Genomic DNA, 57,149 nt, shown 5'->3' with positions numbered 1-57,149 from the left:
TGGACGATCCGAGGGGTAGCCAGCGGCGTTGCCAGCGACCTTTGCGGCGCCGGCTCGGCGGCAACGAGGCGAGCCTGACTATCAGCAATGATGGACTGTGCGGGAGCGTTCTTCTGCTCGCTGAAATCCAGCTCCGCCAGTTCCATTTCGATGCCTTCAAAGTCGAAATCGAAATCTGCGAAGGGATCGTCGGACGTCGCGGCGGCCAGTCCTTCGTCTACACTCGGCGGCTCCGGAACAATTGCGGCAGACTGGGCCGCTGGCTGTGCGGAAACGGCACTGAACTGCGGCTCTTCCCTCGGCGCGGATTCGCCACGCGACGGCACCGGATAGCGCGAAACGTCAGCTAAGAGATCGTCAAAATCATCGACACCGGTAGCGGATGGGACTTCGTAAGCCGGCTGGGTCAAGGCCGCATCCGCCTGCACGTCGCCGTGCTCGGCCGCGGCGGCAAGATCGAAGATCGGCACTTCGACAACCGGCGACGGAATGGCAGCAGGCTGCTCCGGCACAGGACCTTCATGACGGTCCTGCTCGGCCGGGAAGCCGAGCGTGGATGCCTGCCCGAAGTCATGATCCATAGCGGATTCGTGATTATCAAGCGCCGCGGCAATCTCAGCCTGAGGTTCGGGCTGAGGCTCGGCCGGGATTGCCACGCGAACTTCCTCGGCTGGTGCGATCGGCTCGACGGGTGGTGGTTCCTGCTTGCGCGGGGCATTGAAATTGGCGAGCGGCAGTCGAATGCTCGCCGCGGCCCATTGCGGCGTGCGCGTTACCGGGCGGGCGACCGGCGCATTGCCGATCGACAGCTCCAATTCATCCGCAAGGTCGCGAGCAACCGGCTCAACAGCAGGCTCGGGCTCAGCAGGCTCGGAAATGGCGGAATATGTGTCGGCAGCAGGGTCCAAAGCGGCTTCCGCTGCCGGCGCCTCTTCTACCTGTTCGCCTGGATACGCATCTTCGTGGGTTTCGACCAGGACCTCAGGTTCGAAATAAGGACCGTCAGTCTCGGGTGACAGTTCGGCGAATTCTGGCTCGACGTGGTGATGAGGTTCGGCGGGCGGAACGTTCTCGTTGCCCGGCTGAGAATAAGCCGCCTCGCCGTAGATCGTCTCATCTTCGGGCACAATCGAGATTTCGTCGACCGAGCTTTTACGCGGGACGTCGTATCGTTCGAATTCGCGAAGAAGTTCATCCTCGAGATCAAAAGCCGGCTCATGTCGCTGATTGGCGGGCGTAGGCGGCGCTGACGGGCGAGGCTCGAAGCCGACGATACGAGCAAGCTCCGCAAGCGGATCATCTTCCGCAAAGATCTCGTCCTTACCGTCTGTACGATACGCCAACTGTTTTTCAGCCATTACTTATCCACCCACAACTGCACACACTAATGCCAGCTCAATGTGGGTAAATGTTGACGTTTATCGCATTTCATCCGGCGCAGCGGTCCCGGTTATACCGAGCCCTGACTTCAAAACCGACGCGACTGCGTGCACCAACCCAAGTCTGGCAATGGTCAATTCTCGGTTTTTATCGTTAACAAACCGTAATTCCGGAAAATCTTTACCTTTGTTCCAATGTCCGTGCAGCGAACTTGCCAGGTCGAAGAGGTAAAAAGCTATGCGGTGCGGCTCCTGAGCCTGAGCCGCAGCCTCTACGACTCGCGGGAATTCTGCAAGCTTTGCGATGAGTTGCAGCTCGGTTGGGTCGACGATCCTGCCATCAACCGCCTTGGCCAAGTCAAGCGAGGCGATATCAAGGTCTAGGAAGGCTTCCTTGGCTTGCCTAAAGATCGACATGCAGCGCGCATGTGCATATTGGACGTAGAATACGGGATTGTCCTTGGACTGCTCGGTCACCTTCGCAAAGTCGAAATCCAGCGGCTCGGAACTCTTTCTGTAAAGCATCATGAAGCGGACGGAGTCGCGGCCGACTTCCTCGACCACGTCGCGCAGCGTTACAAAGTCGCCTGACCGTTTCGACATCTTCACCGGCTCGCCGTTGCGGAAGAGCTTGACCAACTGGCACAGCAGGACCGTCAGTTTCGCCTGACCATCGGACACGCCGCGCGCAACCGCTTCGAGCCGTTTGACATAACCGCCATGATCGGCGCCCAGCACATAGACCATCTCGCTGAAGCCGCGATCGAACTTGTTCTTGAAATAGGCGACGTCGGCGGCAAAATAGGTATAGGAGCCGTCCGACTTGATCAGAGGGCGGTCGATGTCGTCGCCGACCTCCGTGGAGCGGAACAGCGTCTGTTCGCGGTCTTCCCAGTCCTCCGGCAATTGTCCTTTCGGCGGCGGCAAGGTGCCCTTGTAGACGTAGCCCTTGAAGGTCAAGTCGTTGATCGCCGTGCGGATAGGAGCCGCGCCGTTGTCATGCAGCGTGCGTTCGGAGAAAAATACGTCGTGCTTGACATTGAGCGCCGCCAGATCCTCGCGGATCATCACCATCATCGCGTCGATCGCCTTGTCCTTGACGATCGGCAGCCATTGGCTTTCCGGCATTCCCCTGAGCTTGGTGCCGAACTCGGCAGCCAGCGTCTTGCCCAGCGGCACGAGATAATCGCCAGGATAAAGGCCGGCCGGAATCTCGCCGATCTGCTCGCCAAGCGCCTCACGGTAGCGCAGGAAGACCGAGCGCGCCAAGACGTCGATCTGTGAGCCGGCGTCATTGACATAGTATTCCTTGGTCACCGCATAGCCGGCGAATTCCAAAAGGTTGGCCAACGTGTCGCCGATGACGGCGCCGCGGCAATGGCCGACATGCATGGGCCCTGTCGGATTGGCGGAGACGTATTCGACATTGACCTTGTGACCGGCGCCGACCTGCGAGCGGCCGAATGCCTCGCCGTCCGCGATCATCGCGGCGAGCAACTTCTGCCAGTAGCCGACGGAGAGACGAATATTGATGAAACCCGGTCCGGCGACGGAGATCGCGTCAATATCGGGATCTTCCTTCAGCTTGACACTGATAATGTCGGCGAGCGCGCGCGGATTGGTGCCGACGGCCTTGGCGAGCACCATTGCCGCGTTGGTGGCGATATCGCCGTGGCTGGCGTCGCGCGGCGGCTCTACACCGACACGGCCGAAGTCGAGTTCCGATCGCTTTTCCTTGATGATATCAATCTGTTCAAGAGCGTTCTTAATTCTGTCTTCGAAGTCTGTGAAAAGGTTCATCGTATCTTCCACGCATAGGCATTCGCCGTCGGACGTCCTTGGGCGCCCGCTGCCTATCGCAAATCAGGAGTCTGGTCAAACAGCCGCTTGTGGGCGCTGATCGCATATGTATCCGTCATTCCGGCAAGATAATCCCCGACATGGCGCGCCTTCGCGGCATCGGCCAGACCGGCAATATGGTCGACCCAGTAGTGGCTCTGCATTTGGCGCGGATCGTTCATGTAGGCCTGAAACAGGTCGGCCACGATCTTCGCCGCACCGGCGCGGATACGCATGATATCCGGGTGGCGGTAGATGCGCGTAAAGAGCATCTTCTTGATCTGCCTGTCGGTTTCGGCCATCTCCTTCGAGAAGCCGGCGATGACGCGGCCCGCGTTGCGAACATCCTGCGCACTTTCGGGCCCGACCTCCGCAAGTGCCGCCTGACAGACCGAAATCACGTCCTCCACCATGCGCGTGATCTGACGCCGCATAATTTCATGGGTGAAACGACTGGCCTCCAGGCCTGGATAACGGTCCCTTACCTCGGCCATCAACCCGGCCAGAAAAGGAATATCCTCCAACATCTCGAATTTCAGATAACCCGAGCGAAGGCCGTCGTCGATGTCGTGGGTGTTATAGGCGATATCGTCGGCGATGGCAGCAACCTGCGCTTCAAGGCTGGCATAACTTGCGATCTCAAGGTCGTGGATCTCGCAATAATCGAGGATGGGCTGCGCCACCGGGCCGTGGGTGCCCTTGCCATCAACAGTCAGCAAGGGACCGTTGTGCTTGACGAGCCCCTCCAGCGTCTCCCATGTCAGGTTCAGGCCATCGAACTCGGCATAGCGACGCTCGAGCTTGGTGACGATGCGTAGCGACTGGGCATTGTGGTCGAAGCCGCCATAGGGCTGCAGCGCCTCGTGCAGCGCGTCCTCGCCGGTATGGCCGAAGGGCGTGTGGCCAAAGTCGTGGACCAAAGCAACGCCTTCGGCGAGGTCCTCGTCTAGCCTCATGGCGCGCGCCAGTGCCCGGGCGACCTGCGCCACCTCGATCGTGTGCGTCAGCCTAGTGCGATAGTGATCGCCATCCTGAGCGATGAAGACTTGGGTCTTGTGCTTCAGCCTGCGAAAGGCCGTCGTATGCACGATGCGGTCGCGGTCGCGCTGGAAATCGGAGCGCGTCGGGCTCGATGCCTCCTGGTAAAGCCGTCCGCGCGAGGTCCATGGGTCTGCCGCATAGACCGCTCTTTCACCATAACCGAAACCGAGTGCATGCCTGTCGATCGTCATTATCCATCCATTCAGCGTCTGCCCATTGACGCCGCTTCTCTGCATTCATACCTATATCGACAACAAACGGCAAAGACAGGGCCCCGCAGCATTTGGAAACAGTTTGCTGTCGCGGGTCGCGCTTTTATGATAAACCCTATTCTTATCAGCCGTTTGAAAGCGGATCACATTTGGTTCTCTCCGGATTTTGACCCCGGCAGGAGGAATGCATGACTGAAGTAAACGTAACCCTTTCGGATTCCGCCGCCAAGCGAATCGCAGCGATCGTCGGTGCCGAAGCCGGCAAGAGCGCTTTGCGCGTCGCGGTCGAAGGCGGCGGCTGCTCGGGTTTCTCCTACAAGTTCGATCTGGCGGAAGGCCCCGCGGAAGACGACATCATTGTCGCCAAGGGCAACGCCACAGTCGTGATCGACAAATTGTCGTTGATCTACATGGCAGGCTCCGAGATCGACTTCATCGACAATCTGCTCGGCCAGTCATTTCAGATAAAGAATCCGAATGCGGTCGCAAGCTGCGGATGCGGCACGAGTTTCTCGGTCTAGCGTTCAGTTTTTCTGATCCATCCAAACCGGTCCTGCGCCTTCACGCTGGGCCGGTTTTCTTTTGACACGTTGCGGGTGGCCAAGGTCGCCGGCTGCGGCTAAAAGAGTTGGAAGCAGAGGAACGACCCGTCCATGAAGATCGCCACCTGGAACATCAACGGCATCAAAGCCCGCATCGACAACCTCTGCCAATGGCTGAAAGATTCCGATCCGGATGTGGTCTGCCTCCAGGAAATCAAGACGGTCGACGAAGGGTTTCCCCGGCTTGAGATCGAGGCGCTTGGCTATCACGTGGAAACGCACGGCCAGAAAGGTTTCAACGGCGTCGCTATCCTGTCGAAGGTCCGGCCTGACGAGGTCAATCGCGGTTTGCCCGGCGACGAGGCGGATGAGCAATCGCGCTTCATCGAAGCGGTGTTCTCAGTGCCCGGCAATCGCGCCCTGCGCGTCTGCTGCCTGTATCTGCCGAACGGCAATCCGATCGATACGGAGAAATACACTTACAAGCTTGCATGGATGGAACGGCTTTCGACCTTTGCGGCGGAGAGGTTGGCATTGGAGGAGCCGCTGATCCTTGCGGGCGACTACAACGTCATCCCCGAACCCCATGACTGCTTTGATCCGAAAGTCTGGGAAAATGACGCGTTGTTCTTGCCGCAGACGCGTCAGGCGTTTCGCCGCCTTGAAAATCTCGGCTTCACCGACGCGATCCGCGCGACGTCGGACGCCGTCAAGCTCTATACGTTCTGGGATTACCAGGCCGGTGCATGGCCGAAGAACAACGGCATCCGCATCGATCATCTCATGCTATCGCCTGAGGCCGCCGACTGCATGACGGCAGCAGCGGTAGAAAAGCATGTTCGCGCCTGGGAAAAACCCTCAGATCACGTGCCGGTCGTCGCGCATTTCGATTTCGCAGCATGAGCGGCTAGAAAGCCGACCTTATTCCGCGCCGGCAACATCGAGTTGGTGGGCCATGGAGACCGCTACCCGTCGATCGTTCTCGTTTGCGATTGAGAACGCCTGCTCCTGCAAATCCTGCATCCACGAACAATCCTTCGGCTTGCACTTGTCAAGCGCTGCCGTCATAAAGGCAAGCCCGCGTACTGACTGCCCTTCCTGGAAGAGAATATTGCCGAAGATGGACATGGCGCCGGGATGGCCGCTCTTGCGCGCCTGGTTCAGCCACTTCTTAGCCTGCTGCACGTTTGGTGTCCCGCCCTCCCCATCGAGCATCATCCGCGCAAGCTGGAATTGCGCCTCTGGAATGCCGAAAGTCGATGCAACCTGGAAATAGAGCTGGCGCGCCTGGCTGAGGTCGGTTTTGACAGGCGTGTTGGGAATGCCGCTCTTGTAATAGCTTGCCAGCGCCAGCAATGCATTGATGAAGAAACCGGTGTCTTCGGAACCGGGCTCGACACCCTGCTGGGCGATCTCGCTATAGATCTTGAAAGCCTCGAAATCATTCTGAGCAACGCCGTCTCCGTCGGCATACATGTTGGCAAGCGCCCAGCGCGAGCCCGTGTGGCCCTTTTCCGCGGCGTATTTGTAGGCCTCGATGGCCTCTTCCTTCTGGCCGTTCTTATAGGCCTTGAAGCCGAACTTGAAGAGGTCGAAGGGCCCCGATTCCTTGGTAACGCCAGCGTTGATGTCGAACGCAGCGGCGGGCGACGCAAGCGCTGCAGAAACGGCAAGCGACATGCCCAGAAGCATAATTCTCACTGATATGAACTCGGACTTAAGCATAGCAGCCAATTTCTTTCGCTTCATCCGGATTTGCGACGATGCCCCCTGCACCGCCCCGCTTCCCGACGTATTCCCCCCAGCCCGGCAAACCACCATGGGTTCCATTAAAGGAAACCCGTACCTTGCCCCCGGCCCATGCCTCTCCAAGGAGAGGTTCGTATTGTCTTTCGCCACCAATCGCCACGGGTAGATCGGCGATCGATTGCACACGTCTCGTCCATCGCATCGCGCCGAAAAAATGCCAGGCGCCACATTTCCGAGCGTAGCTGGAAATTGTGTCCAAACCAGCAATCACGTCATGACGCATCGGCCCAAAAGCGCCGCTTGCGTCCATTCGGATTGTCGGAAGAAGCGATGATGCAGCCTGCCGGTCGCCGGGTTTTCCTTGCCAACAGCCATTTTTCGGCGCCAAGGGAGCAATGTTTGCCCCGACACCGGAATGCTCGTTCTGCACAAGTGAAAACTGAACCATTTACGTTTTAAGCACTTTCTTCTGTGGCTCACCCCAAGCCCGGATGTATCGCTGCGCTCTCTTTGTGGCGGGAAATGGACAAATTGGGACCGCCGCAATGAGGCGCAAACAGTTGCAAAAGAGTGTTGCTGATTCAGCACAAAGAAAGCATGCGATATGGGCAAGCTTGCACGAGCAACCGAGTATATTCGGCGGCCTGCGACGAGCATTACTGGGGAGAATCTGGCGTCAAGACGGGCGAATACCGGACAAGCCGCGAAGCGGGCTCCGGCAAATGCGCTCGCACAAGCTTTCGCCGCCCGGACACGGTCGTGCAGGCGGCGTTTGCTTAGAACTTCACCTTCATCGAGGTGGAGAGCGCTGCGACGACGTCGTTGCCGAAGCTGTAGGTCGCATCGTTGCCATAGGTGACGCCGTTCGACACGACGGTACCGGAGTGACCGCTGGTCATGAGCCCCAGCGCGCCGGCCAGCGTAAACTCGACATGCTGCGTCGGGGCGTAAGAGACGCCGGCGCCAAGCGTCCAGACATCCGTCTGCGTGCCGTAGCCCTGGCTTGTCCCTTCGTCCCAGGTCAAGCTGATAGCGCCGCTCCATTGGTCATTGAACTTATGGCCAATGCCGCCATTGATGGTCCAGCCGTCGCGATAGAGGAGATCAAGAGAGGTCAGTTCAACAGAACTTCCAGGGCTGCACGAAACTTTGCCGCGGGTCGATTTCGGGCAGAAGGCGACGCTCTGCAGGACGCTCCAATTGGTCCACTTGACCGAGCCGAATGCGAGCCAGTCGGGCGCGATGCCGGTCTGCAACTTCAATTCGATCGAATCGGGCGCCGTAGCCGAGCCGTAAACCGGCGTCACCACGCCGAGCGCCGGGTTTGACAAGGCAGGAATGCCGGCGATATGCGGCACCTGGGTCAAATCCACCGTTCCGGAGAGATTGTCGTATTTCACCTGGCTATTGTAGAGGAGGCTGGCGCGGAAAGCATATTCCGGAATTTCGTAAGCGGCACCGGCGCGCCAACCCCAGCCATGATCGCTCACGTTGAGCTTGCCCGTTCCATCGTAAAGACTAGACAGCGACGCCGGAAGCACCGTTACGAGCTGCTCCTTGTAGCCCGTCACATCCTGATAGAAGCCGCCGCCGATCAGGCGTAACTGGCCTGGACCCGCATCAAATTTGTAAGAGCATGTTGCGCCGTAATTGTGGGTTCTGATCTTCTGTTCGACGTCGTAGTTGGCGCCTGCCCAGTTCAGGCCGGGATCGGTATGGGCGCCGAACGGCTCCGAGTAGTCGAACATGCAGTCAACGTCGTCGGTGATGCCAATCTTGGCACTGAAATATGGGACCGCATAGTTCGTCGTGTCATCGGCGCTGTCTGGACGAGTGAGGTTGAGATTGCCGTTTTTCGGATTGACGTCCTTCACATTCTTCAGTTTGCGGTCCGGCATGACATAGGTGACGCCGCCATCGATGACATAACGTGATGTGTCGAACAGCCGATCGATGTTATAGCCGTTGCGTTCGATCCCGCCTGCGAAGGCGACGTTTGTGATCGCCGAATAGGCGGCAAGCGCCAAGGCGCCTCTCCAAACGATACGATTTCCCATGCCACTTCCCCCGTTTTTGTATTCTTTGGAGCCCGTCTTAAGGCGCTCACTCAGTTTGGCAATCTGCTGCCTACCCCCTGCTGCTCTGCGACATAATGACCGACTTACGTAAAAAAATGATTTGCAGGCAAAATGAGAGCAATATTTAAACATTTTTACCTTTTTATTCGCAAATATAAGTAAATTATAGAAGTCTATTCTACCATCTTGGCCAATTGTTACAAACTGACAACAGTTTGGATTTACAAAACCCCTAGCCATTTAGGGGTAATATACGGGCCATGGCGAAACTGGAGAGGCGTCAGTCGCAGCTGATTCTCACCTACGGAAGGGTTCAAACGGCCGCGAAAACGCAAAAAAGGCACGCCAGGTCTCGCCTGGCATGCCTTTTGATCCCATCAAATGACCGTGGACTGTCAGCCCACTTCGCTGACCCTTGAAAGCGCAACCTGCAGACTAGAGAGCTGACTTTCCAGCTCCTCGAGACGATCACGCTCTGCGGAGACGACATCCGGATTGGCATTCGCCACGAACTTCTCGTTCGACAGCTTGCCGACGATACGCGCGATCTCGGACTCGGATTTGGCGATCGCCTTTTCCAGCCGGCTCTTTTCCGCATCGAGATCGATCAGGCTGCCGAGCGGCAGGCAGACGGTTGCCTCTGCGACGACGATCTGCGCGGCGGCCTTGGGAGCTGTGTCAGCCAGCGAGACAGCTTCGACGCGCGCCAGCCGCTTGATTGCCGCATCATGGCGGTAAAGGCGTTCTCGCGTCACGCTGTTCGCGCCGATAAACACCAATGGCGCTGTGGCAGCCGGTGGTACGTTCATTTCCGAGCGGACCGAGCGAATACCCGAGACCAGATCGATCAGCCAGTTGATTTCGTCAGCGGCAACATCGTCGGCATAGGATGGCGATGGCCACTGCGCGTGGCAGACCAGTCCGTCGCGAACAGCACCCTCACCGGCCGTATGTTCCCAAAGCTCCTCGGTCATGAATGGCATGAACGGATGCAGCAGCTTGTAGATCTCTTCCAGCACATAGGCGCTGCAGGCTTGCGCCTCAGCCTTGCCGTCCTCGTCATCTCCGATGAAGACAGGCTTCAAAAGCTCGAGATACCAGTCACAGAACTGGTTCCAGACGAAGCGATAGAGGGCGCCGGCGGCATCGTTGAAGCGATAGGCTTCCAGCGCCTCGGTGACATCGCGCTCGGTGCGGGCAAGCTCGGTCAAGATCCAGCGGTTGATCGTAAGCTCGGCCGCCTCTGGCACAAAATGTGGATCGCTCTTCACGCCGTTCATCTCGGCAAAGCGCGTCGCGTTCCAGAGCTTGGTGCCGAAATTGCGGTAGCCGGCGACCCGCGCCGGATCGAGCTTCACGTCACGTCCCTGGGCAGCCATGATGGCCAGCGTGAAGCGCAGCGAGTCCGCACCATATTGGTCGATCAGCTCGATCGGATCGATGACGTTGCCCTTCGACTTCGACATCTTCTGACCGTTCTTGTCGCGCACGAGTGCGTGGATATAGACGGTGCCGAATGGTTCGACGGGATCGCCGTTTTCATCCTTCATGAAATGCAGCCCCATCATCATCATACGGGCGACCCAGAAGAAGATAATGTCGAAACCCGTGACCAGGACATTCGTCGGGTAGTAGCGGGCAAGCTCCGGCGTCTCCTCCGGCCAGCCAAGCGTGGAAAACGGCCAGAGCGCAGAGGAAAACCAGGTGTCGAGCACATCTTCGTCGCGGGTGAGAATCTCGCCCGGCTTGAAGTTCTCCAGCAGTTCCTCGACGTAGGCCTTCATCGGGCCTTCGTGCGAGAGGTAATGCTGGATCGCCGCCTGGAGGGCCTCTTCCTCGGTCTTTTCGACGAAGACCTGGCCATCAGGCCCATACCATGCCGGAATCTGATGACCCCACCATAGCTGGCGCGAAATGCACCAGGGCTGGATATTCTCCATCCATTCGTAATAGGTCTTGTCCCAGTTCTTCGGCACAAACCTAGTGCGGCCGTCGCGGACCGACGCAATGGCCGGTTCGGCCATGGTCTTGGCATCGACGTACCATTGCTCCGTCAGCCGCGGCTCGATAGGAACGCCGCCGCGGTCGCCATGGGGCACCATGTGCTTGTGCGGCTCGATCTTGTCGACGAGAGCGGCCTCTTCGAGGATGCGCACGATGATCTTTCGCGCCTCGAACCGGTCCTTGCCCTCCAGCTCATCCCAGGCGCCGTGCAACGCTGCGGGATTGTCGAGACCTTCGAGAAAATCCTCATTGTCCTTTATGGTGATCGAACCATCCGCCGCAAGCACGTTGATGACCCGCAGGCCCCGGCGCTTGCCGACGTCGAAGTCGTTGAAATCGTGTGCGGGGGTCATCTTGACGGCGCCGGTACCGGCGGTCGGGTCGGGATATTCGTCGGCGACGATCGGGATCCGGCGCCCGACGATCGGCAGGATGACATGCTTGCCAATCAGCAGCTTGTAGCGCTCATCGCTCGGATGGACGGCAACGCCACTATCGCCTAACATGGTTTCCGGGCGTGTCGTTGCGACAACGAGATAGTCGCGGGTCTCCCATTCGCTCGCCTTGCTCTCTTCGTCGAATGCGATCGGGTGCTGATAGGTAACGCCCGGCTCCAGCGGATAGCGCAGATACCAGAGATTGCCTTTAACCTCGATCTGCTCGACTTCGATATCGGAAATCGCGGTCAGGAGCTTCGGATCCCAATTGACGAGGCGCATGTCCTTGTAGATCAGGCCTTCCTTGTAGAGGCTGACGAAGACTTCGAGGACGGCCTCGGACAATCCGTCGTCCATGGTGAAGCGCTCACGCGACCAATCGCAAGAAGCGCCGAGACGCTTCAGCTGATTGAAGATTAAGCCGCCGGATTCGGCCTTCCACTCCCAGACCTTCTCGATGAAGGCGTCGCGCCCCATGTCGCGACGATGTTGCTGGCGCTCCATAAGCCGACGTTCGACGACCATCTGGGTTGCGATGCCCGCGTGATCCATGCCCGGCTGCCACAGGACATCCTTGCCGCGCATGCGCTCGAAACGGATCATGATGTCCTGAAGCGTGTTGTTCAGGGCATGGCCCATATGCAGCGAACCGGTGACATTCGGCGGCGGAATGACGATCGTGAAGGTCTCGGCGCCCGGCTTGGCGTTCGCACCGGCACGAAAAGCGTCGGCCTCATCCCATTTCTTGGCGATCTTGGGTTCTACCGCAGTGGAATCATAGGTTTTGTCGAGCATTTTTCTGGCCAGTATCCGATTTGTATTGATGAGCGTTGTAAATAGGATGGGTATGACCAAGTCAATAAAGCCGTCGGCAAGTCAATAAAAAAGCCGCTCCACGGCGCGGAGCGGCTGCTATTGTTGGCCGAATTCAATCAGCGGCGCGGCCCGCGGGCGACACGCTCGATCTCCTCACGGACGAGACGCTCGACCAGGGTCGGCAAGTTGTCGTCGAGCCAGTCCTGCAGCATCGGGCGCAGCATATCCTGCGCGATCTCATCAAGAGAGCGACGCTCGCTACCGTCGATCGCAGCAGCAAGCTCGCCGAACGATCGCGCGATCTGTTCGCCTGCTGCTTCCGACAAAAGAACCTGCTGCACCTCTGCCTGAACCTGCGGCAGAAAGCGGTTTTCCTGAGCCGGCGTAGTAGCGGCTTGCTGCGTCGATTGTTGCACCGGCGCAGCCGTGGCAGCCGCTATAGGCTCTACGGTGGCTGCGGTTTCCGAGACCGGATGAGTGTATCTCGCAACCTCTCGGCTGTCCTCAGGCGCTGGTTCGACCGGTCGAATGGGAACGACCACCTCGGGCTGCCGTGCGGCTGCCGGCGCGGGATCAGCCGGCGAGGCATCAACGACGACAGAACGAAGCGACGACTGGGCCGCCGGCTCCAGCCGTGCTTCGGCAAAACGGGCAGCCATGGCGGGCGGCAACTCGCGCGGCGGCAGCGCTTCCCGCGAAAGGTGTGATTGAACAGCGGTGCGATCAGACGCGGCGCGGACGCGGGCTGCAACGTCGGCAAGCGACATTGCGCGGACCGGCGGCGCTTCCTGTTCGCGAGCGGCACTTTGTGAATGGGCAGCGATAAAGCGCGGCGGCGCTTCGTCGAAGTCGGCGGAAACCAATTCGTCGTCCACGGTCAGGTGAATATCATTGGCATCCTCGTCAGACGCCGCATAGACCGGCGGCAAGGATGGCGATATGGCATTGCCGGCGCCCGGCTCGTTGCTCTCGATGATCTTGCGGATCGATGCCAGAATCTCTTCCATGGACGGTTCACGCGCTACATTTGGCTGAGCCATATTTATCCCCGATATCCTTGAAACAGCACCCGGAATCCCTGACGTCGGCACCCGAATCATCGCCACCTTAGGATACTCTCCCGGGGAAAAAAATCACCGCGAATCAACATAATGCCGCGATGCACAGTTTTATCGCCGATGTCCAGCGGGCCGCGGAGATTACTCGGGCAAAACGAGAAACGGGCGCCAGAAGCGCCCGATCTCAAGCAAATTCACAACTCGCCGATCGCCGATCAGAAGACGAATTCCTTTGTCTTCGAAAAGCCCGGAAGCGGCTTGACGGAGGCATTGAAGAACACGTTTTCCGAAAAGGCGCCGTGTTCGCGAACGAAGACGGTGGCGCGCGCCGAATTGCCATAGCCCCGAACGACGACCAGGCGGCCATCATCGCGGAGCTGATCCAGGAGCGATGCCGGTACTTCCTCGACCGATCCGTTGATGAAGATGAGGTCGTAGGGCGCGCCGGTCGAGTATCCTTTTGCGAGCTCGCCGGTGACCACAATGACATTGCCGCAGCCAAGCGCCGCCAGGGTGTTTGTTGCTTTTTCAGCAAGGCCTTCGTCGCATTCGAGCGCCACGACGGATTTGGCAAGCCGGGATAGCAGCGCCGAGGTGTAGCCGGTGCCGGCACCGACTTCGAGGGCCACATCTCCTTGGGTGATCGCGGCGAGCTGCAGCAGCTTTGCTAGCGGCGACGCTTCCATCAGGAAACGCGCGTGCTTGCCGGCTTCCGCGTGAGCAATTTCGATATCATTGTCGACATAGGCCAGTATCTTCGATTTTTCCGGGACGAAGGCTTCGCGCGGCACGGCAAAAAACGCATTCAAGACGGAATGGGACGTGACATCCGTCGTCCGTATCTGGTTTTCCACCATCTTCACGCGCGCTGTTTCGAAATCCATCATGTCCTGTGCCCCATGGGAAAGCCGGGTTGCCTGTCGTGCTTCGTGTCTTAGTCGCCTGGGCCAAAGCTTTCAAGGCATCGCGGCCACGCGCGGAGAGATTCATTGGCAACGTCACCTCGCCGCCTCAGGATGCGGTGAATGAAGCCCAAAGAAAAAGAGGCCGATCACTCGAGATCGACCTCTTTGATATAGTCAGTATAAAACTGAAGAAACTGGCTCCCCGGGCCGGATTCGAACCGGCGACCTGTCGATTAACAGTCGAATGCTCTACCGCTGAGCTACCAGGGAACACCGCTTGGTCGCGGCGTGAGTGGGCTAATACAAATGCTTTCTCGATTTGCCAAGCGGTTTTTTCAAAAAACTGTCTTCGCCTTGCAATATTCGACCGGCTCACCATCTCCTGTGGATGACAGACCCTACCGGAATTCCTGCAAGCGACAAAGCGAAAAGTCCCGGAAAGCTGAAGACTTTTGGCCTGGATCATCGTAGCGGCAGGCTCGTTTTCGGGTCCGTCAGGATCCCTGTTCCGAAATCCCGCATCGCCCGGATATCGACCGGCGTGGCACTGCTGTTCGGTGGCTTTCTCGGCTTCCTTCCCATACTCGGCTTCTGGATGTTTCCGCTCGGGCTCCTGGTCCTGTCCCAGGATGTGGCAATCGTGCGCCGCTGGCGACGGCGGTCCGGCGTCTGGTGGGCAAGGCGGCGACGTAAATCGGCTTGAGGAGTTCGAGCGCGAGCGATGATTGCTCACCGGCAATCGGATCGATGCAGGACTTTTTCAATGCGACGGAAGCGTTTTTCCAACATACCTCTTGCGCTCCTTTTCGATCCGTTCTAAACGCCCGCCATCACTCGCCTTTATTATGACTACGGATGGCCTCGTGGCGGAGTGGTGACGCAGAGGACTGCAAATCCTCGTACCCCGGTTCAATTCCGGGCGAGGCCTCCAACCATACCAAACCCTTTCCAGAGATTTGAAGCCGCCCTATATCATCGAGGCGCGGCAGTTTGCACCCGCGCCTTCTCGCTGCATCCGAACCGGTAGACAAAGGCATGCCCGAGGGCAATTCTGAAATGTATTCAGGCCGCGTGAGCAATAGAAACAGAAACGAATCTTCCTCTATTTGAGACATGGCGAATTTAAGTAACATCTAAATATAGATCGAATCTATTGCCACTAGATGATGCTAGTTGTTGAGGTTCTCAACCTCTATGGGAGCATAATACTGTTGGTATAATTGCTGCCGTTTCATAATTTAACGCAATATTTGTGGCTATTGGCTGGTTCGCATTGGAAAATTTCCTCTTTAAGTTTTCCAAGACACCTGGCGGGGACCATAAATAGGCAGTCGCTCTTTTTTAGAACACCGATGAAGAGCGGTTGCTTCCGTCGCCGGGGCTGAACCCTGTTCTCTGGCCCCAGATGGGCCAGAGCTTGTCTGAAGATCGATCACTTCAAGCGAATGTCGGTCAATGGCAGACCTTTTGCTTCGTCCAGACCCAGTGACCGTGATGATCCCGATGTTTGACAGACTTCATTACGCAATGCTTGTGCATGTGATGGTCATAGTGCGTCGTATGGCCGTACATCGTGTCAGCCTGGGCAGCAGCGCCGAAAGAAAGAACCGTCGAGACGGCGACGGCGGAAGCAAGCAATAGGTTTCGCATTTTACACCTCAATGGGAATTAACGAAGCTAGAACGCGACGTTAAGGCACATGGTTCCCTAACTGCCGGTGACGTTTTCGTGATCGTTTGCTCATTAAGCAGACAGGATGGCGTCGCGCTCACCGAGAAACTGCAGCGCTTCGGATGCCGGCATTGCCTTGCCGAAAATGTAGCCTTGGCCGATATCGCAGCCATGGCTTAGCAGATAAGCGAGCTGGCTATGCTCCTCTATGCCCTCCGCCGTCGTCTTGATATTAAGGCTGCGGCCAAGCCCGAGCATGGCCCGGATGATCTTTTCCTGGCGCTCGTCGCCGCCATAGGTGGCCACGAAGCTCTTGTCGATCTTGATCTTGTCGAACTTGTAGCGGGCAAGCTGCGCCAGGCTTGAATAGCCGGTGCCGAAATCATCAAGTGCGATCTGGACGCCCGCCTGATGCAGTTCGTCGATGATTAGGGCTGCAAGGTCGGGATCGTCAATCAGGGCATTCTCGGTGATCTCGATCTCGAGTCGCTGCGGCGCAAGCCCCGCGCCCTCCAAAATCCTCAGGATCCTCGACGCCAGGAGGCGGTCTTCCATCTGTACCGGTGACACGTTGAAGGACAGAATGACGTTCTCAGGCCAAAACCGGGCGTCGTGGCACGCCTGTGCGAGCAATTGCTTGAAGAGGTCGGTGATCAGCCCGGTTTCCTCGGCGACGCCGATAAAACTCAGCGGCGGAATGTTCTGGCCATCCTCATCGGTCCAGCGCGCCAGCGCCTCGAATCCACAAATTTGACCGGTGCGCAGATCGATCAGCGGCTGATAGTGCGGCTTGATCACGCCGGCTTCAATGGCTGAGCGGAGTTTGGTCTCGAAGCGAGCGTGCTCCGTCGCCTTATCCTGCATCGACGGATTGAATGCGAACGCGTGGTTCGGGCCGGTGCTTTTGGCCTCATACATGGCGACATCGGAGCAATGCGCAACATCCTCCAACGTTTGTCCGTGATCCGGCAGGCGGGCATAACCGACGCTGGCCCCGACCTCGGCAACAAAACTGCCGATCATGATGGGCCGCGTGATCGCCTGGATGATCATCCCGGCGAAGGCAGCCTCCTTCGCCAGCGTCAACCCCCGCGCGATGATGATGAATTCATCGCCGCCGAAACGATAGACACTCGACGGGTCGGCAAAAGCACTGAGCCGCCGTGAAACCTCAACCAGCAGCGCATCGCCCCCCTTGTGTCCCACAAGGTCGTTTACTTTCTTGAAGCCATCCAGGTCGACAGAGAATAGCGCGATGCTTGCAGGATCGAGTTCTTCCCCGCGTTCGGTCGAAATCTTCGCGCGTTCAAAAGCGTAGCGGTTTGGGAGCTTCGTCAGGTGGTCGTGCGTCGCTGTCCAGTCGGCGCGCGCTTCGGCGGCGGTTCTGAGGTCCATTTCCTTGCGCAAATCGTAGATCCGCAAGGCGGAGTAGATGACGCTCATCGCGCAGGCGATCTTGACGGCGAGAATGATGGCGTCGGCACTGCGGAAGGTCTCCACGAACTGCAACAGGTTCCGGTGGAAGCGGAATTCGAATCCCAAAATCCACAGGACGACGCCAACCCCTAATAGTATCAAGAGCTGCTTGCCTGCCCTGCTTTGGAAAAATTCGCCCATCCCTTTCCACTCCGCTCCGCAGCATGCTCTATACCGAGAATATATAAATAAATAATGCAGCCCGCGGAGCCGTAGAACAGCTGCCTTTGACGCTGCTTTCCAAGGGCATTGAGGCTCTCGATGGCGACGGCGAAACCTCACAACAAACTGTCACACAGCTTGTCTATAACGCCGCTGCCACGGGCTTGCGCAGGCTGCGGTCATGCGCCTTGAAGAGGGAAGATAAAATTATGCCAAAATTGAATGTATTCAAAGGTATGCCCAATGCTGGACGTTGCCTTTCAGCAATGGCTGCCGCCGGGATGAGCCTTGCGCTGGCGATGCCGGCTGCAGCTGAGCCCGTCAAGTTCGATTTCTGGTTCGGTCTTTCGGGCGACCTCGAGCGCGTCGTGCAGACGATGTGCAAAAACTTCAACGATTCGCAGACCGATTATCAGGTTGCCTGCACCAGCCAAGGCAACTACGACGCAGCCCTGCAGAACACCATCGCCGCCTTCCGCGCCGGCAAGCAGCCGACCGTTGTCCAAGTCTACGACGCAGGCACCGCTACCATGATGCTCTCGGGCGCCTATTATCCGGCCGGTAAGCTGATGGCTGAAAACGGTTACAAGATCGACTGGAACGACTATTTCCCCGGCATAGGCCGCTACTATGCGACGTCGAAGGGCGAGCTGCTTTCCTTCCCGTTCAATTCTTCGACTGCTCTGCTCTACTGGAACAAAGACGCTTTCGCCAAGATCGGCAAGACCGAAGCTCCTAAAACTTGGGAAGATGTCGGCGCGGACCTCAAGGCGCTCAAGACAGCCGGCTACGAATGCCCGATGGCGATTAACATCAGCGGCCTCGAAAGTTGGCAGATCATGGAACAGTTTTCCGCGATCCATAACCAGCCGATCGCCACCCAGAATAACGGCTATGACGGCCTCGACGCCCGTCTGACCGTCAACAAGACCTCGTTCGTTAAATATGTCACCGATCTCAAGGGCTGGTACGACCAGGGCCTCATCAAGATCAAATCGAAGGATCTCGGCCAGGACATGGTCCAGGCCTTCGCATCGGGCGATTGCCAGATGATCATGACGTCGGTCGGCGACCACGGTTCGGTCACCAAGACGCAGAAGGCAGGCATGAACTGGGATGTGGCTGAACTTCCAGTCTATGCCGGCACCGAGCGCAAGAACTCGCTGGTCGGCGGCGCTTCGCTGTGGGTCCTCTCCGGCAAGTCTGCTGCCGAATACAAGGGTGCCGCAGCATTCTTGAACTTCATCCACGACCCGAAGACCGCTCTGTTCTGGTCGACCAACACCGGCTATATCCCCGTCACCAAGTCTGGCTTCGACTATATGAAGTCGACGGGCTTCTACGATAAGGCCCCCTTCAAGGGCCGCGAAGTCGCCATCGCCAGCCTGACGGCCTCCGAGCCGACGCCGATCACCCGCGGCATTCGCCTCGGCAACTTCACGCAGATCCGCGCCGAATTTGCCAATCAGATGCAGGCGATCTTCTCCAACAAGGTCACCGTGCAGCAGGGCATCGACAATCTCGTTGCCAACGGCAATCAGGTTCTCGAGCGCTTCGAAGCGACCTACAAGGGCAAGACCCTTCCCTGATCGATGATAAAGCCGCGCCGCCCTCGGGTTTCCTCGACGGGCGGCGTCTTTGTTATTTCGTCAGGCGCGTGATGCCTGACAGGCCGCCGGAAGAAGCGATGGAAAAACGTACGACATTCAACAAGGGAACGATCGGTATCCTCTTCGCGGTACCGCAGCTGCTTCTCATCTTTACCTTCTTCTATTGGCCTGCCGGCCAGGCGGTCTATTGGTCGCTGACGCTGCAACAGCCCTGGGGCGGCGGCAATACGTGGGTCGGGCTCGATAACTTTCGCTTGCTCCTCAGCAGCGCCGACTACTGGAATTCGATTGTTCGCAGCATGGTCTTTGCCGCAATCAGCACCGGCCTGGCGATGACGATCGGGCTAGTGCTCGCGGCATTGACGGATCGCCAGCTCAAGGGATCGAAATTCTACCGCGTCGTGCTGGTCTGGCCCTACGGCATTGCTGCGCCGGCATTGGCAATGGCTTTCCGCTTCATCCTGGCGCCCGAAGCCGGCTTCATGTCCGTCGTCAACCATTGGTGGCCCGGCTTCTGGGACCCGGGCCTCGACGGCGCAGATGCCATGGCTTCCGTCATCATCGCCTTTTCTTGGAAGTATGTCGGCTACAATTTCATCTTCTTCCTGGCCGCGTTCCAGTCCATTCCCAGGTCGCTGATCGAAGCGGGGGCGATGGACGGCTCGGGCGTACTCCGGCGCTTCAAGGATATCCAGTTTCCGCTGATCACCCCGACGATCTTCTTCCTGCTCGTCATCAACATCACCGAGAGCTTCCAGGATTCCTTCGGCATCGTCGACATCATGACGAGCGGCGGTCCGGCAAATTCAACCAATCTGATGGTCTACAAGATCTATTTCGACGGGTTCAGGGGTCTCGACTATTCCGGTGCAGCGGCACAGAGCATCATCCTGATGATCCTGATCGTCATCCTGACCATCTTCCAGTTCCGCTTCATCGAGCGGCGCGTCCACTACAACTGAGGCGACCATGGTCGAACGCACACCCATTTTGAATTTCGCGACCCATGTGATCCTGTTCATCGGCTTCCTGCTTGCCGTTGGGCCGCTTGTGATCGTGGTGATCGCCTCGTCGCATAACCTGCATGACGTCAACCAGGTGCCCATGCCGCTCATTCCCGGCAGCGACTTCTGGAACAATATCAAGACTGCATGGACCGAGGCGAACCTCGGACCAAAGCTGTTGAACAGCCTGATCTTTGCCACTGGCGTTGCGGCGGGCAAGGTGATCGTTTCGGCGCTCACTGCCTTTTCGATCGTGTATTTCCGCTATCCCGGGCGCACGGTCATCTTCTGGCTGATTTTCATCACGCTGATGCTGCCGCTCGAAGTGCGTATCATCCCTACCTATGCGGTCGCCGCGAACGTGCTGACGCCCTATCAGGCAATCCTCGATGTCACCGGGATCACCTGGCTAATCGAGAAAGTCTCCGGTATTCAAGTGTCCATGAGCTACGGGCTGTTGAACTCCTATCCCGGCCTCATCCTGCCATTGGTCGCAACGGCGACCGGAACCTTCCTCTATCGTCAATTCTTCTTGACCATTCCGGATGAATTGACCGAGGCTGCCCGCATGGACGGCGCAGGGGCACTCCGCTTCTTCGTCGATATCCTGCTGCCGCTGTCGCGCACCAATATGGCGGCACTCGGCACCATCATGTTCCTGTGGGCCTGGAACCAGTATCTCTGGCCGCTGCTCGTGACCACCGATCCGTCTCATTCGACGGCGGTGACGGAACTCAAGCAGTTGATCCCGAACATTGGCGGCGTGCCCGAATGGAACATCGCGATGGCAGGGACGCTAATTGTCATGCTGCCGCCGCTCCTGGTGGTCGTCCTGATGCAACGCTGGTTCGTTCGCGGCTTGATTGCTACTGAGAAGTAAGCCGCAATCCGATCGCGATTTGACTTCCGAATGGCGGACCGAAAGGTTCGCCATTTGCCGTTTTGAGGCCCTTGTTGCACAGGCAGCAAAAAGCCGCCGAAGCGAACTTCCGGCGGCTAATATTTGGAGGCGACGTCTGTCTGGCTTTTAGGAAACTAGGTCTTTCACTGGCGCAACGGCGGATGCCGTATCAAGGCGGATGCCGGTTTCGCTGGAGAACAAGTGGATGTGCTCCAGGGGCAATTGCAGGGCGATCGACTGACCTGTCTCGCCGGACGTGTGATCGGTGACGCTAAGCGCGAAATTCGAGCCGTTGATATCGGAATGAATGACCCGGCCGGCACCGAGCTCCTCGACGAAATCGACCGTCGCCGGGACACTGTTCGGCGTGCCGGCTGGAACCATGCGGGCATGTTCGGGCCGGATGCCGAGGGCCGCCGGCTTACCGGCATTTGCCTTGCCGACTAACGGATCGATCGCGATCGGAATGCCGTCGAAGATGAAATGCGTGCCGTTGGCTGCAAAACTTCCCTCCAGGAAGTTCATCGCAGGAGAACCGATGAACGACCCGACGAAGCGCGTTCGTGGCCTGTTGTAGACGTCGAGCGGCGTGCCGACCTGTTCGACGTTGCCCTTGTACATGACGACCAGCTTGTCGGCGAGCGTCATGGCCTCGACCTGGTCATGGGTGACGAAGACGGAGGTTGCCGACAGGCGCTTGTGCAGGCGGCGGATTTCGACGCGCATCTGAACGCGCAGCTTGGCGTCGAGGTTGGACAGCGGCTCGTCGAAAAGGAAGACCTTCGGCTCGCGGATGATGGCGCGGCCCATGGCGACACGTTGGCGCTGGCCGCCCGACAGCTGGCCCGGCTTGCGGTCAAGGAAATCCTCGAGGCCGACGATGCGAGCGGTTTCCTTGATGCGGCGGTCGCGCTCCTCGCGGGGCACGCCGGCAACCTTCAGCGCGTAGCCCATATTGGCGGCCACATCCATGTGCGGATACAGAGCATAGTTCTGGAAGACCATGGCGCAGCCGCGCTCACGCGGCTCCAACTGATTGACGACCTTGCCGTCGATCACGATCTCGCCGCTGGTAATGTCTTCGAGACCGGCGATCATGCGAAGCAGCGTCGACTTGCCGCAGCCGGATGGTCCAAGGATCACGACGAACTCGCCCGAGCGGAAATTGAGGTCGACGCCATGGACGACCTTGTTGTGTCCGTAGGACTTGCGGACCTGCTCGATGCGGATTTCTGCCATGGGGTTCTTCCTTGCCTTTCAGTTGGCTGGAGAGCTACCGAATTTGCATTACAGAACGGTGACAAACCCGCCCAAACCTCGCGTCGCGGGTCGAAATGTCGTGGGCACTGTCGGGACGGCTTGCGGCGTATTTCCATTTGCGCCGAAGCGTTGATCCGGCGACGCAATACACTCATAAGTCGCTGGAAACATGCAAGGTTTCAGGGGGACATCATCGCTGCCGCGCGATGGTCGTGCCGTTACTCAGCCGGATGTGGTGCCGTGTGGGGGGACGCCTTCGGCTTTTCTCCCCAGCCGGTGAAACGGCTGACGAGCCGAAAATAGAGGCTGTAGGGCAGCAGCCGGAGGAGTTTGAGCTTGTAGGTGAAGCCCTTTGGAAAGGTAATTTCGAAAGCCAGCGATTTCAGCCCCGCGGCAATCTCATCTGCCGCCACTGCGGGCGAAACGAGATCGGGCATCGGAAATCGGTTTTGTCTGGTGGCGTCAGTATCGACGAAGCCGGGATTGATGATCTGGATGCGGATGCCAAGTTTGTCGAAATCGAATTTCAGGCTTTCGGCCATGTTGATCAGCGCCGCCTTTGTTGCGCCATAGGCAGCGCTCGTCGGTAGGCCGCCGTAGCCCGTGGCTGAGGCGACGATGGCGATCTGCCCCTGCCCCTTCATCCTCATGTGGCGAACGGCAGGGATCAGACAGTTGACGACGCCCGACAGATTGACTGCGAAGCTGCGATCAAAATCCTCATGCTTGAGATGCGCACCGTCGACCGGCAGGTTGACGCCTGCGTTCAGGATCGCCATTGCGAGACTGCCGTGCTGATATTCGATCGCAGCCACCGTGTGCTCCATATCGGCTGCATCGGTGACGTCGCCGTCCAGTACGATGATGCTCCCACTCAGACCATGCGCCTCGGTCTGGAGTTCGAGCAGCTTTTCGTGGTTGCGGGCGGTAGCGGCGACTTTGTAGCCTTCGGCAGCAAGCTTCAGTGCCAATGCGCGCCCGATCCCGGAGCTGGCACCGGAAATCCAGACTATTCCATGTTCGGGACGGGCAATGAAATCGCGCATAGCTTGCTCCTCTGCGGATATAATCTGACAGCAAGAGATGCCAGGAAGTTTATTCCGGCTTTATTTCCCATCGAAATATCATGTGAATGTGGCTGCTTTCAGCCGATCGGATCGCCAATGAGTTGGGCGAGCGAAACCGCGACCCATTTACTTCGGAAGCAAAACGAATTTTATCGTGCCGGTTCGCGGCGGAGAACAGATTTTCTTGTCATCCCTGGCTTGTGAAGGGAAAAAGCGGTTCCTACACTAGGGTTCAACAGAAGGCAGATTCCATGAGCGTTCACCCAACAGTCCTCGAAGCGATCGGCAATACGCCTCTGATTAAGCTCAAGGCTGCCTCGGAGGCAACTGGCTCGACCATCCTCGGCAAGGCTGAGTTCCTCAATCCGGGACAGTCGGTCAAGGATCGCGCCGCGCTCTACATCATTCGCGATGCCGAGAGGAAGGGTCTATTGCGCCCCGGTGGCGTTATCGTCGAGGGCACGGCCGGCAACACCGGGATCGGCCTGACGCTGGTTGCGAAGGCGCTTGGCTATCGCACCGTCATCGTGATCCCGGAGACGCAGAGCCAGGAGAAGAAGGACGCACTGAAGCTTCTCGGTGCCGAGCTCGTCGAAGTTCCCGCTGCTCCCTACAAGAATCCGAACAACTATGTGAAGGTTTCCGGACGACTCGCAGAACAGCTTGCCAAATCTGACCCGAATGGCGCGATCTGGGCGAACCAGTTCGACAATGTCGCCAATCGGCAGGCCCATATCGAGACCACCGCCAAGGAAATCTGGCAGGATACAGACGGCAAGATCGACGGCTTCATATGCGCCGTTGGGTCCGGCGGGACCTTGGCCGGAACCGCGATGGGCCTTCACGCTTTCAACAAGGACATCAAGATCGGCATTGCCGACCCCGAGGGTGCAGCACTCTACGAGTTTTATAAGAACGGTGAGCTGAAATCTACCGGCTCGTCGATCACCGAAGGCATTGGCCAGGGACGGATCACCGCCAACCTCGAGGGCTTCACGCCCGATTTTGCTTACCAGATATCGGATGCCGAGGCTTTACCCTACGTCTTTGACCTGGTGGAGCACGAGGGTCTCTGCCTCGGTGGCTCGACGGGCATCAATATCGCCGGCGCCGTCCAGCTTGCCCGCGATCTTGGGCCTGGCCACACGATCGTGACGATCCTTTGCGACTACGGCAACCGGTATCAATCGAAGCTTTTCAACCCCGATTTCCTCAAGTCGAAAGGTCTGCCGGTTCCCGCATGGCTGACCGGCAATCCCGATATTTCCATTCCCTATGAAAATATAACGTGAGCCTCCATGCTGGTGAATGCCCTTTATCGCGACGATTTCTATCTCTCTACGGCTGAAGCCGTCGTCACCGCCATTCACGAGGACGGGGGCATAGAACTCGACCAGACCTGCTTCTATGCGACGTCTGGCGGCCAGCCGGGCGATACCGGCTTCCTGGAGCGTTCCGACGGATCAAAGATCGCGCTTGGCCAGACCAGGCATGGAATGACGAAGGATATTATCGTTCACGTGCCGCTCGAGGGCGAGGTCCAGCCGTTAGCGGGCGAGAAACTCGTGCTGCACATCGACTGGCAGCGGCGCTACAAACTGATGCGGATGCATACCGCCTGCCATCTGCTTTCCGTCGTCTGCCCCTACCCGATCACCGGTGCTGCTGTCGGCGTGGATGATAGTCGCGTCGATTTCGACATGTCGGAGACGATCGACAAGGACGAGGTGACGGCAAAGATGATGGCGCTCGTCCATGAAAACCATCCGGTCTACCTGCAGTGGATCACCGACGAAGAGCTTGCCGCCAATCCGGGGCTGGTCAAATCAAAGAATGTCCGCCCGCCGGTCGGGCTCGGCCGTGTCAGCCTTGTCTGCATCGGCGAAAACTCGGCCGTTGACAGCCAGCCCTGCGGCGGCACACATGTGTCCGAGACGCAGGAAGTCGGCTCCATATACATTGCCAAGATCGAAAAGAAGGGCAAGGAGAACCGCCGGTTCCGTATCCGCTTCGGATCGCCCGGTGACGAAGCCTGACCATGTCTGAGTAGGAGAAGGAATATCATGACCGCGGACAAGAGCCGTTTCATCGTATCGGCCGATTGGCTGCAACAGGAGCTCGGAGCGCCCGATCTCAAGATCGTCGATGCTTCCTATTACCTGCCGGCGCAGAAGCGCGATGCCGATCAGGAATATGCCGCGGGCCATATCCCCAGCGCGGTCCGTTTCAATCACGACAAGATCTCCGACCATTCGACCAATCTGCCGCATATGGTCCCCTCGCCCGAGTTCTTCGCCGAGGAAGTCGGCAAGCTCGGCATTAGCGAGAATGACCGGATCGTCGTCTATGACGGCCCCGGCATCTTCTCGGCGCCCCGCATCTGGTGGCTATTCAGGGTGATGGGAGCGAAGAAGGTCAAGGTACTCGATGGCGGCATCGACGGCTGGAAGGCCGAAGGCCGGCCGCTGGAGGCGACCGTACCCACGCCGTCGCCTGCGGAATTCAAGCCGAACTTTGATGCCAAACGCGTCGTCGCTTTCGACAGCATGCGCGACATCGTCTCGAGCGGCGCCATGCAGATTGCCGATGCGCGAAGCGCCGGGCGTTTCGCTGCCGCGGAGCCGGAACCGCGCGAAGGGATGCGCTCTGGCCATATGCCGGGCGCAAGAAGTCTGCCATCGGGCGTGTTTTCAACGAATGGCAAATTCAAGTCACTGTCCGAACTCAAGCAGACGATCGAGGCTGCCGGCATCGACCTCGAAAAACCTGTCGTGACCACCTGCGGCTCCGGCATTACGGCTGCGATCATCACGCTTGCGCTTGAGTCTCTCGGGCATACGGACAACCGGCTTTATGACGGCTCATGGTCCGAGTGGGGCAGCCGCAGCGATACGCCTGTCGTCACGGGCAAAGAATAAGCTCATGGCCGTGAAACCATCGACATCGCTCAAGGTGCAAATCACCCGGCTGGAAATGACCGCGCCGCCGAAGACGAGCCTCAACGTTCCCGTCAATATCCAGACCGCGATAATGCGGGCGCCAAAAATTCCCCTGCCGTTCTATCGCTACCTCTACCGTCAGGTCGGCGCGCGATGGCAATGGGTCGATCGGTTGCGGATGAGCGACGAGAAGCTTGCCGCTATCCTCCACGACGAGCGCACCGATATCAGCGTGCTTTACGTCAACGGTGCTCCCGCAGGTTTCTTCGAATATTTCCGCGAGGACGAGGATACCATCGAGCTCAGCCATTTCGGCCTGATCGAGCATGCGCTCGGCCTTGGCATCGGAAAGTGGTTCCTGCTTCAGGCGCTCTATGCGCTGTGGGTGCTCAACCCGACCCGTGTCATTACAACGACCAACACGCTGGACCATCCAAGGGCTCTGCAGCTCTACCAGATGTTCGGATTTTCGCCGGTGTCCACCGGGCACGGCATTGTGCGGCCGCTGAGCGACAAGGAATTGCTGGAGATGGCGAAGCGGAGCTGAGCGGGCCGCAGGAATCGGGTGGATCGAAGGCCGAAAAGGCGGCATCTCATGACAGGCTCAAAGGAGATCTGTCATGTCGAACATCCGCTTTTCAGCAATGCCCAACGCCGACGCCCAAGCCCTGTGGAATGGCGACGCCGATGCCTATGGTCGCCTGCCGGAGACGATGATCTCCGACGGGTCCGGCAATCCCTGCCGCCACTGTCTTCATAATATCGATGCAGGCGAACCGCTGCTGGTGTTTGCCTATCGCCCATTCCCCGATCTTCAGCCCTATGCCGAGACCGGGCCGATCTTCCTCCACAAGACGCCATGCCGGCGCCACGTCGCGGAAGAGATCGTGCCGCCGGTGATCGCAAGCAGCAAAGATTTCATCGTTCGCGGATATGGCGAAAACGACCGCATCGTCTATGGCACGGGTGCCGTAACGCTCACATCCGACATTCCGGCCTATGCGGCCAAACTGCTTGATCGCCCGGACATAGCCTATGTGCATGTCCGCTCGGCCCGCAACAATTGCTATCAGTGCCGGATCGACAGGAGCTAGACAAGCAAGGGCCGGCCGCAAAAAGTGGCCGGCCCTCATAAACGCAGCGCGATGGGATTACGCTACGTTCAATATCCTCTCAGCGGAAAAGACCTCATAGCCAAGCGCTTCGGCAACGGCCTTGTTGGTGACGCGGCCCTTGTGGACGTTGAGGCCGTTCCGCAGATGCTGGTCCTCGGCAATCGCCCGCAGGCCCCGGTCGGCAAGTGCCAGACCGTGATGGAGCGTCGCGTTGTTGAGCGCGTGCGCCGACGTGACAGGCACGGCGCCCGGCATGTTGGCAACGCAATAGTGCACCACGCCCTCGACCTCATAGGTCGGATCTGAATGGGTCGTTGCATGCGACGTCTCGAAGCAGCCGCCCTGGTCGATCGCAACGTCGACGATGACGGAGCCCTTTTTCATGCCGGTCAGCATCTCGCGGGTGACAAGCTTCGGGGCTGCAGCACCCGGAATGAGGACGGCGCCGATGACCAGATCGGCAGCGAACACCTCGTCTTCCAGCGCCTGGATGCTAGAATAGCGCGTGTGGATGCGGCCGTTGAAAATGTCGTCGAGTTGACGAAGCCGCGGCAGCGAGCGGTCGAGGATGCTGACGTCGGCGCCAAGGCCGGCGGCCATCTTGGCAGCATGCAGGCCGACGACACCGCCGCCAATAATCGCGACCTTGGCGGGTAGCACGCCCGGCACGCCGCCGAGCAGGATGCCGAGGCCGCCATTGGCCTTCTGAAGCGCCGTTGCGCCGGCCTGGATCGACAGGCGGCCGGCAACTTCGGACATCGGCGCCAAGAGCGGCAGGCCGCCGCGGTCGTCGGTCACCGTCTCGTAGGCGATAGCCGTGACGCCTGAGGCGAGCAGGCCCTTGGTCTGCTCCGGATCGGGTGCCAGATGCAGATAGGTGTAGAGGATCTGGCCCTCGCGCAACTGCGCCCATTCGGACGGCTGCGGCTCCTTGACCTTCACGATCATGTCGCATTTCTCGAAGATGTCCTTGGCGGAGGCAGCAATCTTCGCGCCGGCGGCGCTATAGGCGTGGTCATCGGCGCCGATGCCGGCTCCGGCCTTTGCCTCCACCCAGACCTCGTGGCCATGGGCGACATATTCGCGAACGGCGGCAGGCGTCAGCCCCACCCGGTACTCGTGATTCTTGATTTCCTTGGGGCAGCCGACACGCATGTTCATTCCTCTCAGACTTCGTCCGCTTCGCGGATCGTGATGCCGGATTGAACCACTCCCCGTCCGCAATGTCCTTGCAAAGAGGAATTGCGCAGAGGTCATTGTTCGAAGATAATTGCGTGGATATCATAATCTTCGAAGGATCTTCGAATGTCGAACCTGGATGCCATCGATCGTGCGATTTTGCGCGCGCTTCAACAAAACGCGCGGATCACCAATGCGGACCTTGCCGTAAAGGTCGGCCTCTCGCCGTCCGCCTGTTCCCGTCGGCTCGATATACTGGAAAAGGACGGCACCATCGGCGGCTATCATGCGCGGCTGTCGCACAAGGCGCTGGACTACAAGATGATCGCCATCGTGCATATTTCGCTTTCCGGGCAATTCGCCAAGACGCTGTCGGAATTCGAAGTCGCGGTGAAGCGCTGTCCGAACGTGCTCGTCTGCTATCTGATGTCGGGGGAATATGATTACATTCTGCGCGTGGCGGCTCGAGACCTCGAAGATTACGAGCGAATTCACCGCGACTGGCTGTCGGCCCTGCCGCATGTGGTGAAAATCAATTCGAGCTTTGCGCTGCGCGAGATCATCGACCGGCCAAATGTCGGGTTGTGATGGCCTGCCTAAAGCATCTCGAGATGAAGGGCGCGATGGTCGGAGGCCTCCGGCTCAGCGACAACGTCGAATATGACGACCCCCACTTGGGGCGTCACCATCATATAGTCGGCGAAGCGGCCTTCCTTGCGATAGTAGGAGGTCCGCGTGTCCGTATGGCCGCGCGAGGTAACGAGGTCCGTCAATCCCAGCCTGCCGAGTGCTTCAAACGTCACGCTTTCCGGCAGCACGTTGAAATCGCCGCAGACCACGAGCCTCTCGCCTTTGCGCCAGACGCGCCCTATGAGTTCGACCAGCTTTTCCCCCTGCTCGACGCGCGCCGGGGTATCGCCCTTGCCTGCCATATCCCGAAGGCCATGCAATTGAACGATCGTCACTGCAGCGCCGAGTTCGTAGTCGAAAATGCGGATGCAATGCGCGTTTCGTGATCGCGGATGCTCGCCCCAGCCGTCCGGCGTAAACGCACCGTGCAGGAAATCCACCGCCTCGCCGATGACAGGATGCGATTTGCGCACGAAGGTGCCTAAGCCGAACCGCGAGGAAATGGGCTTATCACCATGAAAAAGATTGCCGCTGGCGGCCGGAAAGAAAAAGGCGTCGTGATCAGGCAGCGCCAGGCTCACCTCTCGAAACAGATCGGCTCGCTGCGGCAGTTCAAGGCCGGGCTCACGATATACCAGCCATTCCGCTGGCGCCGCGACCGTGCGCGAAACCTCCTGGAGGCACAGCACATCAGGGTTTGCATCGGCGATATACCGCATTAGCGGCGCATGAAGCCGGCCGCCCCAGGCATTCAGCGAAATGATGCTCAGCGTCATACGGGACTGCTCCAGGCGTGAACTTGATCAACGAGATCTATCAGATTCCCCTTCGATCTGAATATCGCGGTTTTGACGCCATGCCCCGCCTTTTGCAGGTAGCGTCGTCGGTAAAAACAACTTTAACGGAAACGACAGCAATTGATCCGAGATTATAAAGGGATTTCAAGATCTAAGTCTTATGATCCGAGAGATTATTGGGATGCGAGGGGCGTTCGTCGATGCAAAACAATCTCGGCATGAAAGTCAGAACTACTGCGCGGCGGCGTTGCCGGATCTTCGGAAAGGTCAGATACCTCAATCACGAGACGACCAGCCGTGTCGTCGACCTGTCGACGTCGGGCATCGCGCTTGATCTTGCCGGCCCCTTCTATGGGGCGGCCGGCAGCAAGGTGCGGGTCGATTGCGATGATCTGGGGTCGCTTGAAGGCACGGTCCGGTGGCTTCGCGACGGCCGGATAGGTATTGAGTTCCATAGGAATTCAAATGCTTCGGCGCAGGTTGCGTCCTATTTTCGCTTTTTCCACAAAGAGGTTAAGCCGGTTCTGAAGCGCTGAGCAGCGAAATTCGAACGCGGCCTTACGACAGCAATATGCCTGTCACTTAACTGGTGCACATCTCGACAAATCATCATAGTCTGCGTCGTTGCCGGCGTAGTCAATTGTTCGAGGAGTGTTTCATGTCTTCCATTCTGGATTTGACTTCAATGTCCCGCCGTTCGCTTTTGAGCGGACTTGGTGCAACGGCCGCCCTGGTCCTTTTGCACCCGTTTTCAGCACGCGCGGCAGGCAACCAGGCTCATCTCCGATTGATGGAAACGACCGACATCCACGTCAACGTCTTCCCCTACGACTACTATGCCGACAAGCCGAACGAGACGATGGGCCTTTCGCGCACCGGTACAATCATCGACAATATCCGCGCCGAGGCCACCAATTCGCTGCTGATCGACAATGGCGACGTGCTGCAGGGAAATCCGATGGGCGACTATATGGCCTATCAGCACGGCATGAAGGACGGCGATGTCCATCCTGTCATCAAGGCGATGAATACGCTCGGCTACGAGGTCGGCACGCTCGGCAACCATGAATTCAACTACGGCCTCGACTTCATGTTCAAGGTTCTGGCCGGCGCCAATTTCCCCTTCGTCTGCGCCAATCTGACCAAGGGGCAGCTCGCCGCCGATCCGAAGGACGACGAACTGTTCTTCAAGCCGTACCTGATCCTCGAAAAGACAATCAAGGACGGCGCCGGCAATGCAACGCCGATCAAGATCGGCTTCATCGGCTTCGTGCCGCCGCAGATCATGCTGTGGGATATCAAGAACCTCGAAGGCAAGGCGCAGACCCGGGACATCGTCGAGGCGGCCAAGGCCTGGGTGCCCGTGATGAAGGAAGAAGGCGCCGACATCATCATCGCGCTGTCTCACTCCGGCATCGACGGCAGCAGCCCTACGGACAAGATGGAAAATGCCTCGCTTTACGTCGCCGCCGTCGATGGCATCGATGCGATCTTCACCGGTCATCAGCATCTGGTCTTCCCCGGTCCGAAAAGTTGGGATGGGATCAAGAACGCCGATCCGGTCAAGGGCACGCTGCAGGGAAAGCCGGCTGTCATGGCAGGCTTCTGGGGTTCGCATCTCGGCCTGATCGATCTGCTGCTCGAAAAGGACGGCAACAGCTGGAAGATCGTCGACTTCACCTCGGAGGCGCGGCCGATCTACCATCGCGACGACAAGAAGAAGGTCATCGCCGACGTCGCCGACAAGAAGGAGATCGTCGACGCGGCAAAGACGGAACACGAGGCGACGCTTGCCTATGTCAGGACGCCGGTCGGCAAGACCTCGGCGCCGCTCTATTCCTACTTCGCCCTCGTTGCCGACGATCCGTCGGTGCAGATCGTTAGCCAGGCGCAGAGCTGGTACATCAAGGACATGCTGAAGGAGACGCAATACAAGGATCTGCCGGTGCTTTCAGCCGCGGCGCCCTTCAAGTGCGGTGGCCGCAACGGTCCTGATTACTATACCGACGTCCCCGCCGGCGATATCGCCATCAAGAACGTCGCCGACCTCTATCTCTATCCGAACACGGTGCAGGCCGTGGTTATCAACGGCGCTCAGGTGAAAAACTGGCTGGAAATGGCGGCGGCTATGTTCAATCAGGTTCAGCCCGGCGCCAAGGATGCTGATCTGCTGAACGCCTCCTTCCCATCCTTCAATTTCGACGTCATCGACGGCGTTACCTATCAAATCGACCTGTCGCAGCCACGTCGCTTCGACGACAACGGCAAGCTCGTTGCAGCAGATTCCAACCGCATCCAGAATCTTCAATTCGACGGAAAACCGATTGACCCGTCACAAAAATTTGTCGTCGTCAGCAACAATTATCGCGCCGGCGGCGGCGGCAATTTCCCCGAGATCGCTGCGGACAAGGTGGTCTACAAGGCGCCGGACACCAACCGCGACGTGATCGTGCGATATGTTCATGAACAGGGCACGATCAACCCGACGGCCGACGGCAACTGGACCTTCAAGCCGATGCCCGGCACCAGCGCTGTCTTCGAGAGTGCACCGAAGGCAAAGGACTTTCTCGGCCAGCTGAAGACTGTGAAAATCGAGGATGCCGGCGAAGGCGCCGAAGGCTTCCACAAATTCCGCCTGGTGCTTTAGAGCCGTTTCTCTCTCTTCCCCAGGGAAGAAGGAATTCCCTATTCGGCGGCAATCGCATCTTTCGAGCGGTTGAACGGCAGTTGCGCCTTGAAGGCTTCGAGGTTCGGGCAGCGGGATAGGCTTGCCCGAAACGCCTCGAGCATCCATGCGGCCGCCGGGCCAGGTGGATTGGATATTTTTCTGATCGCATAGATCGGGTATTCGCCCTGCTCGTAGGCTTCCAGTTCAAGGGCGACAAGGCGGCCCGTCTGAAGGTCTTCATAGATAAGCGACGCCGGCAATCCGCCCCAACCGAGACCGCCGCGGATAAGATGATGCTTGGTCGCGATGTCGCTTACCCGCCAGGTCTTGTAGGACAGGACATTGAAATCCCGCCCTTTCGTGTGGCCTGAGGAATCGGTGACGACCAGCTGCACCTCTTCGCGGACATCGGCGAGTGTGAGCGGCCTGTTGAGCCTGGCAAGCGGGTGATGCGGTGCTGCGACCGGCATCATGAACGAATGGCCTATCCGCTCGATGGACAGGGAGTCGTCCTGCTTTACGATCGCTCCGCCAATACCGATCGTCGATATGCCGCTGGCAACCAGATCGATCATCTCGCCGAGTTCCCCGACGTTCAGCCGCATCGAAACGGAGGGAAAGCGCTCGCGGAACTCGCTGAGAACGTCAACCATGACGTCGGTTGGAACCATGACGCTGATGGCGACGGCGACCTCAGCCTCGAGCCCTTCCTTCAACCCTTTCACCCGTGCTCGCATGACCTCCAAATCAGAGACGATGCGCCGCGCATCCTCCAGCATCGCGGTCCCCGCCTCGGTCAGCTTCGGCTGGCGCGAACCAGAGCGCTCGAAAAGCGGTACCTCGAGCTGCGCCTCGAGATTGGCGATCGTATAGCTGATGACCGACTGCGCGCGATTGAGCGCGCGCGAGGCGGCTGAAAAGCTGCCGGATTCGGCGACGGCCAGAAAAACCTGCAATTGGTCCAGGGTTGGGTTCGGAAGCATGGTCCATCCATTCCATCGATAATTCTGATCCATATTATCACAGTTTTTTCGATAGTCATGCAAGACTATCTCCTATAGCGAACGGCCGGACAATTCCCCCACGTCTCCGGCCGCAACGCAATAACAAGGAATTATACGATGTCCTCCATTCTCCTTTTGACCTCCAGCCCGCGCTCCGATTCGCTCTCCACGCAGATCGCCACCGAGCTCGCTGACGCGCTGAAGGCACAAAATCCAGGCAAGACGATCGTTCATCGCAATTTGGCGACTTCGCCGCTGCCGCATATCGACGACCTCTTCACCGCCGCCATCCGCAAGCCGGCCGACGCTCGCACGGCTGAAGAGAGTGAAGCCGCAAAAGTTTCCGACCAGTTGGTCGACGAATTGCTTGCCGCTGACACGCTGGTTATCGGCACCGGCCTCATCAACTTCAACATCTACTCGTCGCTGAAGACCTGGATCGACAATATTGCCCGCGCCGGCCGTACCTTCACCTATACCGAGAACGGGCCGGTTGGGCTTGCAACCGGCAAGAAGGCCTACATCGTTCTGGCCTCCGGCGGCGTCTACTCGGTCGGCCCTGCTGCTCCGCTGAACCACGCCGTTCCCTACCTGAAATCAGTTCTCGGCTTTATCGGCATCTCCGACGTCGAAACAGTCTACGTCGAAGGCCTCGCCTTCGGCCCTGAAGCCGCAGAAAAGGCAATCGGTGCCGCTAAGGCCCGAACGGTCGAACTGGCACGCGCCGCCTAATTCAAATTCGTCAATGCATTTCGATCCAGCGGCCGGTCCCCCACCGGCCGCATTTTTGTTGCTGTCAGGGCTTGCTGCGTCCGCCGATGCCGGACAGCATTTCCTTTACCGATTGGAGAATCTCCTGCGAAAGCGCCTCGTCGTCGACGATGCGGGCAAGGCCGACCGCGCCCGCCATGGCGCAGACGGCAAGGATCGCCTTGCGTCTTGCCTCTCCGGCGTCGGCTTCGCCCATCCGTCCGCTCATCATCCTGATATTCTCGTCGATCTGGCGCGTGGCGATGTCCCGCGTCTTCGGATCGCTTCTCGAAAGATCACCCGTTAGCCCGGTGAATGCGCAACCCTCGCCTGGGTGGTCGCGATGCGCGGCGTTCAGGTAGGAATCTATAAAATCGTCGAGGGAAACATCGGCGGCGCTTATGCCCTTTGCCTCCATTCTCCTCGACCATGAGGTGAAGGCGGCCTGCATGGCCTCCGCCACCAGCTCGTCACGCGAGGCAAAGTGCTTGTAGAAGCCGCCGACCGTAAGTCCGGCCTCCTTCATCAGGTCCGCGACGCCGACGCCCTCCAGACCCTCTTCGCGCAAGCGCCTTGCAGCGATCTCGACGATACGTTCGTGCGTGCGCTGTTTCTCTACCTGCGAATGACCCATCGAAAATCTCCAGTCGACAACGCTTGACTCATGTAGATTATCATCATAATCCTGATAGCGGATAATCATAATCCAGATAGCGGTCATTTCCAATAGGAGCACGAGCATGCGTTTGCAAAATAAAGTCGCCGTCATAACAGGCGGAAATAGCGGCATCGGCCTTGCCACTGCGGAATTGTTTCTCAAGGAAGGCGCCAAGGTCGTGATCACTGGCCGCAATGCGAAGACGCTTGCCGAAGCTGCCGAAAAGCTTGGCAAGGGCGTGCTTGCGCTTCAGGTAGACGTCAACGACGCCGCTGCGACGGAGGAGGCCTTTAACAAAGCCGCCGCCGAATTCGGCAAGTTCGATATCGTCTTCGCCAATGCGGGGATCGCCGGCGAGACTGCGATCGGAAAGACAACGCTTGAACAATTCGAAACGATCGTGCGAACCAATTTCACCTCGGTATTCTTCACAGTGCAGGCAGCGCTGCCGCACTTGAACGACGAGGCCTCCGTCATTCTGAACGGATCGGTGCATGCCGTGCTCGGCATACCAGGCTATTCGGCCTATGCAGGAACGAAAGGTGCGGTTCGCGCCATGACCCGCAACCTTGCCTCGGAGCTTGCCCCGCGTGGCATCCGCGTCAACCAGGTAACGCCAGGCGGCACCCGGACGCCGATCTGGAACTCGAGGGCGTTGACGGAAGAAGCAGCAAGTGCGCTGGAGGCACAGATTGGAGCAATGAGCCCGCTTGGGCGCATGAGCGAGGCCGATGAGATCGCCAAGGCGGCACTCTATCTGGCATCGGATGACTCGCTAAACGTAACGGCCATCGAAATCACCGTCGACGGCGGCGCAACCAGCGCTCCCTCAGGCGCCAAGGCGTTTCGCAGGTCCTGAACATCAGGTGTCTTGTTGCGGATTAAGAGGTCGCCTTTCGGCGGCTTCTTCACACTGGGACGGCCCCAACCTTGCCGTCCTGGCCGACGACGCAGTTGCGGCCGTTTTTCTTTGCCTCGTAGAGCCTGTCGTCGGCGACGGCCAGGAGGCCATTGAAGCTCGCCGCATCGCTGCCCGTGGTCGCCACGCCTACGCTGACCGTAATCGGATGCCCATCGAGATTGCGGACACTGTTGGCGACCTGCCAGCGTAGATGCTCGGCGAGCAACAGGCCTTCGGCATGGTTGGTACGGGCCGAGAGAACGACGAACTCCTCCCCGCCAAAGCGGAAAAGCCTGTCGGTGGGACGGAGCATGGCGGTCAATTGGCCGGCAACCGCCTTCAACACCTCGTCGCCATGCAGATGGCCGAATCGATCGTTGACGTCCTTGAAATGATCGGCATCGAACAGCAGGATCGTCGCGACCTCGCCATTTTCCGCACCGCCCCTCACCAGTTGAGGGCCTTCAACTTCCATGCGGCCGCGATCGAAAACGCCGGTCAGCATGTCGCGGCCGCTGCGTGACAGGAGATCGTGGTAGCGCTCGCGGAAAGTCAGATCGTTGAAGACATCGCCTAGGGATCGCTGCGCAAGGGCCGCCCCATGGCGGCGAACGGTGGCTTGATAGAAGGCAAACAGGGCCGAATAGATGCAGACCGACAGCATCTTTGCCAGCCAGCCTCCCCAAAAGACGGACAACGGCACACCCAGAAAATAATGCAGCGCTGCAAAGAAGCCCACCTGGTCGAATGTCAGGAGCACGAAGCCGGAAAGCATGAACCGCAAGACGACCCAGCGCTGAATGACGCGCCCAAGCTTCTCATAGAGAAGGATGATGCCGAGCGAATCGAGATAAAGCAGCGCAGTGCCCCAGACCATCAGCCAACCCATCTCACTCAAGAAGCTGACATCGGCGTTTCGGCCTTGCGACACTTCGACAGTGACGTGAAATTGCAGAAACCATGCGATACTGACCGTCAGGATATTGCCAAGAAATAGGCCATAGATCGGCTGGCGAACCGTCGCTGCATCCTCCTTCAGGTATAGCATCAGGATCATCATCAGCTTGCCGGCGAAGAACACGGAGGAACCCGGCGAAACGATGCCGAATGGCAGCGCGATATAGAACACTGCGGCAAGATAGGTCTCCATGAAGTGCATGACGCCGAGCGCGGTCAGAAAGACCCCGAGCCCGATCCGCTGACGGAAATGCAGAAGCGTCACCATGATCGCAAAATAGGCGACCGCCTCGGCGACGAATAAAGCCAGATTGACCCTTTCCATCACATTGCCCGATCCTATTCCGACGCTCTCTCATATCGCGTCGGCTCATTGAAAATTCAATCGAATATGCAGATCGTTCTTACGCCCGACGCCTGATGTTGGTGTCGTCAATCAGTCGGCATCCTTGAAAAGGCTCTACCTGGCCGAAAGGCACGATTCGCCTTTCGAGACGATACAAAGCTGATCATCGCGACAATCGTTTAAAATTAAGTATAACGTTAAAATAATTTAGCGAGCGCTACCGCACCGCGAGATGCCGCCTGGCAAGCGACCTTGCATGGCGGACCGGATGATGGCGTCGCCGCAAATCTCGAAGATAGCTTGAGCTAGACCTGGCGGCTCTTTTCGCCGTCGCCGAAAAGCGAGGTGCCGTGCTGATCGATGATCTGCTGGGCCTTGCGAAAGGTGGTCTCGACCGCGTCGTCGACAGATGTGAACACGTCGGCGCGGATGAAATTGCGCACCAGCGTCTCGCCGTTCACCTGCTTTTCGATGCGGCCGGCAAGGCGGAACTGGTTGCCCTCGCGCTGCGGGGTCGCAAAGATCTGGCAATCCGCATAGAGCTGCGGTGCGGCGGCAGCGGTCGCCGCAGGTGGTTTTGCCGTTGCGCCGTCGGAGCCACCACCGGTGAAGACGCCAAGAATTCTGGATAATATCGAAGCCATGTTTCGCCTTTAGCACGCGCGGGTTAGGCCGCAAAGTTCAAATAATGAGGTTTGCCAGAATCTCATTTTCGGTAATGTCCTCGTAGCCGAGACCGGCACGCTCGAAATTCTCCGTCAAAAGCCGGAAACTGTCGGGTCTTTTGACTTCAATCCCGATCAGGATGGAGCCAAAGTTGCGGGCGCTCTTCTTTAGATATTCGAAGCGGGCAATGTCGTCGTCCGGACCCAGAAGATTGAGAAAGTCGCGCAAGGCGCCGGGGCGTTGGGCCAGCCTAAGGATGAAGTACTTCTTCAGCCCCGAGTAGCGCATGGCCCGTTCCTTGACATCGGGCAGCCGCTCGAAATCGAAATTGCCGCCGGACACGATGGCAACGATCGTTTTGCCACGGATGGTATCGCGGCCCATCGCCTCGATTGCCGTAATCGACAGGGCGCCCGCCGGCTCCAGCACCACACCCTCGACATTCAGCATATCGGCGATTGTCACGCAGATCGCATTTTCCGGCATCAGCATGACCTGCGACGGGGAAAATCGCTTCAGTGCTGCAAAATTGAGGTCGCCGATCCGCGCCACCGCCGCTCCATCAACGAAATTGTCAACCTTCGGCAGCGTCACCACCCTGCCCGCTTCCATGCTCTTACGCAGGCTCGGCGCGCCGGCAGGCTCGGCAAACACAAAGGCGCTCTCAGGAAGCTCGCCTTCGAAATAGCCGGTAACGCCGGCGGCGAGACCGCCGCCGCCCACAGGCATGACGATCATGTCCGGCCGCACGCCGTCCGGGAGCAGTTCGGCGATCTCGGCGGCCACCGTCGCCTGGCCCTCGATGATATCCGGATGATCAAATGGCGGCACCATGACGCCGTCGATCTCCTCGACATAGTCGCGGGCTGCCTGATAGCACTGATCGAAAAAATCGCCGAAGAGCCTGATGGTGATGAACTCGCCGCCGAAGGTGCGGGTCTTGTCGATCTTTTGCTGCGGCGTCGTAACCGGCATGAAGACAACACCCGGCACCCCGAAATGGCGGCAGACGAAGGCAAAGCCCTGAGCATGATTGCCGGCCGAGGCGCAGACGAAGGTCTTCGATGTCCCGCCTGCGGCAATCACCTTGCGGAAGAAATTGAAAGCACCGCGAATCTTATAGGAGCGCACGGGCGACAGGTCCTCACGCTTCAGCCAGATATTGGCATCGTAGCGTGCGGAAAGATGTTCGTTCAACTGCAGGGGTGTCGCCGGGAACAGGCCCCGCATCGCCTCGGTCGCACTATCCACATCTTGTTTCGTCATGGTCTTCAAAGCCCGTTTTTTCGTCGCCCTTCGCTATTGCACAACCTCGACGCCCAAAGGAAGGCTTCGGCCGCTGATTTTGAACACCGCGAGGCGATTTTGCCGGCCGCTCGCCCCATCCGATCCGGCTTGTCGCAATCGGGATCGTACCCGGCAAGCGACAACTTGCCGCCAACCCACAATAAGCGAATTGACATGAACAGTAGTACTATTCCCTATATGGCCAGCCATCATGATGATGGTTAGAAGCTCGCCATCGCCGCGTGATCGCGGTTCGGCGGGCTTCGCCTTTCCCGGGGCGCCGTTAACCCTGGCTGCGAAATTTCGCACGCTATGGCCTCGTGGCTGACATGTTCACTTTTATTCCGCGGCGCAGCCGGCTAACATGACGATATGATGACATCGATTTTTCTAAGAACCGTCGCCTGGTGCGTTCTCGCCTATATTGTTTTCGTGACGATTTCCCCGATCGACCTCAGGCCAGATACGATCATTTCGGTCAATATCGATCGAGCCGGCGCCTATACCGTGCTCGGCCTGCTATTTGCATCCGCCTACCCCCGGCACTGGAAGACCGTAGCTATCCTGCTCGCTATAGGTGCTGTCGGCTTCGAATTCCTGCAGGAATTTTCTCCGACACGCCACGCCCGCGTCGATGACGCCATCGTCAAGGCTGTCGGCGCACTGGTCGGGGTGGCGATCGGCCATCTCGTCAACAGGACGCGCCTGCGCCGGCTTTCCAACGCCTGATCGAATTGCTCCCATCACAAAAATTGCGCGATCCACGGCTTCCAAAATCGGCCCGCTCAAGGTACTGAAATCGCTCGATGCGGACGTGGCGAAACTGGTAGACGCAAGGGACTTAAAATCCCTCGGCCTTGGCTGTACGGGTTCGACCCCCGTCGTCCGCACCACTCTGATTTCATTGCCGAATTTTCTGGCTTTCGCTTATTCTCCAACTTCTATGAAATTTTCTGGACCTGCAGGCGGGTAAACGGCTCAGAAATGTGCTTATTATAATCTACGACTAGAACATTGCCGCGGTCCGACCGCCAAATTTGATAAACGTCTTTTCTTCTATCTAGCCTCCATATTCGATGACGTCATATCTACGGCTAAGTAAACGGCACAAAGGCGTAGGATTTTTTGCCGTTCGTTCGTACGTGACCGAGCCCAGGAAACGGAAGGTGTGCTCCTCCAATCAAGTGTCTGTCTTTCGCCACATCATCGAAAACGCGGAAGTGCTCCTGTTCAACCTCAGCTCTATCGGCGTCGTATCCGATCGTGACGCTAAGGGCGTCAAGAAAGTGATCCGCTCGGAAACACATCTTATATGGGCCGCCTATCGCACACAGCTTTTCAATCCAGACGATCTCGACAACGTCAAGAGAGTCCAAGCCGGATATAAGACAGAGCCGCTGTCCAAATTCCTTGGCAAGCCCGCCCCAAAAGCCGCGCCTGCCGTTGATTTCCTCAAGCCGCTGACACCGGCCGACGAGAGGAAATCGCCCGAGTTTTTCAACATCCTGAACTTCGTACTGCCCGACCGACCCTTCCGAAGCCAAACGGATGGCGCGTTTTGCCAGGATCCGTGTTGGCGCAGTGAAGACCTTCGACGCGAGCAAGCTCTCGCCCGAGATGAAAACCGCCATCGAGCAAGGAATGGATGGCCGATGCCTGGGCTGAACTCGCGAATATGGAGAAACAAAAAATCGACACGGGACAAGTGACCTCGGGAGACGTCTTCGGCACGCGGGCGTATCTGAAGAACAATTACCTCTACCGCATGGCCGGTGCCGTGCTCGGCATCGGAGGCAATTCAAAGCAGGAGGCGATATAACCTGTCTATGTCACCGATGGCGGCGTGACGCTCTACGTTCAGAACGAGTCGCCGGGCAAGGACAAGGATCCGAACTGGCTGCCCGCCCCCAAGAGGGCCGTTCATTGCTTTTATGCGCCTCTATCGGCCAAAGGAAGCGGCGCTCGACGGGACATGGAAGCAACCGCCGATGACGGAAGCAGCGTGAGAGACGGGAATGCCAAGCGCTGCCGGATATCCGCTTTTGGGCACAAACCGGAAGGCCATGGTTTTACGAAGAAGCTGCCGCTGACTGGCGACGCTTGTATCCAGTGTGGCGTTCTCGACGCTCGCCTCCGACGAAGCGCCCTGATTTAAAGAAAGTCCGAAGCGATTGTGAGTTGGCTCACATGTGGAAAGACCCGCCGGCCCCCAAGGCTTTCAATCGTCTATGAAGGACGGCCACTGCGCGCTGCGGCTCTCGCCTCTGTGTTAGGTCGGGGCTCGAAGACAAGGATGCTATGATGTAAAGAACTGACGCAGTGCTAGAGCCATCCACCGGAAAAGCCTGCCCGTTTCAAGCCTGCTTTTATCGGCGGACTGCGGCGCATGATGTTCCAAAGCAGGCCAGACCGGTAATTTTCGATCATCAGCACGACGGGTCCTTGGTCGATGCCAAAGTGGTAGGGCGACACCCACGACCCGATAGGGCTGTCTTCGACCGGAAATGTCTGATTGAAAGAAGGCTTGAACCCATAGAGGCGCGTCATACCAAGGTTCATCCGGGCAAAGTTGCGAACCGTCGGGATGACGATCTCGGGGGCGAATGGCAGTGACGCAATGACGACCCAAGGCGAGACCGTCCCGTCGTCAGGACCGAACGGAGCGCCACGGGCGATGTAGTCGAAGAACTGTCGCTCGACACCGTCAATCTCTCGTGTGACCCAACCGGGCCCGTCGCTGGCGGTGAATCCCCAGCAATATTGCCCATAGCCAACGAAATTCGTCGGGTTGCGAATGGCATATTCCTGCTGGACGAAGGTCGCCTGGCGGCTGTTCTCGAAATAGTCGCTGTCATGCTGCCGCATGAACTCATCGCGGATGCCTCGAAAATCCACCCACATATGGGAAAGTTGATGGGTGAACAGCGGCCCCGAATACAGCACATCGCGGCCGTAGATATTTTTCCAGTCGTAGGTCGCGGTGTAGGCAGTATAACTCGCTGGCTCCAATGGGTGCGTCGGCGAACCTAGACCCAGAATGTAGAGCAAAAGGCCTTCGTCATAGCCCTGCCAACGATGGGGAATAAACCCGGTTTCCGGATGCCAACCATGCGTTAGCGATGGACCGCCATCACAGGCCCAATTCCAATCGGCTCGCTCATAGAGCGCGTTGGCGAGTTGGCGTATTTCCGCCTCCTCGGCGGTGTCGCCATCGAAATAGGCGGCAACCGTCAAAGCGCCGGCAAACAGGAACGCCGAGTCAATCGTGGACAGCTCGCATTGCCAGACGCGCCGACCCGTCTCAATGTCCAAAAAATGGTAGAAGAAGCCCTTGTAACCAGATGAGTCCGGCTCTGGACCCTGCGGACAATCCATCAGGTATCGCAACCGCCTGCGGGTGATCTTCGCGGCAAATTCGCGGATGATGACCCCGCGCTCGACGATAACCGGAATCGTCGCAAGGGCCATGCCGATTGCCGCGATACTTGCCGGCGCGCTCGGCTCCGTTTTGTCGCGCACCAGCCCATTGTCCGGGTTCGTGACTTGCAGATAGTACAACAACGTCGTGAACTGGAGCCTGCTCAAATCCTCATCGGTCGGCAGGCGCTTGAGATCGGGATCGGTGGACAGCAACTCGGGCATGAAATTGCTCCGTTGACTGAGTATCTCTGTAATGCCGAGAATCGGGCATGCCATCCGGATTTTTGGGTATCCGTAGTCGTCATCCTGCGACGACAATCACAGGCCATTCTAGTCTATTTGAGATGTCCGGTCACGATCCGCTCCGGCCCAGCTTTTTGCCAGTGCGGCAGGATTGCAAGAGATATCGCTCCTTTTGGCTCCATCAGATAAGCGATCTGCATCTTCAACCAAAACCTCTGGCCGGGCCAGCGGCATTAGTGTTCTTGATATTACCAATCCAGAAGAAACATATCAAAAGATCAAAGCGATCGTCGACTCGCGCAACTGACGCCGATGCCGATCGATGAATTTACCAGCGATGCAACAGCAGCGTCCCGAGCTGTGGAACAGCTAGCTGCCGGTTCCCGCCATCTGGGACCGCACCAGGTCTTTAAAAGCTTGAAATCTTGGGCTTGGCATTTCGCCCTCGCTGTGCCGGGCGGCGTCTTCACCAAAAAAGCGCAGCCCTTCGAAGGCTGCGCTCTTCCTTGACGATAAGACCAGTTGCCGGGATCAGGCGAGCTTTGCTGCGAGCTTGGCGATGTGGGCGCCCTGGTATCTTGCGGCTTCGAGTTCGATCTCGGAGGGCTGGCGCGAGCCGTCGCCGTTGGTGATCGTCGAGGCGCCGTAGGGCGAGCCGCCCTTGACTTCCTCGGTACCCATCTGGCCCTGGAAGGCGTAGGGAAGGCCTGCAACTGCCATTCCGTGATGGAGGAAGGTCGGCAGGAAGCCGAGGATCGTCGATTCCTGGCCGCCGTGCTGCGTTGCCGAGGAGGTGAAGGCCGAGCCCAGCTTGCCCACGAGCTTGCCTGCGAACCAGAGGCCGCCGGTCTGGTCCCAGAAATTGCGCATCTGGGAGGTAACCGTCCCAAAGCGGGTGCCTGAGCCGACGATGATGGCGTCATAGTCTGCCAGTTCGTCGGGGGTGGCGATCGGTGCAGACTGGTCCGTCTTATAATAGGAGGCCTTGGCGACTTCATCCGAAACCAGTTCCGGAACGCGCTTGACGACGACATCGGCGCCTGCCGACTTTGCCCCTTCAGCAACTGCATAAGCCATTGTCTCGATGTGACCGTAGGCAGAGTAGTAGAGAACCAGAACCTTAGCCATTGAAGTCTCCCTATTGTTGGACGTGTTCAATTTCATCGTGATTTGTATCAGCGCCATGGCGTGGGCACAGCCCCTTAAGCCGGGACGCACTGTTCACCCGATGTAGACGAAAATTCACTTGCGGTATCGAAATTCGCTCCAGCGACAATCGGTGCAGTACTGTTTGCAATCGCCCCGAATGACGCTACCTATCTATGACAATTAGTTAATTCACGGATATTTCCATGACCAATGAAACGATCGTCACCGCCGCCATGTTGGCTATCGGCGATGAATTGCTGTCCGGCCGCACCAAGGACAAGAATATCGGCCATCTCGCGGACTTGCTGCTGATGTCCGGCATCGATCTCAAGGAGGTTCGCATCGTCGCAGACGATGAAGACGCGATCGTCGCCGCGCTGAACGCCCTTCGTGCCTCCCATGATTATGTCTTCACCTCGGGCGGCATCGGTCCGACGCATGACGACATCACCGCCGATGCCATTGCGAAGGCATTCGGCGTCCCTTGCGAACATGATGCGCTTGCCATGCAACTGATGGCCGAGATGTACCAGCGGCGCGGCATGGAATTCACCGAGGCGCGGCAACGCATGGCGCGCATGCCGGTCGGCGCCACCCACATCGCCAATCCCGTCTCGACGGCACCTGGTTTCGTCATCGGCAATGTCTATGTGATGGCGGGCGTGCCGCAGGTTTTCCAGGCAATGCTCGACAGTGTGATCCCGACGCTACGTGTCGGCACGCGCATGTTGTCGACGGCCATTGCCTGCCCGTTCGGCGAAGGCGATATCGGCTCGCCACTTGCCGCCATCCAGAAATCGCATCCGGATACCAGCATCGGCTCCTATCCGCGCTATGTCGGGCAATCCTTTTCGACCGAAATCGTGGTTCGCGCCCGGGCGGCGGCGGCGATGGAAGCGGCAGCGGAAGAAGTGCGGGCGATGATCGAGGCGATCCGTATTTCCAAAACCAAGGAAAATCATTCTGCTGAAGCCTGATGCTCAACAACGCGTTGAACCAGCTTTCGGAAGAGGTATCGAAATCGAAGCATTGACAGGGCCTTGGATAGGATGAACTTTCATCCGTAGGGGAGATCAAATCATGTCCTATAAGACCATACTGGCTATTCTCGACACCTCCGAAAATGCAGGCGTAGCAATCGATTTTGCCTTTGCGCTGGCGGCGGAACACGGAGCGCATGTGATCGGACTGCACGCCGAAATCGTCTCGGCCGTGCCGCTCGTCGCACCGATGGAAATTCCGGACCCGGTGGCAGTACAGGCCCTACAGGACATGGCCCGGGCGGAAGCAGCCGAAATCGAGCAATTGTTCCGGGCCAAGGGCGAGAGCAACGGGGTTTCCTTCGAATGGCGCAGCTTCGCCAGTTCCGTCGGGTATACCTCGCAGCCGCTGCTCGACAGCGCCCGCAGCTCCGATTTGATCATCGCGGTTCAGCCCGATCCGGCGCGGCCCTCGGACGCGCATGTCGATGTCGAGAGCTTCCTGTTCGAGAGCGGCCGCCCGATCCTGATGGTGCCCTATATCTTCAAGCAGCCCAAGCCGATCAGGCGCGTTTTGATCGCCTGGAACGGCTCCAAGGAAGCGACGCGCGCGACATTCGATTCAATGCCCTTTCTGAGGGCTGCCGACGCGGTCGAAATCTTCTCGGTCGATCCCGTCGAAAGTACCTGGCAATCGCCGCAGACGACAGGGACGGAAATCGCAGCGACGCTTGCACGCCACGACGTCAATGTCACGCTTGCGACGGCAGAGAGTGCGGACAAGTCGCCATCGCATGTCATCGAAAACCGCCTTTCCGACAGCAGCATCGATCTGCTTGTCATGGGCGCGTATACGCATTCCAGGCTTTGGCAGATGATTTTCGGCGGAACGACCAAGACGCTGCTGCGCTCGATGACGGCGCTGACGCTGCTTTCGCGCTGACACTGCTCTGGTGCTGACTGGAGGCTCGGCTGCGCAGCTCTTGCCTTTTTGGGGCAAATCCAGCTAATAGCAGCGACCAATGACAGACGTCCCGCCGGGCAAGCTCACGCGCTGTCTCAAGCTGCGTGAACTGCGTTTAGAGGTTTGGACCGTGGTCCGCTGGTAATGCGGGTCTCGTCAGGGTCGCCGGCATGCCGGTGTGTCGTCATCCCGCGCCTACCGGAGCCTAAACACCATGTCCCTCCCCGATAAAGCCTTCCCCGTATCCTGGGATCAGTTTCACCGTGATGCGCGCGCGCTTGCTTGGCGCCTCGCAGGCCTCAAGCAGGACTTCCGGGCAATCGTCTGCATCACCCGCGGCGGACTGGTGCCGGCCGCGATCATCTCGCGGGAACTCAATATCCGGCTGATCGAGACGGTGTGCATTGCGTCATACCACGACTACGTCAACCAGGGCGAAATGAACCTATTGAAGGGGATAACACCGGAGCTCTGCACCGACGGAGGCCAGGGCATTCTCGTGCTCGACGACCTGACGGATACCGGCAAGACGGCCGCCGAAGTGCGCGCCATGTTGCCGAAGGCGCATTTTGCCTGCGTCTACGCCAAGCCGAAGGGCGTCCCGGTCATCGACACCTTCGTGACCGAGGTTAGCCAGGACACCTGGATCTATTTCCCCTGGGACATGGGCTTCACCTATCAGGAGCCGATTGCCAAGGGCCATGCCGGCTGAACTTCTGAAGGTTCGTATTGACGATCGAGGCGCAGGTTGCGCCCCGATCGCGTTTTCGACCTTTGCACGATCAACACCCACTGCCACGCCGTGACAAGTTGAGATGCCGGTGTCCAGACGGTCGCCTGAGTTGCACGAATCAAGCGCATGGGCGAGACGCTACCATCCGGCCTTTCCCAGCCCACGGGCGGCTCGGATAACTATGGCTGCCATTTCCTGAACGCCGTGACCCCTTGTCCGGCAGCGTCTCCAGCGCGAATCACGGGCGCTTTCGCCAGCTTGTGACGGCGGCTTGGTGACATTTCAGCAACAGTCACAATCTTGTCACTTTTTTGCGTGACCCGCAGGCGAAATGCCTCCGGTTGGGGAGGTCATGCTCTAATATTTCCCGCCAAGCATTTGACTCCTCGGCGTTTTCTGGGTTTCCCCCAGTTTCCACAGATCACCCACAAGATATTGTGGTTACTGAAGTCTTTAAAACCAGCCCTTGACGGAATCGGGTGTTTCAAAGTTAATAGACCAACGTTGGGGCGGCGCTGAACCGGACATGACTACGAGGCCGGTTCTTCCTGAAATCGGAGTTGGAATCGCAGGGGAATTGCCCATGAGGGGCATTCACCTTGGGAGGATTCCTGCGACTTCAAAAAGCTTCCGAAAACGAGAGATGGGACTGGCGTAAACAAGCTGTTAATACTATATTTAGTGTTTGCAGCCATCATCACCACAAGATACAGGATAAACATCTCCGGATGACTCTCCTGTCACGAAGCGGACGAACACTGGCTGCGCGATCAAGCACGCGAAGCCGGACGAGGAACTTTGCGCCTTGGTCACGGGACGAGACGCAACAACTATAAAGGTTACGGACATGCGCATCGAACGTCGCTTTACGAAGGCCGGCCAGTCGCCCTATGCGGAAATCGAATTCCGCAAGGCGACCAGCGAGATCAAGAACCCGGATGGTTCGGTGGTCTTCCGGCTTGAGAACATCGATGTTCCGGCGCAGTTTTCGCAGGTTGCAGCCGACATTCTGGCGCAAAAATATTTCCGCAAGGCAGGCGTTCCGACCAAGTTGAAGCGCGTTGAAGAGAACGACGTTCCGTCCTTCCTCTGGCGCTCCGTTCCCGACGATGCTGCACTCAAGGGCCTCTCCAAGGAAGAGCAGAGCGGCTCGGAGATCGACGCACGCCAGGTCTTTGACCGCCTCGCCGGCACCTGGACCTATTGGGGCTGGAAGGGCGGCTATTTCACGTCTGAAGAAGACGCCCTCACCTTCCGCGACGAGCTTGCCTACATGCTCGCCACCCAGCGCGTCGCGCCGAACAGCCCGCAATGGTTCAACACCGGCATGCATTGGGCCTATGGCATCGACGGTCCCGGCCAGGGCCACTATTACGTCGATCCATTCACCGGCAAGCTCACCAAGTCGAAATCTGCCTACGAGCATCCGCAGCCGCATGCCTGCTTCATCCAGTCGGTCGAGGACGATCTCGTCAACGAAGGCGGCATCATGGACCTGTGGGTTCGCGAAGCGCGCCTGTTCAAATACGGCTCCGGCACCGGCTCGAACTTCTCCTATCTGCGCGGCGAAGGCGAAAAGCTTTCGGGCGGCGGCCGCTCCTCCGGCCTCATGAGCTTCCTGAAGATCGGCGACCGCGCTGCCGGCGCCATCAAGTCGGGCGGCACGACGCGTCGCGCCGCCAAGATGGTCGTTGTCGACATCGATCACCCGGATATCGAGGACTACATCAACTGGAAGGTCAAGGAAGAGCAGAAGGTTGCCGCCCTCGTCACCGGTTCGAAGGTCGTCGCTCGCCACCTCAAGGCGATTATGAAGGCCTGCATCAATTGCGAAGGCGGCGCCGGCACCGGAGAAGATTGCTATGACCCGAACAAGAACCCTGCCCTGAAGCGCGATATCCGCGCCGCCAAGAAGGATCAGGTACCGGAAAATTACGTCCAGCGCGTCATCCAGTTCGCCCGCCAGGGCTACACGGATCTGAAATTCAAGACCTATGACACGGACTGGGATTCGGAAGCCTATCTGACGGTTTCCGGCCAGAACTCGAACAACTCGGTCTCGATCAAGGACGACTTCCTGCGCGCTGTCGAAAACGATGCCGACTGGAACCTGACCGCCCGCAAGGACGGACGCGTCATGCGGACGCTGAAGGCCCGCGACCTGTGGGAGCAGATTTCCTACGCCGCATGGGCATCGGCCGATCCGGGCCTGCACTTCAACACGACGATGAACGACTGGCACACCAGCCCGGCCGAAGGTCCGATCCGTGCGTCAAACCCGTGCTCGGAATACATGTTCCTCGACGACACGGCCTGCAACCTTGCCTCGCTCAACCTTCTGCAGTTCAAGGACGCGGCCACCAAGCGCATCAATATCGGCGACTACGAACATGCCGTCCGGCTCTGGACCGTCGTTCTCGAAGTGTCGGTCATGATGGCGCAGTTTCCCTCGCGCCAGATCGCCGAGCGCTCCTATGAATACCGCACCCTCGGCCTCGGCTATGCCAATATTGGCGGCCTGCTTATGTCGACGGGCATCCCTTATGATAGCGACGAAGCCCGCGCCATTGCAGGATCGCTGACCGCGATCATGACCGGCGTCGCGTATGCGACATCAGCCGAAATGGCCTCTGAGCTCGGCCCCTTTAAGAACTTCGCGCCGAACCGCGACAACATGCTGCGCGTCATGCGCAATCATCGTCGCGCCGCCTATGGCGAGACCTCGGGCTATGAAGGCCTGTCGATCAACCCGGTCGCGCTCATCCACTCCGAGAACCCGGATCAGGATCTCGTTGCCCATGCCAAGAGCGCCTGGGACAAGGCAATTGAACTCGGCGAAAAGCACGGCTACCGCAATGCCCAGGCAACCGTGATTGCGCCGACCGGCACGATCGGCCTCGTCATGGATTGCGACACGACCGGCATCGAGCCTGACTTTGCGCTGGTGAAATTCAAGAAGCTCGCCGGCGGCGGCTACTTCAAGATCATCAACCGCGCCGTTCCGGAAGCGTTGCGCACGCTCGGCTATTCCGAGAGCCAGATCGCCGAAATGGAAGCCTATGCCGTCGGCCATGGCAACCTGAACCAGGCGCCGGCTGTCAACCCCGGCTCGCTTCGCTCCAAGGGCTTCACCGACGAAAAGATCGAGGCGCTGAACGGCGCCCTGAAGCAGGCCTTCGACATCAAGTTCGTCTTCAACCAGTGGACACTCGGCACCGACTTCATGAAGACCGTGCTGAAGGTCTCCGACGAACAGCTCGGCGACATGAGCTTCAACCTGCTCGACCATCTCGGCTTCTCCAAGAAGGATATCGAGGCTGCCAACATCCACGTTTGCGGTGCGATGACGCTGGAAGGTGCGCCGTTCCTGAAGGACGAGCACCTGGCGGTCTTCGATTGTGCCAATGCCTGTGGCAAGATCGGCAGGCGCTATCTCTCGGTCGAGAGTCACATCCGCATGATGGCCGCAGCGCAGCCCTTCATCTCGGGTGCGATCTCGAAGACCATCAACATGCAGAACGAAGCGACCGTAGAGGATTGCAAGAACGCCTATCTGCTTTCCTGGAAGCTCGGCCTGAAGGCCAACGCACTCTATCGCGACGGCTCCAAGCTTTCCCAGCCGCTGAACTCCTCGCTGATCGAGGACGACGGCGACGAGGATGCACTAGAAGAACTGCTGCAGGCTCCGATGGCGGCACAGACCGTCACCATTACCGAGAAGATCATCGAGCGCGTTATCGAACGGGTCAGCCGCGAGCAGGAAAAGCTGCCGACACGACGCAAGGGTTACACTCAGAAAGCCAAGATCGGCGGTCACACGCTGTTCCTGCGCACCGGCGAATATGACGACGGGCGCCTCGGCGAAATCTTCCTCGACATGAACAAGGAAGGCTCGGCGCTGCGTGCCCTCATCAACAACTTCGCCATCTCGGTGTCGCTCGGCCTGCAATATGGCGTGCCGCTCGAGGAATATGTCGACGCCTTCACCTTCACCAAGTTCGAGCCGGCCGGCATGGTCCAGGGCAATGACGCGATCAAGAATGCGACGTCGATCCTCGACTACGTGTTCCGCGAGCTTGCGATCTCCTATCTCGGCCGTCACGACCTTGCCCATGTGGACACGTCGGACTTCAACAACACGTTGCTTGGCCGCGGCGTTTCGGAAGGCAAGGCCGACATCGTCTCCAAGGGCCTGACCCGTGGCTACAAGCCGACCTTGGTCTCGGGCGGCGAGCGTCCGGCAGGAGAACTGAAGGGGGCGGCAACGGCTGCCCCTGCGAAAGCCTCGGGCGGCGCTGTGATCACCTCCTTTGCGGGCAGTGCCGCACGCAAGCTGGAGCCAAGCACAGTCGTCTCCACCTCGGAAGTCCTCTCCTTCAAGCGAGAATACGAGGAGCGCGCCAAGGAGCTCGTGGAAGAGGTGATCGAGGAAATCGCCGTCGAGGAACGGGCCAACGCCCTGTTCACCGACAAGGCCGCAGCAGAGGCCGCCTCTGCCAAGACGGACGCCAAGAAACTGGAATCCGAACGCCGCGCCCGCTCGATCATGCAAGGCTACACCGGCAACATGTGCTCCGAGTGCCAGAACTTCACCATGGTCCGCAACGGCACCTGCGAAAAATGCGACACTTGCGGAAGTACTAGTGGGTGCTCCTGAATACTCATCGTACTCCTTGTTGGATAGGCTCAACTGAAATAGCACGAACTCCAGTAGTCGGAGTCACGAAACCTCGCTCTGAAGAGTCACGATTAACCGGCGTAAGACAGACCTTACAAAACTGATGGCACCACAACGCAGGGGCCATCAGTTTAGGATCGAAACGGGACCTGCCAAAAGTGAGCTACCCGTGGAGTAACATTCTGTTGAAGATCAGTTCTGGCCTTACTTGGTTTGTCTGTCACGTCCACTGAAACACCATACGGGAGCCGATTGGTTGGACTCTTCCAACTAAAACCCTTCCCAGAGGCGGGAAACTGAGACTTCCAGGCGCTCGGCGCCTGGATTCCCATCAGAGCAATACAGGTGAAAATCCGATCCAATAGTTAGCCGACGTGGCAAGAAACAGCTGGTTCCGGGCCGAAATGGATGCAAGAACTGGCCAATCCTGTTTAGAGTTCCAAAAACCAAAAGATCCAGGCGCTTCGGCGCCTGGTAAATCACAAGCGAACAAAGGCGATCAACCCTTCGATCGGATCCCGGTTTAAGGTGCCAACCTCAACCTCGAGCGAGCCTCGCCCCACTTTAAACACGGGCCTCGCAGCGTGACCTTCAGCCTATTTCAAGTCCTCCTCGCTCTGCAGCAGACGCATTATCGACGCGTCCTCTCGCCTCCGGCACATCCAATCCTGATCGTGGACTAAGGCACTCGTCGATCGGGTTCTATTGATCCAATCAAGCGACGGCCGGTAATCCGCCTCAATGCGGCTGTGGCTCCGTGTTTATGAGTCTACAACCTAGTAGATTGTGTCGCACTCCGGCGGACACCTCACTGGTGGCGCGAGCAGCTAGAGCCTCGGTCGCGCCGGAGCCGATGTTACCGTGCGACGATCGCTTCGACAGCGACGTGCAAGGCGACCTTTTCCGGAGAGCCTTTGTCAAAACCAAGCTTTCATGAGAGCTCCCCGACACCGATGCTGCGAAGTACGGACAATGCGGCGGCACTCGGCTGAGCGGCCTTCAGCTTGTCGATATCGAACAGATCGACCGCGTTGGTGGCCTTGGAGGCATCGGCCCGAGAGATCCTTCTGCTGGGTCGCCAGGGTCCAGTTGCCGGGCGTGATCGTCGCCAGCGTTTGAACACGATCGTCCCGCTTGGCGGTTGACTGACGACGGGGACCGCAATGCCGGCGCCTAGTCGGACTTAATTCATTGTAAATTTCAGGTAACCGTCGCAAACCATATTTCGTTCAATGAAATATTGTCGTAGTCAAACAGAGACAAATCCCTATTCACCAGTTGCTTTAGTATACTCTTATCAATCCTATAAGATGTATCTCCCATTTTTTGATAGAAAATTGTGTATACTTTAAAACTATCTAAAATACTCGACAATTTAGTTGACAACGCATATTTTACAAAGGCAATTGGAGCGAGCGCGCACACGTGCGCGGGAACCTCGTTGTCAAGTAAAACCGCTCCCCAGTTCTCATTCGGCGGTTCCCAATCTATCGAGCTTCCTGGCAGCGCACGCCTCAAGGCCTCCAGCAGCTCTCCCGTTCGGGTGGACGTCCACTTGTCCCGTGACTTAAGCGCGTCCCGAAAAATATCCGTTAGATCGATCATTCTCAATTCCCTGGGGACGCGTGAACCATTCCAGATTCGGTCCTATACACCCGCCGAGGTGCAGCTCGTAAAACTTACGACGTAGATGCGCCCAACATCCGGCCAACTTGATCGTTTCATTGCTGCCGGACTTGGCGCGCTCTTTGATCATGCTGGTATAGGCCGAGTAACCGTCCACTTGCAGGATGCCACTGAACCCGACGAGATGACGCGCGACACACTTGCCACCTCTGCTGTCTTCGAAGCGATAGGCAACCATCGGCGGACCGGACCCGCCAAACGGTCGGTCGTCGCAGGCATATGCCCACAGCCACGCCTTCATCGTTCTACCAGAGCCGGGAACCAATGTCGGCAACGTCGTCTCGTCCGTGAATACGCTCTCACTGGCTTTGATGCGCTCCAGGATGTAATCCGCCAGGATCCGCAACTCGAAGCCCAGATGCCCCATCCATTGGGCCATCAAAGAGCGGCTGAGAACCACGCTGTCGCGCAGATAGATCGCCTCTTGGCGGTAAAGCGGAAGACCATCGGCGTATTTCGAGACCGCGATATAGGCCAACAACCGTTCGCTCGGCAGGCCGCCTTCGATGATATGCGCTGGTGCCAAAGCCTGCAGCACACCGTCACGCTCCCGGAATGCGTATTTCGGGCGGCGTGTGACGATGACCCTGAACTTTGGCGGTATGACATCGAGCCGCTCGGATCGATCTTCGCCGATCAGAACTTTCTCCAAGCCCTGGCATTCGTCGGGGATGTCCGGCTCGATGACTTCCTCGATGCGCTCCAGATGGGCAGCAAAACCTTTGCGAGGCCGCGCTTCCCTCTTTGGCCGTTCTTTGCCGACCTGGCCGAGTTCACGATCAATCGCGGCAAGGCCAGCCTCGATCTCCTCGAAAGCGAAGTCTATCTGGTCGTCATTGATCGCCAGCCGCAGACGCTCGGAGCGCGTACCATTTTGGGCACGCTGCAAAACCTTCAAGATCGCCGTCAAAGTGGTGATCCGCTCGTCGGCTTTCTGTTGGACAGCCTTCATTCGGGCGATTTCGGCCTCAGTCGCAGCCTTCTCTGCGCTCATCGCGATGATCATCGCTTTCAGCGCTTCGACGTCGTCAGGAAGGTCGGGACCGGGTAAAATCATGATGCCAGTAAAGCATAAAATCGACCGATTTCCCAACACTTACAGCGACATGATTCATCTTGCCGCAGGCCTGTTCAGCCTGTCGAAAGCGGTCTGCGCACTTGGGCAGGCCTGATCCTTTTCCAGTCCATACCAGCCAGAAGTGCCATCAACTGCGCATGGTCGAGGCGGATGCGCGTGGCTGATTTCGCTGGCCAGTAAAAACCATTTTCCTCAAGAATTTTTGCGTAAAGGCAGACACCTGTACCATCCCACCAAACAATGCGGATCCGGTCTGCTCGCTTCGATCGGAAGATAAAAAGCGCGCCACTGAAGGGGTCAAGACCGCCATCCCGCACCAAGGCCATCAACGACGCAGCGCCCTTGCGGAAGTCGACCGGTTGACATGACACGTAGACCACGACACCCGAAGCGATCATGCCTGCCGTACCGCTCTGACAATGCCGCTCAGCAGCGCCGGATCGATCGAGGCGCTGACGCGAAGTGTCGTGTCGCCCACCTTTATCTCGACGGTGTCCGTCCGCACGGCCTCGAAACGGGTAAAAGCTTCATCGTTTCCGGCTGCCTTCAGGCGCTGAACCGTACCAGTTGCGAGGGCTATTCGCCGCCATCCAAAGAGCTGCGACGGATCCATTCCATGGGCACGCGCCACTGCAGAGACATTCGCGCCGGGGGCAAGCGCTTGCTCCAGGATCAGAGCCTTCGCTTCGTCTGACCACAACTTCGGCTTTCGCCGCGTTCGCACCGGATCCGCCGTCAGAATTTCGAACGTGCGACCCTGATTCATATCTTCGCTCATAGGTTTCCCAGCATGATTCATGCTGAAAATGAGCGATTTCCCGTCTCGATGCTACGTGGGATGGCATATCCGCTTACGAATAAGTCGCTGAAGGTTTTTGATCGATGTCAAAACAAGCGAATGTTCCTTCTTGCTGAGAATAGTTTCGCTATGGCTATCACCTGCACTTTCTGCACGATTCAAGGCCATAGCGTAGACTATCTCTAAAGTGCCCCACTGATTAGTGAATTCATCCTTCCAAGAAGGGGACGCCAACTCAAGTGTCGATGCAAGTCCCTTCAAGCGAGACAATAGGAGACCAAGGCTCAATCTCTCCTCGTTAAATAGACTTAGCTGCTCGATCATCAACTGATACTGGCGTCGATCGTGTGCGTGTTTCAAATCGTCGTTCATCGTTTCTCTCTATTGTCCGATCAGGCTCAAGCATCGACTTGCCCGCTTTTATATTGCCCGTTGTGAACGACCTCCTAAAAGAGAGGGCTCACTATATTTTCGAGTCATAATTGCTATGAACAACGAGATCACGCCGGAAGTTGTAGATCAAATGAAGAAGCCGCATCCGTCCCTCTTGTTAAACGTCCACCCTGTCGCAGAAGTTCGTATGCTTCAGGCCCGACCCAAAAGTAGGCGATTCTTTCAAAGTTATTTTTCTTGAATGCTGATTGAAATTGACGCATTAGCCGCTGTGCCAGTTTGCTATCGGACCATGTTTGAATGAGACCATTAAGTAAAACTTTATCTTCCCACATACCCCCAGCGTTAAATTCGATGCAATCCGCGCAGTTCGAAATAGAAAAATAAGCCTTATCTATCCCTTTCACCTTCTCAGTTATCATATTTATCGAGACATTTTTCTCCGCAACAACGTATCTCTCGCATGTGGCAGACGCAGGTCGCGATGCCTTTCCAAGGCCGCTTATTGAACTCGCGCTATAGTACACCGGAGCATCATCGCCGGGTGGCACGTATAGATCGTGGTTCGCAAGAATATACTTAAGCGACATCTTCTCCTCTACTAGGCGCGTTACAGAAAAAATATCCCTGCCGGTTGCATAGAAAAAAATGCGCTTCATCGCCTGAGTGCCTTTTGCAATAATTTGCGAGATTGAATCCAATGAGGTGCCTTTAGGTACCAGAATTAAGCGATCACCGCTTTGTGACGCTGCCTGTATCCGAGCCGCCGCTGCTGCTTCGGACGGCGTCAGTGTTGTTCCGTCGGCCAATGTGGTGACCGTTTGGATCCGCACGACACTTCCATCAGCCGCTTGTGCTGTGATATCAAACAAATGAGCTACCTGTAGTCCCAGGTCCAGCACCAGCTATATATTCCTCTGGAAGCACCCCTCCACCTCCGGTAATGCGATAACCTTGTTAGGCAAGGATCTGTCCGCTGACGTCCGTAGCGGCATTGACGGTGAGCGCCCCATACGAAGTGATGTTGCTAGCTGTCAGCGAAGTTGCATTCACCGTCAGGTCGCGGTTCGACTGAATGGTCCCGGCCGCCATATTGCCGGTCGCAGCCGCATTGAGGAGCCCGGCTGAGAGTAGGATGCCCGTTGCAATGTTGCCGTTGGTGGCCGTTAGGCTGAGATCGCCGAGCGCGCCGAGCACGACGTTGCCGTTCGGAGCCGCCTGAGTGGCGGCAATATCGAGACCGGAGACGACCATTCCGGTCGAGATCGAGCGGCCGGTGGCCGTCAGATTGCCTTCAGCGAACACATTGCCGGAAGCGGCGATATCTAGGCCAGCAGTGAGACCGATATTGTTGTAGCTCAAAAGCGACGCGGCCGAGATCGCGCCGGATGCCGCGGTGATCGTCAGCGCACCGTTGCTATTGGCAGCACCGGCAATTGCTATATCCCCGGAGGTCGCAGAAAGCGTTGCCGCACCACTGCCGGCCGTCACGCTGCCGGCGGCAATACCGGCAGCAGAACTCATCTGCACATTGGTGGCGCTGTTGACATCGGCCACAACGCTCAGAAGTCCGCTGCCGCTCGACAGCACAATATCGTCATCGGCCGCGACCGATTGCAGCGTGATACCCTGATCGGCCTGGACCGTCACCTTCTGGTGCGCCGTCACTTTTGCCGCCGTCACCTTCGACTTCGAGCTGATGCTGACGCCTTGGCTTCCCGAAACATTGCCGATCGAGATCTTGCCGTCGGCCGACAGTGACAGTTCGCCGGCATTGGCGGCCATGTCGCCGGCCATGTTGACGCCGGCACCCTTCTCGGTGACGACGATCTTGATGCGGTCGGCCTGCATGGCGCCGAGCGCCGAGCCATCGATGGCATATTCCGGCGTGCCCGAGGTTGCCGTCAGCGCCGTCGCC

48 protein-coding genes, 3 tRNA genes and 3 pseudogenes (1 of these 54 running past the window's edge) are annotated in these 57,149 nt (G+C 58.2%); 24 read left to right on the top strand and 30 right to left on the bottom strand.

The genetic code is table 11. From position 1 onward, the window contains the following. The 3 genes in view from AB4Z52_RS10815 to AB4Z52_RS10805 are tightly spaced (at most 60 nt apart) and all read right to left on the bottom strand, a layout consistent with a single transcriptional unit that may run on beyond the window. On the bottom strand, positions 1-1,358 hold the 5' end (the start) of the coding sequence (locus AB4Z52_RS10815; RefSeq protein ID WP_442217916.1) for an SPOR domain-containing protein. The gene continues 1,783 nt to the left of window position 1, outside the view; only the first 1,358 of its 3,141 coding nucleotides appear in the window; it begins with the start codon at positions 1,356-1,358; its stop codon lies off the left edge, out of view. Positions 1,359-1,418: 60 nt separating this feature from the next. Continuing rightward, on the bottom strand, positions 1,419-3,179 hold the full coding sequence (gene argS, locus AB4Z52_RS10810; RefSeq protein ID WP_442217915.1) for an arginine--tRNA ligase: 1,761 nt from the start codon (positions 3,177-3,179) through the stop codon (positions 1,419-1,421). Positions 3,180-3,232: 53 nt separating this feature from the next. Continuing rightward, positions 3,233-4,450 carry a deoxyguanosinetriphosphate triphosphohydrolase gene (locus tag AB4Z52_RS10805; protein ID WP_442217914.1) on the bottom strand — a complete coding sequence of 406 codons (1,218 nt, stop codon included), beginning with the start codon at positions 4,448-4,450 and terminating at the stop codon, positions 3,233-3,235. A 209-nt stretch (positions 4,451-4,659) separates the two neighbouring features. Here AB4Z52_RS10805 and erpA point away from each other — a divergent pair, with 209 nt between their 5' ends. Together erpA and xth are read left to right on the top strand one after the other, a co-directional pair. After that, on the top strand, positions 4,660-4,992 hold the full coding sequence (gene erpA / locus AB4Z52_RS10800) for an iron-sulfur cluster insertion protein ErpA (protein WP_442217913.1): 333 nt from the start codon (positions 4,660-4,662) through the stop codon (positions 4,990-4,992). A gap of 132 nt (positions 4,993-5,124) precedes the next feature. Then, positions 5,125-5,916, top strand: a complete 792-nt coding sequence (xth, locus tag AB4Z52_RS10795; RefSeq protein ID WP_442217912.1) for an exodeoxyribonuclease III — start codon at positions 5,125-5,127, stop codon at positions 5,914-5,916. Positions 5,917-5,934: 18 nt separating this feature from the next. Here the strand turns inward: xth and exoR are convergent, their stop codons facing one another. The 7 genes from exoR to AB4Z52_RS10760 form a co-directional block, all read right to left on the bottom strand. Beyond that, positions 5,935-6,738 (bottom strand): exopolysaccharide production regulator ExoR, encoded by an 804-nt coding sequence (gene exoR, locus AB4Z52_RS10790; protein WP_442217911.1) that lies wholly within the window; start codon positions 6,736-6,738, stop codon positions 5,935-5,937. Continuing rightward, entirely contained in the window at positions 6,731-7,210 is a 480-nt protein-coding gene (locus AB4Z52_RS10785; RefSeq protein ID WP_442217910.1) for a hypothetical protein, read from the bottom strand. The genes exoR and AB4Z52_RS10785 overlap by 8 nt, the downstream gene beginning before the upstream one ends. Before the next feature lie 328 nt (positions 7,211-7,538). Beyond that, positions 7,539-8,819 (bottom strand): OmpP1/FadL family transporter, encoded by a 1,281-nt coding sequence (locus AB4Z52_RS10780; protein ID WP_442217909.1) that lies wholly within the window; start codon positions 8,817-8,819, stop codon positions 7,539-7,541. Positions 8,820-9,235: 416 nt separating this feature from the next. Further along, positions 9,236-12,076, bottom strand: a complete 2,841-nt coding sequence (locus tag AB4Z52_RS10775; protein ID WP_442217908.1) for a valine--tRNA ligase — start codon at positions 12,074-12,076, stop codon at positions 9,236-9,238. A 137-nt stretch (positions 12,077-12,213) separates the two neighbouring features. Continuing rightward, entirely contained in the window at positions 12,214-13,137 is a 924-nt protein-coding gene (locus AB4Z52_RS10770; protein WP_442217907.1) for a PopZ family protein, read from the bottom strand. 233 nt (positions 13,138-13,370) lie between these two features. Continuing rightward, positions 13,371-14,042: a protein-L-isoaspartate O-methyltransferase family protein gene (locus AB4Z52_RS10765; RefSeq protein WP_442217906.1), complete on the bottom strand. Its 672-nt coding sequence runs from the start codon at positions 14,040-14,042 to the stop codon at positions 13,371-13,373. Between the two features lie 213 nt (positions 14,043-14,255). Further along, a tRNA-Asn gene (locus tag AB4Z52_RS10760) sits at positions 14,256-14,330 on the bottom strand. Positions 14,331-14,448: 118 nt separating this feature from the next. Between AB4Z52_RS10760 and AB4Z52_RS10755 the strand changes: the two genes are divergently transcribed. Beyond that, the gene (locus AB4Z52_RS10755) at positions 14,449-14,763 is read left to right on the top strand and encodes a hypothetical protein (protein WP_442217905.1); all 315 of its coding nucleotides are present in this window, start codon (positions 14,449-14,451) and stop codon (positions 14,761-14,763) included. A gap of 154 nt (positions 14,764-14,917) precedes the next feature. Further along, positions 14,918-14,991 (top strand) — tRNA-Cys (locus AB4Z52_RS10750). Positions 14,992-15,512: 521 nt separating this feature from the next. On the opposite strand, the gene AB4Z52_RS10745 is transcribed toward AB4Z52_RS10750, so the two are convergent. Together AB4Z52_RS10745 and AB4Z52_RS10740 are read right to left on the bottom strand one after the other, a co-directional pair. Next, positions 15,513-15,710: a hypothetical protein gene (locus tag AB4Z52_RS10745; protein WP_442217904.1), complete on the bottom strand. Its 198-nt coding sequence runs from the start codon at positions 15,708-15,710 to the stop codon at positions 15,513-15,515. 93 nt (positions 15,711-15,803) lie between these two features. Continuing rightward, positions 15,804-17,348, bottom strand: a complete 1,545-nt coding sequence (locus AB4Z52_RS10740) for a putative bifunctional diguanylate cyclase/phosphodiesterase (protein WP_442217903.1) — start codon at positions 17,346-17,348, stop codon at positions 15,804-15,806. 257 nt (positions 17,349-17,605) lie between these two features. On the opposite strand from AB4Z52_RS10740, the gene AB4Z52_RS10735 reads away from it, so the two are divergent. The 3 genes from AB4Z52_RS10735 (at position 17,606) to AB4Z52_RS10725 (ending at position 20,863) form a co-directional block, all read left to right on the top strand. After that, a complete protein-coding gene (locus AB4Z52_RS10735) occupies positions 17,606-18,958 on the top strand; it encodes an extracellular solute-binding protein (RefSeq protein WP_442218085.1) in 1,353 nt (450 codons plus the stop codon). 98 nt (positions 18,959-19,056) lie between these two features. After that, positions 19,057-19,941 (top strand): carbohydrate ABC transporter permease, encoded by an 885-nt coding sequence (locus AB4Z52_RS10730; RefSeq protein ID WP_442217902.1) that lies wholly within the window; start codon positions 19,057-19,059, stop codon positions 19,939-19,941. Positions 19,942-19,948: 7 nt separating this feature from the next. Continuing rightward, positions 19,949-20,863 carry an ABC transporter permease subunit gene (locus tag AB4Z52_RS10725; RefSeq protein ID WP_442217901.1) on the top strand — a complete coding sequence of 305 codons (915 nt, stop codon included), beginning with the start codon at positions 19,949-19,951 and terminating at the stop codon, positions 20,861-20,863. Between the two features lie 147 nt (positions 20,864-21,010). On the opposite strand, the gene AB4Z52_RS10720 is transcribed toward AB4Z52_RS10725, so the two are convergent. Then, positions 21,011-22,123 carry a sn-glycerol-3-phosphate import ATP-binding protein UgpC gene (locus AB4Z52_RS10720; protein ID WP_442217900.1) on the bottom strand — a complete coding sequence of 371 codons (1,113 nt, stop codon included), beginning with the start codon at positions 22,121-22,123 and terminating at the stop codon, positions 21,011-21,013. Positions 22,124-22,362: 239 nt separating this feature from the next. After that, complete coding sequence (locus AB4Z52_RS10715) at positions 22,363-23,190, bottom strand: SDR family NAD(P)-dependent oxidoreductase (protein WP_442217899.1); 828 nt, start codon at positions 23,188-23,190, stop codon at positions 22,363-22,365. A 272-nt stretch (positions 23,191-23,462) separates the two neighbouring features. Here AB4Z52_RS10715 and AB4Z52_RS10710 point away from each other — a divergent pair, with 272 nt between their 5' ends. The 5 genes from AB4Z52_RS10710 (at position 23,463) to AB4Z52_RS10690 (ending at position 27,244) form a co-directional block, all read left to right on the top strand. Beyond that, positions 23,463-24,503 (top strand): cysteine synthase A, encoded by a 1,041-nt coding sequence (locus tag AB4Z52_RS10710; RefSeq protein WP_442217898.1) that lies wholly within the window; start codon positions 23,463-23,465, stop codon positions 24,501-24,503. A gap of 6 nt (positions 24,504-24,509) precedes the next feature. Further along, on the top strand, positions 24,510-25,247 hold the full coding sequence (locus AB4Z52_RS10705; protein WP_442217897.1) for an alanyl-tRNA editing protein: 738 nt from the start codon (positions 24,510-24,512) through the stop codon (positions 25,245-25,247). 27 nt (positions 25,248-25,274) lie between these two features. After that, a complete protein-coding gene (gene sseA, locus AB4Z52_RS10700; protein WP_442217896.1) occupies positions 25,275-26,129 on the top strand; it encodes a 3-mercaptopyruvate sulfurtransferase in 855 nt (284 codons plus the stop codon). 4 nt (positions 26,130-26,133) lie between these two features. Next, positions 26,134-26,697 carry a GNAT family N-acetyltransferase gene (locus AB4Z52_RS10695; protein WP_442217895.1) on the top strand — a complete coding sequence of 188 codons (564 nt, stop codon included), beginning with the start codon at positions 26,134-26,136 and terminating at the stop codon, positions 26,695-26,697. Positions 26,698-26,770: 73 nt separating this feature from the next. Beyond that, on the top strand, positions 26,771-27,244 hold the full coding sequence (locus AB4Z52_RS10690) for a DUF1203 domain-containing protein (RefSeq protein ID WP_442217894.1): 474 nt from the start codon (positions 26,771-26,773) through the stop codon (positions 27,242-27,244). Between the two features lie 57 nt (positions 27,245-27,301). On the opposite strand, the gene ald is transcribed toward AB4Z52_RS10690, so the two are convergent. Beyond that, on the bottom strand, positions 27,302-28,420 hold the full coding sequence (gene ald / locus AB4Z52_RS10685) for an alanine dehydrogenase (RefSeq protein WP_442217893.1): 1,119 nt from the start codon (positions 28,418-28,420) through the stop codon (positions 27,302-27,304). Between the two features lie 150 nt (positions 28,421-28,570). Here ald and AB4Z52_RS10680 point away from each other — a divergent pair, with 150 nt between their 5' ends. Next, positions 28,571-29,032 (top strand): Lrp/AsnC family transcriptional regulator, encoded by a 462-nt coding sequence (locus AB4Z52_RS10680; RefSeq protein WP_442217892.1) that lies wholly within the window; start codon positions 28,571-28,573, stop codon positions 29,030-29,032. A gap of 8 nt (positions 29,033-29,040) precedes the next feature. Here AB4Z52_RS10680 and AB4Z52_RS10675 read toward each other — a convergent pair whose 3' ends face one another. Next, positions 29,041-29,850 carry an endonuclease/exonuclease/phosphatase family protein gene (locus tag AB4Z52_RS10675; RefSeq protein WP_442217891.1) on the bottom strand — a complete coding sequence of 270 codons (810 nt, stop codon included), beginning with the start codon at positions 29,848-29,850 and terminating at the stop codon, positions 29,041-29,043. Between the two features lie 221 nt (positions 29,851-30,071). Between AB4Z52_RS10675 and AB4Z52_RS10670 the strand changes: the two genes are divergently transcribed. Together AB4Z52_RS10670 and AB4Z52_RS10665 are read left to right on the top strand one after the other, a co-directional pair. Further along, on the top strand, positions 30,072-30,407 hold the full coding sequence (locus AB4Z52_RS10670; protein WP_442217890.1) for a PilZ domain-containing protein: 336 nt from the start codon (positions 30,072-30,074) through the stop codon (positions 30,405-30,407). Positions 30,408-30,529: 122 nt separating this feature from the next. Further along, positions 30,530-32,518 (top strand): bifunctional 2',3'-cyclic-nucleotide 2'-phosphodiesterase/3'-nucleotidase, encoded by a 1,989-nt coding sequence (locus AB4Z52_RS10665; protein ID WP_442217889.1) that lies wholly within the window; start codon positions 30,530-30,532, stop codon positions 32,516-32,518. A gap of 38 nt (positions 32,519-32,556) precedes the next feature. On the opposite strand, the gene AB4Z52_RS10660 is transcribed toward AB4Z52_RS10665, so the two are convergent. Then, a complete protein-coding gene (locus tag AB4Z52_RS10660; protein ID WP_442217888.1) occupies positions 32,557-33,522 on the bottom strand; it encodes a LysR family transcriptional regulator in 966 nt (321 codons plus the stop codon). Positions 33,523-33,660: 138 nt separating this feature from the next. Here AB4Z52_RS10660 and AB4Z52_RS10655 point away from each other — a divergent pair, with 138 nt between their 5' ends. Further along, the gene (locus AB4Z52_RS10655; RefSeq protein ID WP_442217887.1) at positions 33,661-34,275 is read left to right on the top strand and encodes an FMN-dependent NADH-azoreductase; all 615 of its coding nucleotides are present in this window, start codon (positions 33,661-33,663) and stop codon (positions 34,273-34,275) included. 64 nt (positions 34,276-34,339) lie between these two features. Here AB4Z52_RS10655 and AB4Z52_RS10650 read toward each other — a convergent pair whose 3' ends face one another. Next, positions 34,340-34,927 (bottom strand): TetR/AcrR family transcriptional regulator, encoded by a 588-nt coding sequence (locus AB4Z52_RS10650; protein WP_442217886.1) that lies wholly within the window; start codon positions 34,925-34,927, stop codon positions 34,340-34,342. 106 nt (positions 34,928-35,033) lie between these two features. On the opposite strand from AB4Z52_RS10650, the gene AB4Z52_RS10645 reads away from it, so the two are divergent. Then, positions 35,034-35,810: an SDR family NAD(P)-dependent oxidoreductase gene (locus tag AB4Z52_RS10645; RefSeq protein ID WP_442217885.1), complete on the top strand. Its 777-nt coding sequence runs from the start codon at positions 35,034-35,036 to the stop codon at positions 35,808-35,810. A 49-nt stretch (positions 35,811-35,859) separates the two neighbouring features. Here AB4Z52_RS10645 and AB4Z52_RS10640 read toward each other — a convergent pair whose 3' ends face one another. From AB4Z52_RS10640 to ilvA, 3 genes are all read right to left on the bottom strand, one after another. Beyond that, positions 35,860-37,137, bottom strand: a complete 1,278-nt coding sequence (locus AB4Z52_RS10640; RefSeq protein WP_442217884.1) for a diguanylate cyclase — start codon at positions 37,135-37,137, stop codon at positions 35,860-35,862. 323 nt (positions 37,138-37,460) lie between these two features. Further along, the gene (locus tag AB4Z52_RS10635; protein WP_442217883.1) at positions 37,461-37,799 is read right to left on the bottom strand and encodes an HlyU family transcriptional regulator; all 339 of its coding nucleotides are present in this window, start codon (positions 37,797-37,799) and stop codon (positions 37,461-37,463) included. A gap of 37 nt (positions 37,800-37,836) precedes the next feature. Next, positions 37,837-39,087: a threonine ammonia-lyase gene (gene ilvA, locus AB4Z52_RS10630; RefSeq protein ID WP_442217882.1), complete on the bottom strand. Its 1,251-nt coding sequence runs from the start codon at positions 39,085-39,087 to the stop codon at positions 37,837-37,839. Positions 39,088-39,483: 396 nt separating this feature from the next. Here ilvA and AB4Z52_RS10625 point away from each other — a divergent pair, with 396 nt between their 5' ends. The 3 genes and pseudogenes from AB4Z52_RS10625 to AB4Z52_RS10615 form a co-directional block, all read left to right on the top strand. Next, complete coding sequence (locus AB4Z52_RS10625; protein WP_442217881.1) at positions 39,484-39,837, top strand: VanZ family protein; 354 nt, start codon at positions 39,484-39,486, stop codon at positions 39,835-39,837. 79 nt (positions 39,838-39,916) lie between these two features. Further along, a tRNA-Leu gene (locus AB4Z52_RS10620) sits at positions 39,917-40,001 on the top strand. A gap of 378 nt (positions 40,002-40,379) precedes the next feature. Further along, a pseudogene (locus AB4Z52_RS10615) lies at positions 40,380-41,114 on the top strand (DUF1214 domain-containing protein); the annotation flags it as partial. A 316-nt stretch (positions 41,115-41,430) separates the two neighbouring features. On the opposite strand, the gene AB4Z52_RS10610 reads toward AB4Z52_RS10615, so the two are convergent. Together AB4Z52_RS10610 and wrbA are read right to left on the bottom strand one after the other, a co-directional pair. Continuing rightward, complete coding sequence (locus AB4Z52_RS10610) at positions 41,431-42,750, bottom strand: glucoamylase family protein (protein WP_442217880.1); 1,320 nt, start codon at positions 42,748-42,750, stop codon at positions 41,431-41,433. Between the two features lie 552 nt (positions 42,751-43,302). After that, positions 43,303-43,899 (bottom strand): NAD(P)H:quinone oxidoreductase type IV, encoded by a 597-nt coding sequence (gene wrbA, locus AB4Z52_RS10605; protein WP_442217879.1) that lies wholly within the window; start codon positions 43,897-43,899, stop codon positions 43,303-43,305. A gap of 224 nt (positions 43,900-44,123) precedes the next feature. Here wrbA and AB4Z52_RS10600 point away from each other — a divergent pair, with 224 nt between their 5' ends. From AB4Z52_RS10600 to AB4Z52_RS10585, 4 genes are all read left to right on the top strand, one after another. Then, complete coding sequence (locus tag AB4Z52_RS10600) at positions 44,124-44,897, top strand: competence/damage-inducible protein A (protein ID WP_442217878.1); 774 nt, start codon at positions 44,124-44,126, stop codon at positions 44,895-44,897. A 103-nt stretch (positions 44,898-45,000) separates the two neighbouring features. Next, entirely contained in the window at positions 45,001-45,843 is an 843-nt protein-coding gene (locus tag AB4Z52_RS10595) for a universal stress protein (protein ID WP_442217877.1), read from the top strand. A gap of 235 nt (positions 45,844-46,078) precedes the next feature. Next, the gene (gene gpt / locus AB4Z52_RS10590; RefSeq protein WP_442217876.1) at positions 46,079-46,576 is read left to right on the top strand and encodes a xanthine phosphoribosyltransferase; all 498 of its coding nucleotides are present in this window, start codon (positions 46,079-46,081) and stop codon (positions 46,574-46,576) included. An 868-nt stretch (positions 46,577-47,444) separates the two neighbouring features. Further along, positions 47,445-51,254 carry a vitamin B12-dependent ribonucleotide reductase gene (locus tag AB4Z52_RS10585; RefSeq protein ID WP_442217875.1) on the top strand — a complete coding sequence of 1,270 codons (3,810 nt, stop codon included), beginning with the start codon at positions 47,445-47,447 and terminating at the stop codon, positions 51,252-51,254. Positions 51,255-52,475: 1,221 nt separating this feature from the next. On the opposite strand, the gene AB4Z52_RS10580 is transcribed toward AB4Z52_RS10585, so the two are convergent. The 7 genes and pseudogenes from AB4Z52_RS10580 to AB4Z52_RS10550 form a co-directional block, all read right to left on the bottom strand. Then, positions 52,476-52,880 carry a hypothetical protein gene (locus AB4Z52_RS10580; protein WP_442217874.1) on the bottom strand — a complete coding sequence of 135 codons (405 nt, stop codon included), beginning with the start codon at positions 52,878-52,880 and terminating at the stop codon, positions 52,476-52,478. Positions 52,881-52,935: 55 nt separating this feature from the next. After that, positions 52,936-54,018, bottom strand: a pseudogene (gene tnpC, locus AB4Z52_RS10575) (IS66 family transposase); the annotation flags it as partial. Positions 54,019-54,092: 74 nt separating this feature from the next. Then, positions 54,093-54,437, bottom strand: coding sequence for an IS66 family insertion sequence element accessory protein TnpB (gene tnpB, locus AB4Z52_RS10570; RefSeq protein WP_442217873.1), 345 nt, complete (start codon positions 54,435-54,437; stop codon positions 54,093-54,095). Further along, entirely contained in the window at positions 54,434-54,817 is a 384-nt protein-coding gene (locus tag AB4Z52_RS10565; protein WP_174042404.1) for a transposase, read from the bottom strand. Before AB4Z52_RS10565 ends, tnpB begins: the two co-directional genes overlap by 4 nt. A 51-nt stretch (positions 54,818-54,868) precedes the next feature. Further along, on the bottom strand, positions 54,869-55,210 hold the full coding sequence (locus tag AB4Z52_RS10560; RefSeq protein WP_442217872.1) for a hypothetical protein: 342 nt from the start codon (positions 55,208-55,210) through the stop codon (positions 54,869-54,871). A gap of 128 nt (positions 55,211-55,338) precedes the next feature. Further along, a complete protein-coding gene (locus AB4Z52_RS10555; RefSeq protein ID WP_442217871.1) occupies positions 55,339-56,103 on the bottom strand; it encodes a hypothetical protein in 765 nt (254 codons plus the stop codon). A gap of 91 nt (positions 56,104-56,194) precedes the next feature. After that, positions 56,195-57,149, bottom strand: a pseudogene (locus tag AB4Z52_RS10550) (hemagglutinin repeat-containing protein); the annotation flags it as partial.

The sequence above is a fragment of the Rhizobium sp. 2YAF20 genome, from assembly GCF_052114685.1.
Classification (GTDB): Bacteria; Pseudomonadota; Alphaproteobacteria; order Rhizobiales; family Rhizobiaceae; genus Rhizobium.
Note: the sequence above shows the minus strand (reverse complement) of the source record. Positions and strands in the feature narration are given on the sequence as shown.

What these genes read in the sequence shown, in the direction of transcription:
- AB4Z52_RS10580 (WP_442217874.1), bottom strand. Translation starts at nt 52,880, where the DNA reads ATGATCGATCTAACGGATATTTTTCGGGACGCGCTTAAGTCACGGGAC.
- AB4Z52_RS10660 (WP_442217888.1), bottom strand. Translation starts at nt 33,522, where the DNA reads ATGCTTCCGAACCCAACCCTGGACCAATTGCAGGTTTTTCTGGCCGTC.
- AB4Z52_RS10740 (WP_442217903.1), bottom strand. Translation starts at nt 17,348, where the DNA reads ATGGGCGAATTTTTCCAAAGCAGGGCAGGCAAGCAGCTCTTGATACTA.
- AB4Z52_RS10725 (WP_442217901.1), top strand. Translation starts at nt 19,949, where the DNA reads ATGGTCGAACGCACACCCATTTTGAATTTCGCGACCCATGTGATCCTG.
- AB4Z52_RS10690 (WP_442217894.1), top strand. Translation starts at nt 26,771, where the DNA reads ATGTCGAACATCCGCTTTTCAGCAATGCCCAACGCCGACGCCCAAGCC.
- AB4Z52_RS10680 (WP_442217892.1), top strand. Translation starts at nt 28,571, where the DNA reads ATGTCGAACCTGGATGCCATCGATCGTGCGATTTTGCGCGCGCTTCAA.
- AB4Z52_RS10665 (WP_442217889.1), top strand. Translation starts at nt 30,530, where the DNA reads ATGTCTTCCATTCTGGATTTGACTTCAATGTCCCGCCGTTCGCTTTTG.
- AB4Z52_RS10745 (WP_442217904.1), bottom strand. Translation starts at nt 15,710, where the DNA reads ATGCGAAACCTATTGCTTGCTTCCGCCGTCGCCGTCTCGACGGTTCTT.
- AB4Z52_RS10675 (WP_442217891.1), bottom strand. Translation starts at nt 29,850, where the DNA reads ATGACGCTGAGCATCATTTCGCTGAATGCCTGGGGCGGCCGGCTTCAT.
- AB4Z52_RS10780 (WP_442217909.1), bottom strand. Translation starts at nt 8,819, where the DNA reads ATGGGAAATCGTATCGTTTGGAGAGGCGCCTTGGCGCTTGCCGCCTAT.
- AB4Z52_RS10670 (WP_442217890.1), top strand. Translation starts at nt 30,072, where the DNA reads ATGCAAAACAATCTCGGCATGAAAGTCAGAACTACTGCGCGGCGGCGT.
- argS (WP_442217915.1), bottom strand. Translation starts at nt 3,179, where the DNA reads ATGAACCTTTTCACAGACTTCGAAGACAGAATTAAGAACGCTCTTGAA.
- AB4Z52_RS10785 (WP_442217910.1), bottom strand. Translation starts at nt 7,210, where the DNA reads ATGGTTCAGTTTTCACTTGTGCAGAACGAGCATTCCGGTGTCGGGGCA.
- AB4Z52_RS10610 (WP_442217880.1), bottom strand. Translation starts at nt 42,750, where the DNA reads ATGCCCGAGTTGCTGTCCACCGATCCCGATCTCAAGCGCCTGCCGACC.
- AB4Z52_RS10735 (WP_442218085.1), top strand. Translation starts at nt 17,606, where the DNA reads ATGCCCAATGCTGGACGTTGCCTTTCAGCAATGGCTGCCGCCGGGATG.
- sseA (WP_442217896.1), top strand. Translation starts at nt 25,275, where the DNA reads ATGACCGCGGACAAGAGCCGTTTCATCGTATCGGCCGATTGGCTGCAA.
- AB4Z52_RS10710 (WP_442217898.1), top strand. Translation starts at nt 23,463, where the DNA reads ATGAGCGTTCACCCAACAGTCCTCGAAGCGATCGGCAATACGCCTCTG.
- gpt (WP_442217876.1), top strand. Translation starts at nt 46,079, where the DNA reads ATGTCCCTCCCCGATAAAGCCTTCCCCGTATCCTGGGATCAGTTTCAC.
- AB4Z52_RS10595 (WP_442217877.1), top strand. Translation starts at nt 45,001, where the DNA reads ATGTCCTATAAGACCATACTGGCTATTCTCGACACCTCCGAAAATGCA.
- AB4Z52_RS10775 (WP_442217908.1), bottom strand. Translation starts at nt 12,076, where the DNA reads ATGCTCGACAAAACCTATGATTCCACTGCGGTAGAACCCAAGATCGCC.
- AB4Z52_RS10805 (WP_442217914.1), bottom strand. Translation starts at nt 4,450, where the DNA reads ATGACGATCGACAGGCATGCACTCGGTTTCGGTTATGGTGAAAGAGCG.
- xth (WP_442217912.1), top strand. Translation starts at nt 5,125, where the DNA reads ATGAAGATCGCCACCTGGAACATCAACGGCATCAAAGCCCGCATCGAC.
- AB4Z52_RS10730 (WP_442217902.1), top strand. Translation starts at nt 19,057, where the DNA reads ATGGAAAAACGTACGACATTCAACAAGGGAACGATCGGTATCCTCTTC.
- AB4Z52_RS10565 (WP_174042404.1), bottom strand. Translation starts at nt 54,817, where the DNA reads ATGAGCGAAGATATGAATCAGGGTCGCACGTTCGAAATTCTGACGGCG.
- AB4Z52_RS10600 (WP_442217878.1), top strand. Translation starts at nt 44,124, where the DNA reads ATGACCAATGAAACGATCGTCACCGCCGCCATGTTGGCTATCGGCGAT.
- AB4Z52_RS10560 (WP_442217872.1), bottom strand. Translation starts at nt 55,210, where the DNA reads ATGAACGACGATTTGAAACACGCACACGATCGACGCCAGTATCAGTTG.
- AB4Z52_RS10695 (WP_442217895.1), top strand. Translation starts at nt 26,134, where the DNA reads ATGGCCGTGAAACCATCGACATCGCTCAAGGTGCAAATCACCCGGCTG.
- wrbA (WP_442217879.1), bottom strand. Translation starts at nt 43,899, where the DNA reads ATGGCTAAGGTTCTGGTTCTCTACTACTCTGCCTACGGTCACATCGAG.
- AB4Z52_RS10720 (WP_442217900.1), bottom strand. Translation starts at nt 22,123, where the DNA reads ATGGCAGAAATCCGCATCGAGCAGGTCCGCAAGTCCTACGGACACAAC.
- AB4Z52_RS10635 (WP_442217883.1), bottom strand. Translation starts at nt 37,799, where the DNA reads ATGGCTTCGATATTATCCAGAATTCTTGGCGTCTTCACCGGTGGTGGC.
- AB4Z52_RS10645 (WP_442217885.1), top strand. Translation starts at nt 35,034, where the DNA reads ATGCGTTTGCAAAATAAAGTCGCCGTCATAACAGGCGGAAATAGCGGC.
- AB4Z52_RS10585 (WP_442217875.1), top strand. Translation starts at nt 47,445, where the DNA reads ATGCGCATCGAACGTCGCTTTACGAAGGCCGGCCAGTCGCCCTATGCG.
- AB4Z52_RS10770 (WP_442217907.1), bottom strand. Translation starts at nt 13,137, where the DNA reads ATGGCTCAGCCAAATGTAGCGCGTGAACCGTCCATGGAAGAGATTCTG.
- tnpB (WP_442217873.1), bottom strand. Translation starts at nt 54,437, where the DNA reads ATGATCGCTTCGGGTGTCGTGGTCTACGTGTCATGTCAACCGGTCGAC.
- AB4Z52_RS10650 (WP_442217886.1), bottom strand. Translation starts at nt 34,927, where the DNA reads ATGGGTCATTCGCAGGTAGAGAAACAGCGCACGCACGAACGTATCGTC.
- AB4Z52_RS10705 (WP_442217897.1), top strand. Translation starts at nt 24,510, where the DNA reads ATGCTGGTGAATGCCCTTTATCGCGACGATTTCTATCTCTCTACGGCT.
- AB4Z52_RS10715 (WP_442217899.1), bottom strand. Translation starts at nt 23,190, where the DNA reads ATGCGCGATTTCATTGCCCGTCCCGAACATGGAATAGTCTGGATTTCC.
- AB4Z52_RS10765 (WP_442217906.1), bottom strand. Translation starts at nt 14,042, where the DNA reads ATGATGGATTTCGAAACAGCGCGCGTGAAGATGGTGGAAAACCAGATA.
- AB4Z52_RS10655 (WP_442217887.1), top strand. Translation starts at nt 33,661, where the DNA reads ATGTCCTCCATTCTCCTTTTGACCTCCAGCCCGCGCTCCGATTCGCTC.
- ald (WP_442217893.1), bottom strand. Translation starts at nt 28,420, where the DNA reads ATGCGTGTCGGCTGCCCCAAGGAAATCAAGAATCACGAGTACCGGGTG.
- erpA (WP_442217913.1), top strand. Translation starts at nt 4,660, where the DNA reads ATGACTGAAGTAAACGTAACCCTTTCGGATTCCGCCGCCAAGCGAATC.
- AB4Z52_RS10755 (WP_442217905.1), top strand. Translation starts at nt 14,449, where the DNA reads ATGACAGACCCTACCGGAATTCCTGCAAGCGACAAAGCGAAAAGTCCC.
- exoR (WP_442217911.1), bottom strand. Translation starts at nt 6,738, where the DNA reads ATGCTTAAGTCCGAGTTCATATCAGTGAGAATTATGCTTCTGGGCATG.
- ilvA (WP_442217882.1), bottom strand. Translation starts at nt 39,087, where the DNA reads ATGACGAAACAAGATGTGGATAGTGCGACCGAGGCGATGCGGGGCCTG.
- AB4Z52_RS10625 (WP_442217881.1), top strand. Translation starts at nt 39,484, where the DNA reads ATGACATCGATTTTTCTAAGAACCGTCGCCTGGTGCGTTCTCGCCTAT.